51 protein-coding genes (2 of these 51 running past the window's edge) are annotated in these 57,671 nt (G+C 58.4%); 27 read left to right on the plus strand and 24 right to left on the minus strand.

The window, feature by feature from the left end:
* The 6 genes from AC1RJ3_RS11005 to AC1RJ3_RS11030 all read right to left on the minus strand — a co-directional run.
* Nucleotides 1-854: the 5' portion of a hypothetical protein gene (locus AC1RJ3_RS11005; protein ID WP_493078902.1), read on the minus strand. Its footprint begins 94 nt before the window's first position; only the first 854 of its 948 coding nucleotides appear in the window; the start codon lies at nucleotides 852-854; the stop codon falls past the left edge of the window.
* Nucleotides 851-1,123, minus strand: coding sequence for a hypothetical protein (locus AC1RJ3_RS11010; RefSeq protein ID WP_493078900.1), 273 nt, complete (start codon nucleotides 1,121-1,123; stop codon nucleotides 851-853). The genes AC1RJ3_RS11005 and AC1RJ3_RS11010 overlap by 4 nt, the downstream gene beginning before the upstream one ends.
* A 74-nt stretch (nucleotides 1,124-1,197) precedes the next feature.
* Nucleotides 1,198-2,166 (minus strand): hypothetical protein, encoded by a 969-nt coding sequence (locus AC1RJ3_RS11015; protein WP_493078904.1) that lies wholly within the window; start codon nucleotides 2,164-2,166, stop codon nucleotides 1,198-1,200.
* The gene (locus AC1RJ3_RS11020) at nucleotides 2,163-5,450 is read right to left on the minus strand and encodes a toxin VasX (RefSeq protein WP_493078906.1); all 3,288 of its coding nucleotides are present in this window, start codon (nucleotides 5,448-5,450) and stop codon (nucleotides 2,163-2,165) included. Before AC1RJ3_RS11020 ends, AC1RJ3_RS11015 begins: the two co-directional genes overlap by 4 nt.
* Entirely contained in the window at nucleotides 5,447-6,280 is an 834-nt protein-coding gene (locus tag AC1RJ3_RS11025; protein WP_103315077.1) for a DUF4123 domain-containing protein, read from the minus strand. The genes AC1RJ3_RS11020 and AC1RJ3_RS11025 overlap by 4 nt, the downstream gene beginning before the upstream one ends.
* Entirely contained in the window at nucleotides 6,277-8,301 is a 2,025-nt protein-coding gene (locus tag AC1RJ3_RS11030; protein WP_493078908.1) for a type VI secretion system Vgr family protein, read from the minus strand. The genes AC1RJ3_RS11025 and AC1RJ3_RS11030 overlap by 4 nt, the downstream gene beginning before the upstream one ends.
* 484 nt (nucleotides 8,302-8,785) lie before the next feature.
* On the opposite strand from AC1RJ3_RS11030, the gene AC1RJ3_RS11035 reads away from it, so the two are divergent.
* The 7 genes from AC1RJ3_RS11035 to AC1RJ3_RS11065 all read left to right on the plus strand — a co-directional run bounded on the left by AC1RJ3_RS11035 (nucleotide 8,786) and on the right by AC1RJ3_RS11065 (nucleotide 20,864).
* Nucleotides 8,786-10,837, plus strand: a complete 2,052-nt coding sequence (locus tag AC1RJ3_RS11035) for a putative bifunctional diguanylate cyclase/phosphodiesterase (RefSeq protein WP_054593780.1) — start codon at nucleotides 8,786-8,788, stop codon at nucleotides 10,835-10,837.
* Nucleotides 10,838-11,141: 304 nt separating this feature from the next.
* Nucleotides 11,142-12,485 (plus strand): imelysin family protein, encoded by a 1,344-nt coding sequence (locus AC1RJ3_RS11040; RefSeq protein ID WP_054593781.1) that lies wholly within the window; start codon nucleotides 11,142-11,144, stop codon nucleotides 12,483-12,485.
* A 241-nt stretch (nucleotides 12,486-12,726) separates the two neighbouring features.
* Nucleotides 12,727-14,154 (plus strand): di-heme oxidoreductase family protein, encoded by a 1,428-nt coding sequence (locus tag AC1RJ3_RS11045; protein WP_347927887.1) that lies wholly within the window; start codon nucleotides 12,727-12,729, stop codon nucleotides 14,152-14,154.
* 42 nt (nucleotides 14,155-14,196) lie between these two features.
* A complete protein-coding gene (locus AC1RJ3_RS11050) occupies nucleotides 14,197-15,261 on the plus strand; it encodes an imelysin family protein (RefSeq protein WP_054593783.1) in 1,065 nt (354 codons plus the stop codon).
* Between the two features lie 14 nt (nucleotides 15,262-15,275).
* Nucleotides 15,276-16,373 (plus strand): DUF1513 domain-containing protein, encoded by a 1,098-nt coding sequence (locus AC1RJ3_RS11055; RefSeq protein WP_493078911.1) that lies wholly within the window; start codon nucleotides 15,276-15,278, stop codon nucleotides 16,371-16,373.
* A 299-nt stretch (nucleotides 16,374-16,672) separates the two neighbouring features.
* Nucleotides 16,673-17,824, plus strand: a complete 1,152-nt coding sequence (locus AC1RJ3_RS11060; protein WP_054593785.1) for an efflux RND transporter periplasmic adaptor subunit — start codon at nucleotides 16,673-16,675, stop codon at nucleotides 17,822-17,824.
* 13 nt (nucleotides 17,825-17,837) lie between these two features.
* Entirely contained in the window at nucleotides 17,838-20,864 is a 3,027-nt protein-coding gene (locus AC1RJ3_RS11065) for a multidrug efflux RND transporter permease subunit (protein WP_493078913.1), read from the plus strand.
* Nucleotides 20,865-20,964: 100 nt separating this feature from the next.
* Here AC1RJ3_RS11065 and AC1RJ3_RS11070 read toward each other — a convergent pair whose 3' ends face one another.
* The 8 genes from AC1RJ3_RS11070 to AC1RJ3_RS11105 form a co-directional block, all read right to left on the minus strand.
* Entirely contained in the window at nucleotides 20,965-21,195 is a 231-nt protein-coding gene (locus tag AC1RJ3_RS11070) for a hypothetical protein (RefSeq protein ID WP_054593787.1), read from the minus strand.
* A 2-nt stretch (nucleotides 21,196-21,197) separates the two neighbouring features.
* Nucleotides 21,198-21,911: a lipopolysaccharide kinase InaA family protein gene (locus tag AC1RJ3_RS11075; protein WP_054593788.1), complete on the minus strand. Its 714-nt coding sequence runs from the start codon at nucleotides 21,909-21,911 to the stop codon at nucleotides 21,198-21,200.
* A gap of 125 nt (nucleotides 21,912-22,036) precedes the next feature.
* On the minus strand, nucleotides 22,037-23,317 hold the full coding sequence (locus tag AC1RJ3_RS11080; protein ID WP_054593789.1) for a sensor histidine kinase: 1,281 nt from the start codon (nucleotides 23,315-23,317) through the stop codon (nucleotides 22,037-22,039).
* The gene (colR, locus tag AC1RJ3_RS11085) at nucleotides 23,307-23,990 is read right to left on the minus strand and encodes a two-component system response regulator ColR (protein WP_054593790.1); all 684 of its coding nucleotides are present in this window, start codon (nucleotides 23,988-23,990) and stop codon (nucleotides 23,307-23,309) included. Before colR ends, AC1RJ3_RS11080 begins: the two co-directional genes overlap by 11 nt.
* A 193-nt stretch (nucleotides 23,991-24,183) precedes the next feature.
* Complete coding sequence (gene groL, locus AC1RJ3_RS11090) at nucleotides 24,184-25,827, minus strand: chaperonin GroEL (RefSeq protein ID WP_054593791.1); 1,644 nt, start codon at nucleotides 25,825-25,827, stop codon at nucleotides 24,184-24,186.
* 49 nt (nucleotides 25,828-25,876) lie between these two features.
* Nucleotides 25,877-26,170: a co-chaperone GroES gene (locus AC1RJ3_RS11095; protein ID WP_008032125.1), complete on the minus strand. Its 294-nt coding sequence runs from the start codon at nucleotides 26,168-26,170 to the stop codon at nucleotides 25,877-25,879.
* Between the two features lie 246 nt (nucleotides 26,171-26,416).
* On the minus strand, nucleotides 26,417-26,893 hold the full coding sequence (locus AC1RJ3_RS11100; RefSeq protein ID WP_054593792.1) for an FxsA family protein: 477 nt from the start codon (nucleotides 26,891-26,893) through the stop codon (nucleotides 26,417-26,419).
* Between the two features lie 66 nt (nucleotides 26,894-26,959).
* The gene (locus tag AC1RJ3_RS11105) at nucleotides 26,960-27,691 is read right to left on the minus strand and encodes a HugZ family pyridoxamine 5'-phosphate oxidase (RefSeq protein ID WP_493078919.1); all 732 of its coding nucleotides are present in this window, start codon (nucleotides 27,689-27,691) and stop codon (nucleotides 26,960-26,962) included.
* Nucleotides 27,692-27,857: 166 nt separating this feature from the next.
* Between AC1RJ3_RS11105 and AC1RJ3_RS11110 the strand changes: the two genes are divergently transcribed.
* A complete protein-coding gene (locus AC1RJ3_RS11110; RefSeq protein ID WP_103315087.1) occupies nucleotides 27,858-28,616 on the plus strand; it encodes an SDR family oxidoreductase in 759 nt (252 codons plus the stop codon).
* 188 nt (nucleotides 28,617-28,804) lie between these two features.
* Here AC1RJ3_RS11110 and apbC read toward each other — a convergent pair whose 3' ends face one another.
* Nucleotides 28,805-29,899 carry an iron-sulfur cluster carrier protein ApbC gene (gene apbC / locus AC1RJ3_RS11115; RefSeq protein ID WP_103315088.1) on the minus strand — a complete coding sequence of 365 codons (1,095 nt, stop codon included), beginning with the start codon at nucleotides 29,897-29,899 and terminating at the stop codon, nucleotides 28,805-28,807.
* Nucleotides 29,900-30,191: 292 nt separating this feature from the next.
* Between apbC and metG the strand changes: the two genes are divergently transcribed.
* From metG to AC1RJ3_RS11155, 8 genes are all read left to right on the plus strand, one after another.
* Nucleotides 30,192-32,243: a methionine--tRNA ligase gene (gene metG / locus AC1RJ3_RS11120; RefSeq protein ID WP_493078922.1), complete on the plus strand. Its 2,052-nt coding sequence runs from the start codon at nucleotides 30,192-30,194 to the stop codon at nucleotides 32,241-32,243.
* A gap of 120 nt (nucleotides 32,244-32,363) precedes the next feature.
* Complete coding sequence (locus AC1RJ3_RS11125) at nucleotides 32,364-32,951, plus strand: Rnf-Nqr domain containing protein (protein WP_347927889.1); 588 nt, start codon at nucleotides 32,364-32,366, stop codon at nucleotides 32,949-32,951.
* Nucleotides 32,948-34,162, plus strand: a complete 1,215-nt coding sequence (gene rsxB / locus AC1RJ3_RS11130; RefSeq protein WP_054593798.1) for an electron transport complex subunit RsxB — start codon at nucleotides 32,948-32,950, stop codon at nucleotides 34,160-34,162. The genes AC1RJ3_RS11125 and rsxB overlap by 4 nt, the downstream gene beginning before the upstream one ends.
* Complete coding sequence (locus tag AC1RJ3_RS11135) at nucleotides 34,149-35,147, plus strand: RnfABCDGE type electron transport complex subunit D (RefSeq protein ID WP_493078925.1); 999 nt, start codon at nucleotides 34,149-34,151, stop codon at nucleotides 35,145-35,147. The genes rsxB and AC1RJ3_RS11135 overlap by 14 nt, the downstream gene beginning before the upstream one ends.
* A complete protein-coding gene (locus AC1RJ3_RS11140; RefSeq protein ID WP_054593800.1) occupies nucleotides 35,144-35,749 on the plus strand; it encodes an RnfABCDGE type electron transport complex subunit G in 606 nt (201 codons plus the stop codon). The genes AC1RJ3_RS11135 and AC1RJ3_RS11140 overlap by 4 nt, the downstream gene beginning before the upstream one ends.
* Entirely contained in the window at nucleotides 35,746-36,336 is a 591-nt protein-coding gene (locus tag AC1RJ3_RS11145; protein ID WP_054593801.1) for an Rnf-Nqr domain containing protein, read from the plus strand. The genes AC1RJ3_RS11140 and AC1RJ3_RS11145 overlap by 4 nt, the downstream gene beginning before the upstream one ends.
* Nucleotides 36,337-36,361: 25 nt before the next feature.
* Nucleotides 36,362-37,000 (plus strand): endonuclease III, encoded by a 639-nt coding sequence (nth, locus tag AC1RJ3_RS11150; RefSeq protein WP_054593802.1) that lies wholly within the window; start codon nucleotides 36,362-36,364, stop codon nucleotides 36,998-37,000.
* A 107-nt stretch (nucleotides 37,001-37,107) separates the two neighbouring features.
* Nucleotides 37,108-37,287 (plus strand): PA3496 family putative envelope integrity protein, encoded by a 180-nt coding sequence (locus tag AC1RJ3_RS11155; RefSeq protein WP_019693351.1) that lies wholly within the window; start codon nucleotides 37,108-37,110, stop codon nucleotides 37,285-37,287.
* 189 nt (nucleotides 37,288-37,476) lie between these two features.
* On the opposite strand, the gene AC1RJ3_RS11160 is transcribed toward AC1RJ3_RS11155, so the two are convergent.
* Nucleotides 37,477-38,103 (minus strand): response regulator transcription factor, encoded by a 627-nt coding sequence (locus AC1RJ3_RS11160; RefSeq protein ID WP_054593803.1) that lies wholly within the window; start codon nucleotides 38,101-38,103, stop codon nucleotides 37,477-37,479.
* A gap of 481 nt (nucleotides 38,104-38,584) precedes the next feature.
* On the opposite strand from AC1RJ3_RS11160, the gene AC1RJ3_RS11165 reads away from it, so the two are divergent.
* Entirely contained in the window at nucleotides 38,585-39,277 is a 693-nt protein-coding gene (locus tag AC1RJ3_RS11165; protein WP_493078930.1) for a hypothetical protein, read from the plus strand.
* A gap of 155 nt (nucleotides 39,278-39,432) precedes the next feature.
* Here AC1RJ3_RS11165 and AC1RJ3_RS11170 read toward each other — a convergent pair whose 3' ends face one another.
* Together AC1RJ3_RS11170 and AC1RJ3_RS11175 are read right to left on the minus strand one after the other, a co-directional pair.
* Complete coding sequence (locus AC1RJ3_RS11170) at nucleotides 39,433-40,650, minus strand: argininosuccinate synthase (protein ID WP_019693354.1); 1,218 nt, start codon at nucleotides 40,648-40,650, stop codon at nucleotides 39,433-39,435.
* Nucleotides 40,651-40,779: 129 nt separating this feature from the next.
* Nucleotides 40,780-41,688 (minus strand): flagellar protein MotY, encoded by a 909-nt coding sequence (locus AC1RJ3_RS11175; RefSeq protein ID WP_054593805.1) that lies wholly within the window; start codon nucleotides 41,686-41,688, stop codon nucleotides 40,780-40,782.
* A 156-nt stretch (nucleotides 41,689-41,844) separates the two neighbouring features.
* Here AC1RJ3_RS11175 and pyrC point away from each other — a divergent pair, with 156 nt between their 5' ends.
* Both pyrC and rnt read left to right on the plus strand, forming a co-directional pair.
* Nucleotides 41,845-42,891 (plus strand): dihydroorotase, encoded by a 1,047-nt coding sequence (pyrC, locus tag AC1RJ3_RS11180; protein WP_054593806.1) that lies wholly within the window; start codon nucleotides 41,845-41,847, stop codon nucleotides 42,889-42,891.
* A complete protein-coding gene (gene rnt, locus AC1RJ3_RS11185; protein WP_054593807.1) occupies nucleotides 42,888-43,562 on the plus strand; it encodes a ribonuclease T in 675 nt (224 codons plus the stop codon). The genes pyrC and rnt overlap by 4 nt, the downstream gene beginning before the upstream one ends.
* 74 nt (nucleotides 43,563-43,636) lie before the next feature.
* Here rnt and AC1RJ3_RS11190 read toward each other — a convergent pair whose 3' ends face one another.
* Nucleotides 43,637-44,239 (minus strand): peroxiredoxin, encoded by a 603-nt coding sequence (locus tag AC1RJ3_RS11190; protein ID WP_019693358.1) that lies wholly within the window; start codon nucleotides 44,237-44,239, stop codon nucleotides 43,637-43,639.
* Between the two features lie 315 nt (nucleotides 44,240-44,554).
* Between AC1RJ3_RS11190 and AC1RJ3_RS11195 the strand changes: the two genes are divergently transcribed.
* Nucleotides 44,555-44,773: a bacterioferritin-associated ferredoxin gene (locus AC1RJ3_RS11195; RefSeq protein WP_019693359.1), complete on the plus strand. Its 219-nt coding sequence runs from the start codon at nucleotides 44,555-44,557 to the stop codon at nucleotides 44,771-44,773.
* A 199-nt stretch (nucleotides 44,774-44,972) separates the two neighbouring features.
* Nucleotides 44,973-45,446, plus strand: coding sequence for a bacterioferritin (gene bfr, locus AC1RJ3_RS11200; RefSeq protein ID WP_054593808.1), 474 nt, complete (start codon nucleotides 44,973-44,975; stop codon nucleotides 45,444-45,446).
* A 106-nt stretch (nucleotides 45,447-45,552) separates the two neighbouring features.
* On the opposite strand, the gene grxD is transcribed toward bfr, so the two are convergent.
* The 3 genes from grxD to plzR form a co-directional block, all read right to left on the minus strand.
* Entirely contained in the window at nucleotides 45,553-45,894 is a 342-nt protein-coding gene (gene grxD, locus AC1RJ3_RS11205; RefSeq protein WP_019693361.1) for a Grx4 family monothiol glutaredoxin, read from the minus strand.
* 95 nt (nucleotides 45,895-45,989) lie between these two features.
* Nucleotides 45,990-48,098 (minus strand): molybdopterin oxidoreductase family protein, encoded by a 2,109-nt coding sequence (locus AC1RJ3_RS11210; RefSeq protein ID WP_493078936.1) that lies wholly within the window; start codon nucleotides 48,096-48,098, stop codon nucleotides 45,990-45,992.
* A 124-nt stretch (nucleotides 48,099-48,222) separates the two neighbouring features.
* A complete protein-coding gene (plzR, locus tag AC1RJ3_RS11215) occupies nucleotides 48,223-48,513 on the minus strand; it encodes a PlzR type 4 pili assembly inhibitor (protein WP_054593810.1) in 291 nt (96 codons plus the stop codon).
* 415 nt (nucleotides 48,514-48,928) lie between these two features.
* On the opposite strand from plzR, the gene argF reads away from it, so the two are divergent.
* Entirely contained in the window at nucleotides 48,929-49,849 is a 921-nt protein-coding gene (gene argF / locus AC1RJ3_RS11220) for an ornithine carbamoyltransferase (protein WP_054593811.1), read from the plus strand.
* Nucleotides 49,846-50,955, plus strand: a complete 1,110-nt coding sequence (locus AC1RJ3_RS11225; RefSeq protein ID WP_493078939.1) for an ABC transporter ATP-binding protein — start codon at nucleotides 49,846-49,848, stop codon at nucleotides 50,953-50,955. Before argF ends, AC1RJ3_RS11225 begins: the two co-directional genes overlap by 4 nt.
* 166 nt (nucleotides 50,956-51,121) lie before the next feature.
* Here the strand turns inward: AC1RJ3_RS11225 and AC1RJ3_RS11230 are convergent, their stop codons facing one another.
* Together AC1RJ3_RS11230 and ybaK are read right to left on the minus strand one after the other, a co-directional pair.
* Nucleotides 51,122-51,904 carry a PhzF family phenazine biosynthesis protein gene (locus AC1RJ3_RS11230; RefSeq protein ID WP_493078941.1) on the minus strand — a complete coding sequence of 261 codons (783 nt, stop codon included), beginning with the start codon at nucleotides 51,902-51,904 and terminating at the stop codon, nucleotides 51,122-51,124.
* Nucleotides 51,905-52,145: 241 nt separating this feature from the next.
* On the minus strand, nucleotides 52,146-52,616 hold the full coding sequence (gene ybaK, locus AC1RJ3_RS11235; RefSeq protein ID WP_054593814.1) for a Cys-tRNA(Pro) deacylase: 471 nt from the start codon (nucleotides 52,614-52,616) through the stop codon (nucleotides 52,146-52,148).
* A 369-nt stretch (nucleotides 52,617-52,985) separates the two neighbouring features.
* Here ybaK and AC1RJ3_RS11240 point away from each other — a divergent pair, with 369 nt between their 5' ends.
* The 4 genes from AC1RJ3_RS11240 to glpD all read left to right on the plus strand — a co-directional run.
* Nucleotides 52,986-53,837 carry an MIP/aquaporin family protein gene (locus AC1RJ3_RS11240; protein ID WP_054593815.1) on the plus strand — a complete coding sequence of 284 codons (852 nt, stop codon included), beginning with the start codon at nucleotides 52,986-52,988 and terminating at the stop codon, nucleotides 53,835-53,837.
* Between the two features lie 77 nt (nucleotides 53,838-53,914).
* Entirely contained in the window at nucleotides 53,915-55,420 is a 1,506-nt protein-coding gene (gene glpK, locus AC1RJ3_RS11245; RefSeq protein WP_493078944.1) for a glycerol kinase GlpK, read from the plus strand.
* 95 nt (nucleotides 55,421-55,515) lie between these two features.
* Entirely contained in the window at nucleotides 55,516-56,271 is a 756-nt protein-coding gene (locus AC1RJ3_RS11250; RefSeq protein WP_493078946.1) for a DeoR/GlpR family transcriptional regulator, read from the plus strand.
* Nucleotides 56,272-56,607: 336 nt separating this feature from the next.
* On the plus strand, nucleotides 56,608-57,671 hold the 5' portion of the coding sequence (gene glpD / locus AC1RJ3_RS11255) for a glycerol-3-phosphate dehydrogenase (RefSeq protein ID WP_347927898.1). The gene runs 475 nt beyond the window's last position; the window shows 1,064 of its 1,539 coding nt (coding positions 1-1,064); it begins with the start codon at nucleotides 56,608-56,610; its stop codon lies off the right edge, out of view.

Genomic DNA, 57,671 nt, shown 5'->3' on the forward strand with positions numbered 1-57,671 from the left:
GGGGGTAATGGTTTTGACCATTCGATGATGTCGGGATAGGGCAAATCAGGGGGAGGATTCAGTTTCCAGCGTTCAAGGACATCTATCAGTAGTGTGTTGAAAATGAAAAGCCCGCAAAACCCTTCCCACAGGGCGGTTACGAACCAGCCTCTCAATTTCGCGGCTTTGATCAGATCGTCCAGGTAAGTAGCCCATATTCCTTTTGATCTGTCGAAACGTGCGGTTTGATCCTCAACAGCCTGCGGACCAATCTCCATGTAACTGCGCATACACTCCCACAACGCCATCGCCGTGGTGCCGCCGCCACAGTTGAAACCCAGTGAAAAGTGCTTGTTATCTTCCTTGGCATGCGGGTCTGGGTTTTCGAAACCGATGATCAATAAACCCATCGTGGCTTTACCGGACTGACTGACCGACGACTGCTGGGTGGCGGCGGCCGTCACGCTTTCCCACGGCACGATCCAATACTCGCCATTGTCGCGCGGTACGCAGACTTCTCGGCGTTGTCGATTGAAGCGCACGGGTAGGGGCACATCGCGGAGTAGCCCTTGGATTAAAAACAGTATTGGGATGCTCATAATCACTGCACCAAGAATTAACACACCTTGGCTAAAATCAGAGTTGAGATTACGAGTGAAGAAAGACATGGCTAGGACCACCATTACTCCCGGCCACATCACCATTACCGCCGAACCTATGCTGTAGTTCCCAATATCCAAAAACACGTCGTTCTTGCGCCAAATGATGTTGAGTGCATCACAGGGTTTTCTACCCGTAGGAATCGGCAACGGCGCCAAGTAGTCATTGCGCGAAAACATCCGTTTTTTCGTGGTGCCTGCCGGTGGCGTGCTCATTGTTTGTCCTTGGGTTGCAGGTAAATCGCGCCAGGATGGTCCTCGCCGAGCGGGTATTTCGGCACACGATCCAATTGCGGCGTCGGGTCGGCCCGCAGCTCTATCACACCAGTGGTGTCATTCAGGGTAAAAGCGAGTCCTAGTTCGCCGCCGATAAAAGTGCGGGCGCCGAGCATGGCGATCAATGGCGTGCGATACCGCAACCTTAGTGAAACCGTGCTGGGTGTCGTGCCCAATACGTTGCGCAGCTCCTTAAAAGGGCCGCTCAAGCGTAAACCCTGATCTTCCTTGTGCGGTATCCACTGACAGGTGCTGCTGGGCAAGTAACCTTGAATATTCGCCGTCAAGCCAACGCCCGCTCCGCCTGCGCTGCCAGATCAGCCTCGCGTTTGGCGATGGCGGCTTCCAGTTCCGGGGAGCGTTTGGCCCACTGTTCCGGGGGTAATGGTTTTGACCATTCGATGATGTCGGGATAGGGCAAGTCAGGTGGTGGCGATAATTTCCACTCTTGCAACATCATTGCGAGTGGAGCACCCAGGAGCACAGCCCCAATTACCAGCCATAACGCCTTGCCAACTTCCTGCGCGATCAAGTGCTGTCTGATGCCATCTAAATATGCGCAACAAATGCCCCAAAAGACGTTTCTACCCCGCCGCTTTTCTCGACCACCCTCAAAGTCATTTGTGATTGGCAGAACCTCCGGCCCAATCTCCATATAACTGCGCATGCACTCCCACAACGCTATCGCCGTGGTGCCGCCGCCACAGTTGAAGCCCAGTGAAAAATGTTTGTTGTCTTCCTTGGACAGCGGGTCCGGGTTTTCAAAACCGATGATCAATAAACCCATCGTGGCTTTACCGGCCTGACTGACCGACGACTGCTGAGTGGCGGCGGCTGTCACGCTTTCCCAAGGCACGATCCAGTACTCGCCGTCGTTGCGGGGGACGCAGACTTCGCGACGTTGCCGGTTGAAACGGACAGGTAACGGTACTTCGCGAAAGAGGCCTTGGATCAAAAACAGTGCTGGGATACCAGTGATTACCCCCCCCCCAATAAGAGTAAAAGTACTAAGTTCAGGTGAAATATTTCTAAATCCATAAGCCAGAGATAAAAACAGCATCACCATCGGCCACATCACCATCACTGCCGAACCAATGCTATAGCTACCGATATCAAGAAATACCTCGTTTTTACGCCAGATGATATTGAGTACGTCCGAGGGTTTTATACCCGTAGGAATGGGCAGCGGCGCCAAGTAGTCATTGCGCGAAAACATCCGTTTTTTCGTGGTGCCTGCCGGTGGCGTGCTCATTGTTTGTCCTTGGGTTGCAGGTAAATCGCGCCTGGGTGGTCCTCGCCGAGTGGGTAACTCGGCACTCGATCGAGTTGCGGCGTCGGGTCGGCCCGCAGCTCTATCACACCAGTGGTGTCATTCAGGGTAAAAGCGAGTCCCAGTTCGCCGCCGATAAAAGTGCGAGCGCCGAGCATTGCGATCAATGGTGTGCGATAACGCAACCGTAGGGAAACCGTGCTGGGTGTCGTGCCCAATACGTTGCGCAGCTCTTTAAAGGGGCCACTCAGACGTAAGCCCTGACCTTCCTTGTGCGGTATCCACTGACAGGTGCTGCTGACCAACCAATGAGGTGTCATGTCTCGCCAGGGACGCGGTGTTTTGTAGTGGTAGATCGGGCTGTTTTTGATCAGGTCGCGGGAAACCTGGGTATCAACTGGGTCACCGACCATGCTCAGCTCCAGATAGACACTGCCCGGCTCGGCGCCCGGTAAATCGATGGTCAGGGCATTGATGGAGCTGACGAAAGCGAGGCCGGAAGGGCCATTACTCGGGGCCGACCGTGAGTTGCTTTGCATACTGACCCGAGGCGAATACAAGATGCGGTACAGCCGGTCGAGTTCCTCCACTTGGGTTTTCGGCGGGATAGGTGCCAGATCCAGCGCCCGGGCTTTTGACCAGCAGCAGTAGCTCAGGAAGTTCTGCAGCGGGGTCTGCTGCAAGAACGTGGTAATTAGGTGCAACGCACCCAGCACCATAATGATCCAGTTCAACGGTCCCATGTACAGCGTGTACCGCAAGATGGCGGCTTCGGCTGTTATTGAGCCTGCCAAGGCTCTGCCGGTTTGGACCATCCCTAACAGCGCCTGGGCGCCAAAAGCCCCCACTTGGCCAGCGACCACGATTTGGCGCATCTCCAACCAAGAATCGACTCTATTTTGGGCGCCTTCCAGTTGCTTTTGCAGAGAAATGTATTCCGCACCAGCTGCAACAAATGACAATCCACCAATCACCCCACCAAACAAAGTAAGTGTTGGTGCGCTTCCGACTCTGCCATCAGGCAGCCGTACGGACATTTCCTTGACCCCAAACCCCTTCCGCACCTGGTTATCAACCACCCCCACCAAAGCCGCCGCCGCATACAACGTCGCCGACACCGTGTCATTCACCCGCCGACTGTCCATCCCCTCCAGCACCCCGGCCTGACTCAAATAGTTATGCGCATTCAGCACGTTCAACAACAACGCCGCCAACGGCACCACTCCACCGCTGTCGGTCACAAAAGGCGATCTGACAATCCGTTCCACACGCCCCATGCCTATGGCCTTCGCTGTGGCATTCACCCATTGACGAAGCCCTTCGGCCTGTTGCCCCAACAATTTCCACACCTGTCGGCCACCCTCGGTCACGAACTGCAAACGCGTGTCGCTGCCCAGTCGGGCGGCGATGAGGATGCCCATCCATGAGCCGCTGAAGGTGCCGTCACCCTTGAGCAACAACAGTGCCGCCGCCAGCCGGTTGACCAGCACGCTCCATTGGCTGCCGGCGTCTCGGGCCATGGCCGCGATGTCGTTCAGAACCGCTGCGCTCAAAGGCGCCAGTGCCTGATGGGTGGCGCTGATGTTGTCGGAGGCCAGTGCCGCCATCAGCTCGCCCAGACGAGAGATGTCGTTAACCGCCGCCTCGATCGAGGGCGTCCAGGCGTTGAACAGTTGTTTCAGGGCGCCGCCATCGGCGGCCCGCACGTAATCGGCGAATTGTTCGGCACCCTGGGCACGGATGCATTGGGCCGTCAGGCAACCGTTGGCCAGTTCGGTCAGCCAGTGGCGCGTCTCCAGGTCGTGGTAATCGACAAACCAGGTGCCGCTGCGGGAGCGTGTCAGGTACACGCCTCGGTCGGCAAACAACGTGGTGTGACACTGTTCGATGTGCTGATAGTGCGTCGCGGCAGTTTCGGCGAACCAGCGGTTCATGGCGTGCAGATCGATGTACTCACCGACCTTGGCACTGAAGATCTGGTTATCGATATTGGCCTGTTTTTCAGCGCGGTATTCGCGCACCAGGTATTCCACTTCGGAGTACAAGTCCGCCGGAATAAACGCCCGCACCGGGGCCACGATGTGAGTGATGCGCGCATCACGGGCGGCGACTTCGGCCTGGCTGGGCTGGCCGCCGTGCTGCCGGGCCTGGGTTTCAGCCCGGAGTGCTTCATCGAGCTGACGCTGAGTATCGAGCATGACCTGGCCCTGCTCGGGCGTGAGTTTGATGTCGCGCCCCTTGTAGCGGTAGCTGATGGACCCGGCCAATTCGGCGCCGTCTTCACTGATCAGGCTGCGCACAAAGCCGCCGATGCTCAGGCGCAGGTGGTTATCTGCGAGCCATTGCTCGTGATCCGCCTCTAGCCACTCCTGCTCGTGATTGATGTCACGCAGCACGCCCAGGTCGTCGTCCAGGCAGGCGAACACGGGAAACAACGCCCCGGCCTTCGCCTTGGCGGTGTCCAGCCAATCCTGGGTGCCCTGAGCATCCCAGCGTTCGGCGCTCCACTCGCCCGGCACCTGATCACTGGCCTCAGGATGTCGGGCGATGACCTTCTCGCGCTCACGTGCCCGATGCATGGCGTCGGTGTAGGCCTTGATGTTGGCCTGGGTCGGGTCTTTCATCAGGGTTGCGCCCAGCGCGTCGGTGTCCTCAGCGCCCTGTTGCTGGTCAGCCTTCATCGACCGCGCATAGGTACTCGGAATGAGTTCGGCCATGACCTGAACGGCTTTTTCCAGTGGCGGACAATGCTCGGCTTGCAGTTCGTTGGCCACGGTGCGCAAGGCCAACGGGCGCATGTGCGCGCTGCGTTGGGCGCTGCTGTCGCTCAGCGATTGGCAATGTTCCGGGCCCAGTGGGAACTCGCTGTAGAGCATCCAGGCATCGTGGACTTTTTTCAGGGCCAGCCCCGTCAGGGTGGCGTCGAGCACCTGAGTGGCATCGGCCTCCAGCGTCTGTTCCTTGAGCAAACCATTCGGCGAGACGGCAAAACGCTTGAGGGGGCCTGTGTCCTGCCACAGATAAACAAACCCGGCGCGCAGACGACGCGCCGCCATGGGACGACTTTGCGTGCTCACACCGGGAACGCAGCAGGGGTGCTCGGCTTTTTCCTCAGCCAGGGCATAGCGCACGGGCACCACGAATAGCTCGGACTGGCTGGCCGGACAAGGTGCCATCGTAGTGTTGATATCGACGTGAGGCTGAGCCTTGGCGGCCCGTTCGGCCTGAGCGGCGCGGTCGACCATCGCCAGTTTTTGGGCGCTCATACGCAGCCTTCCTTGTCGGTGAGCTGTTGACGCGTCAGTTCGGCATTCAGGTTTTCCAGCCGTTGCCTGGGCGATACGCCGGGCTCGACCAATATCTGTCGGTAAGCCGCGTGAGCCGGCGCATCGGGAAAGTCAGTGCCCAGCACTGCGTGGAAGCGAGCCCAAAGCAGGACTTCATCGATGGCGCTGTAACCGTGACGTCCGGCAGTGTGCTGGCACTGCGACGCCCACTGTTGCAGGGCAAAGGCGTCCAGCCCTTGCAGGTATTCGGCAAAGTACTGTTGGCTATGTTCGATCAACCGTTGAGCGAGCTGCTGCCGTTGGGCGGTGCCCAAGTGCTCCAGTTGCTCCGCAGGCAGGTATAACCAAGGCTCTTGCGCATACTGTGCAGCGGGCTGATCCGGATTTTCCTGATGGATATCCAATTCCGGAAGCCGGATCAAGCGCACCGGTCCCATCAGCCGATCACGCTCATGGGGAGGCAAACCCGTCAGCCACAAGGCTGTGATGCGAGGGTCGTAATAACGAAATAAAACCGTGACATCCCCTTCGACACGAGCGTGAATCAGACTGCGTAAATGCTCAAGCACGACCGCTTCTTGCGCCTCTGACTCCAGCCAGATGCCACACATTGCGCTCCACTCCCGAAAAAAGATGTCAGCCAGCGGACTATTGGGGGAAACAGGCACCAACACCGGCCCGACTTCCTCCAATGGGTCAAAAGCGGTGGTCTGGTAAAGCGATTGGAACGTTGTGCTCTCGAGTTCGAACAAACGCTCAGGCAGGCGTTCAATCTGGGCGCGATCCAGCAGCAGGTAAGCCTGACTCATGCCGATGTCTCCGCCAGTTTTTGACACACGGCACAGATCGGTGCGGCCTGCTGCGCCGCCTCAGTCAATGCCTGTTTTTGCACGGCCAGTGATGGCGTAATCAAAGCCTGTGGCGCCACGGGGAGCAATGAACGAGCAGGCTCCGGAGCTATCCCGGCCATCGGCGCGCCACCTTCAACAATGGCCACGCTGCTGAAAATCCCGCTGGCATTGATCACGATGTGGTGACCACCCGCCTTGAGCGTCAGGCTCATGCCGGCATCGATCACCACGTTGGTGGCGGTAACGCGAGCCTGTTGACCCGCCTTAATCACCAGCGTGCCTTCTGCCGTCGTGCTGCTGTTGCCGGTGATAGTGATGAGTTCATCACCACCGATCACCGTGTTACGCACGCCTTGGGTGGTGTGCAGTTCGTCGCCCTTGATCAGACTGGTGCTGTTTTTGTGCACCTGTTCGAAGCGGTTGTTGCTGATCAGACAGTGGCTGTCGTTGAGGATCAGTTGCTCGAAGTCGCGTTGGGCGCGCAGGTAGATTTTTTCCTGCCCCGCACGGTCTTCAATCGACAATTCGCTGTAGCCGCCACTGCTGCGCGGCGAGCTTTGGCTGCGCAGAACCGTTCTGGTCTTGTTCTTGGGCAATTGATGAGCGACGGACGTGACCTTGTTGACCACGCAACCGGTGATCAACGGTTGATCCGGATCGCCTTCCTGAAAGGTCACGACCACTTCCATGCCGACGCGCGGGATGGTCACTGCCCCAAAACCCTCGCCGGCCCAACTGGATGCAACCCGTAACCAGCAACTGCTCTTTTCGCTGTTGAGTTCGGCCCTGCACCAAGGAAACTCAACTTTGACGCGACCGTACTCATCGCAAAAAATCTCCTCTCCGGGCGGTCCTGTGACACGAGCGGTCTGGCAGACCAGCACGGGTTTGCGGGGAGGCAGCGGTGGACGGTAGAGCACGTACGACGCAATTGCGCTGAAGCGGTTGCGGTAGCCTTGGGTAAAACCGCTTTCGGGTGTGGCGTCGCTGGTGATCGCTTCCTCCAGTGATTGAGGTTGTCGCCCAACGTGCTGAACGCTGACCAGCAGCCATAAATCGTTGCACGTTTTGCGCGGATGCTCGGTCAGGTCGAAGAAGTGACCGCTGCGCAAGGTCGGCTGATCGCTATTGCCCTCGGCCAGTTGATAATCGGTACGGTGCCGTTCCAGCGCCTGGCGGGCGAGCTGTTTGCCGCGTTCTTCAGTGTCCATCCGCACCGGGTAGCGATAGTCCTCAAGCTCTGGGCTGAACTCGGCCGTGAAGCGGCTTTCCAGCAGCAAGCTCGGGCGTATCAGGTCATAGTCACGGCGTGTGACTGTGCTGGTGCGAGTACTGAAACGCAGAGAGAACTGGTTAACGACCGGATGCTCCGCCACCATGCCGGCGTCTTGTTGATAAGGGGTTTCGCCCAGCTTTGGGAAAAAGACCTGATCGTCCGTGAATACCAGCACATGGCCGTCAGGCGAATGCTGGTGATGCCACGCGATACCATCTTCGGCACACAGGCGCTGAATGAACTCAAAATCACTTTCCCCATATTGGGTGCAGTATTTGCGGACGGGACTGGTGCTGACATGAAAGATGAAGGCATCGGCCTGAACGCCGTGGCCTTTGAACACCTTCGCAATGATCTGCGGCACCGTCAGGTTCTGGAAAATCCGCTGATCGTGACTGAACTGCAAGTAATGCAGCGTCGGTACGAGGGTCAGGCGATAACGGGTCAGGCGCCTACCGGTTTCACCGACGAACACCTCTTCGATATGGCCATGAAGGCCTTCGCCGTTATGACCGAATTGAAGGAATGCGGGTTGGGCGAGCAGGCTCTCCAGATCGAAATCAGGGTTTTCGCTGACCAGTTCAACCTGGATCGCGTACAAGGCGCTGATGGCCTCAGTGCCGTCGAAGGCCAGCACCTTGAAATCGTTGCGAACAGCGGGAATCTGCAGCGCGAAGTGCACCGTATTGGCCGAATCGAACATACGCTTATCCCTAAGCAAAGAGGAAATGAAGCGCGATGTCCAAACCGTCCATGGTTTGTGCACGCGAAAATTGGCGGGCACGTTAACAATGGGGAAATTGGATTGATGTAGGAGCGTTCCTCGAATACAGCCAGACTGTTCTGCCCTTCAAGATGTTGCGTTAACAAATTGAAGCAGGCGGCCAGCACCCTGAGCCCTGGCGACTTGCAGGACCTGAAGCGTTATCTCGAAAACAAACGTTCCCTTGCCCCAACGCCACAGCCGTCTACCATCAACCAGACACAAATATTCGCCCCTCCCCCTCAAGTTGCAGGAGGTGCCTACCGAAACACTACTAATGGGCTCTAATTGCCAATACCCCGGGCAATGCGGCCAAGCCAGCAGACAAAATCTACACGGCTTGATTGTCCCTTTGACTGCCATCATCGGATTGCCAATACTCATGGCAACTTGACGTTACCCGCACGGAACAAGGAAAAACCCTTTGAAGCTGGAACTCAAAAACAGCTTGTCGGTGAAGTTGCTCCGGGTCGTGCTCCTGTCGGCATTGATCGTCGGTGTGGTGTTGAGCTGCGCGCAGATTGTTTTCGATGCTTATAAAACGCGCCAGGCCGTGGCCAATGATGCCCAGCGCATCCTCGACATGTTCCGCGACCCCTCGACCCAGGCGGTGTACAGCCTCGATCGGGAAATGGGTATGCAGGTTATCGAAGGCCTGTTCCAGGACGACGCCGTGCGCATGGCCTCCATCGGCCATCCCAATGAAGCCATGCTTGCGGAAAAAACCCGTGACTTGCAGCATTCTCACAGCCGTTGGCTGACCGACCTTATTCTGGGCCAGGAACGCACGTTCACCACGCAACTGGTGGGGCGCGGCCCCTATAGCGAGTATTACGGCGACCTCAGCATCACCCTCGACACCGCCACCTACGGTCAGGGTTTTATTGTCAGCTCGGTGATCATCTTCATCTCCGGCGTATTGCGGGCCATGGCCATGAGCCTGGTGCTGTACCTGGTCTATCACTGGCTGCTGACCAAACCGCTGTCACGGATCATCGAACACCTGACCAACGTCAATCCCGACCGTCCCAGCGAACACAAGATTCCACAACTCAAGGGCCACGAAAAGAACGAACTGGGGATCTGGATCAATACTGCCAACCAGTTGCTTGAGTCCATCGAACGTAATACCCACCTGCGCCACGAAGCCGAAAACAGCCTGTTGCGCATGGCGCAATACGATTTCCTCACCGGCCTGCCGAATCGCCAGCAATTGCAGCAGCAACTGGACAAGATTCTGGTAGACGCCGGTCGCCTGCAACGCCGGGTCGCCGTGCTGTGTGTGGGCCTGGATGATTTCAAAGGTATCAACGAGCAGTTCAGCTACCAGACCGGCGACCAATTGCTGCTGGCCCTGGCCGACCGTCTGCGTGCCCACAGTGGTCGTCTCGGCGCGCTCGCCCGCCTGGGGGGCGATCAGTTCGCGCTGGTTCAAGCCGATATCGAGCAACCCTACGAAGCCGCCGAGCTGGCACAAAGCATCCTCGATGATCTGGAAGCGGCGTTTGCCCTCGATCATCAGGAAATCCGCCTGCGCGCAACCATCGGCATCACCCTGTTCCCGGAAGATGGCGACAGCACCGAGAAGCTGTTGCAGAAAGCCGAACAGACCATGACCCTGGCCAAGACCCGTTCGCGCAATCGCTATCAGTTCTATATCGCCAGCGTCGACAGCGAAATGCGCCGTCGCCGCGAACTGGAAAAAGACCTGCGCGATGCCCTCACCCGCAATCAGTTCTATCTGGTTTATCAACCGCAGATCAGTTACCGCGATCAGCGGGTGGTCGGTGTCGAGGCGCTGATTCGCTGGCAGCACCCGGAACATGGGCTGGTGCCGCCGGATCTGTTCATTCCGCTGGCCGAGCAGAACGGCACGATCATCGCCATCGGCGAATGGGTGCTGGACCAGGCCTGCCGACAACTGCGTGAATGGCACGACCAGGGGTTCAGCGACCTGCGCATGGCGGTCAACCTGTCCACTGTGCAACTGCACCACGCCGAGTTGCCGCGGGTCATCAACAACCTGATGCAAATGTATCGCCTGCCGCCGCGCAGCCTCGAGCTGGAAGTCACCGAGACCGGCTTGATGGAAGACATCAGCACCGCCGCACAACACCTGCTCAGCCTGCGCCGTTCGGGGGCCTTGATCGCTATCGACGACTTCGGGACCGGCTACTCATCGCTGAGTTATCTGAAAAGCCTGCCGCTGGACAAGATCAAGATCGACAAGAGCTTCGTTCAGGACCTGCTCGACGACGATGACGATGCAACTATCGTTCGCGCGATCATCCAGCTCGGCAAAAGCCTTGGCATGCAGGTGATCGCCGAGGGGGTGGAAACGGTCGAACAAGAGGCTTACATCATCTCTGAAGGCTGCCACGAAGGTCAGGGCTATTTCTACAGCAAACCGCTGCCTGCGCGAGAGCTGGCCGCTTATCTGAAACAGGCCCAACGCAGTAATGCGTTGATCTTGTGAGCTGACTCTATCCTGTAGCAGCTGCCGAAGGCTGCGTTCGGCTCGGTCCGCGCTCGGGCGCAGCAGTCGTGAAATCAGGCACTGCGTTGTGTCAGGCTAATCACGGCGTCAGGATTTACGACTGCTTCGCAGCCGAACGCCGGCTGCGCCAGCTGCTACAAGTCATGTGCAGGCGCCACTGCCCTCCTAAACAAGACATATTTCCATCCGCGGCCCTTTACACATAATGCGAAAGATTTGCATTATGTCGCAGTTTTGCGCACCCCCGCGCCTGTCCATTATTTACCGAAGCAGGATGTTCGCCATGATTCGTATGCCTCTGGCTACGGCCAGTTTGCTGGCCATCGCTATTTCCCTCGCCGGTTGCGGCGAAGGTAAAGACAAGGCTGCTGCTCCTCAAGCGCCTACTCCGGCCACCAGCACTTCGGCACCTGCTGCGCCTGCCGCCACCGGAAAAGTCGATGAAGCCGCTGGCAAAGCCGTTGTCGCGCACTACGCCGACATGGTTTTTGCGGTCTTCAGCGATGCCGAATCCACTGCGAAAACCCTGCAAACCGCCATCGACGCCTTCCTCGCCAAACCGAATGCCGAGACCCTGAAAGCCGCTCGCGCAGCCTGGGTCGCTGCACGCGTGCCTTACCTGCAGAGTGAAGTATTCCGCTTCGGCAACACCATCATTGACGATTGGGAAGGTCAGGTTAACGCCTGGCCGCTCGACGAAGGCCTGATCGACTACGTCGACAAGAGCTACGAGCACGCATTGGGTAACCCGGGGGCCAACGCCAACATCATCGCTAATCCGATCATCCAGGTGGGTGAAGACAAGATCGACGTGACCGACATCACGCCGGAAAAACTCGCCAGCCTGAACGAACTGGGCGGTTCCGAAGCGAACGTCGCGACGGGTTACCACGCCATCGAATTCCTGCTCTGGGGCCAGGATCTGAACGGCACCGGCCCTGGTGCCGGCAATCGTCCGGCGTCGGACTACCTGGAAGGCGCCGGGGCTACCGGTGGCCACAACGATCGTCGTCGCGCTTACCTGAAAGCCGTGACCCAGCTGCTGGTCAGCGACCTGGAAGAAATGGTCGGCAACTGGAAGCCGAACGTGCCCGACAACTACCGCGCCGAGCTGGAAGCAGAACCGGCTGAAAGCGGCTTGCGCAAAATGCTCTTCGGCATGGGTAGCCTCTCGCTGGGCGAACTGGCGGGCGAGCGCATGAAAGTTTCCCTGGAAGCCAACTCCCCGGAAGACGAACAGGACTGCTTCAGCGACAACACCCACAACTCGCACTTCTACGATGCCAAAGGCATTCGTAACGTCTACCTGGGCGAATACACCCGCACCGACGGCACCAAAATGACCGGCGCCAGCCTGTCGTCGCTGGTGGCCAAAGCCGACCCGGCTGCCGATGCTGCGCTCAAGGCTGACCTGGCCACCACCGAGGCCAAAATCCAGGTCATGGTTGATCACGCCAACAAGGGTGAGCACTACGACCAGTTGATCGCTGCCGGTAATACCGCGGGCAACCAGATCGTGCGTGACGCCATTGCGGCACTGGTCAAGCAGACCAGTGCAATCGAACTGGCTGCCGGCAAACTGGGCATCAGCGACCTGAACCCGGACAACGCCGATCACGATTTCTGATTAACGCTGACCGACCAATAAGGCGACCTTCGGGTCGCCTTTTTTATACCTGCTGCTTGCCCTGTAGGAGCAAGGCTTGCCCGCGATGAACGATAACGCGGTCAATCCGATGCACCGAGGCGCCTGCATCGCGAGCAAGCTTTGCTCCTACAAATGGAAGCGAACGATAATTCCTCTTATTCAAACTCCGCGGCCCTGTTAGACTTTGCGCCCTTGTTTGGCTCGTCTTTCAGGATTGCCGATGCCCTCGCTGCCTCTTCGCTTGTCTGCACTGCTTCTGGCCCTGGGCCTGAGTGCCTGCGATGACGCCCCGCGTTTTACCAAGGCCGAACCCGGTGAAGCCCGCTCCGGTGGCGCAGCGACCGTCAGAAAGACCGACCAGAATGCGTTCTCCCTGCCTTCAGCCAACCTCTCGCCGACCCGTCGGCTGGACTTCAGCGTCGGCAACAGTTTTTTCCGCAGCCCTTGGGTGATCGCCCCCTCGACCACCACCGCCCGCGATGGCCTCGGCCCGCTGTTCAACACCAACGCCTGCCAGAACTGCCATATCAAGGACGGTCGCGGTCATCCGCCGACGGCCGATTCCAATAATGCCGTGTCGATGCTGGTGCGTCTGTCGATCCCCAACGAGCCGGCCTATGCCAAGGTCATCGAGCACATGGGCGTGGTGCCTGAGCCGGTCTACGGCGGGCAACTCCAGGACATGGCCGTGCCCGGCGTCGCCCCCGAAGGCAAGGTTCGAGTCGACTATGATCCGCTCCCGGTGCGCTTTACCGACGGCACTGAAATCGAACTGCGTAAACCCAGGCTGCTGATCACCCAACTGGGCTACGGCCCGATGCATCCCGACACGCTTTTTTCCGCTCGGGTCGCCCCGCCGATGATTGGCCTCGGACTGCTCGAAGCCATCTCCGACGCAGATATCCTGGCCAACGCCGACGCCCAGGCTAAAGCCAAAAACGGCATCGCCGGACGTCCGAATCGGGTGTGGGATGACGCGCAACAAAAGACCGTTTTGGGGCGCTTTGGCTGGAAAGCCGGGCAACCGAATCTCAATCAGCAAAACGTTCACGCGTTTTCCGGTGATATGGGCCTTACGACCAGTCTGAGACCGTTCGATGATTGCACCCCGGCCCAGACCGACTGCCTGCAGGCGCCTAACGGCAATGGCCCGGATGGCGAGCCGGAAGTCAGCGACAACATCTTGCGCCTGGTGCTGTTCTATAGCCGTAACCTCGCCGTCCCGGCCCGCCGTGACGTCAACGGAGCGCAGGTTCTGGCCGGCAAAAACCTGTTCTATCAGGCCGGTTGCCAATCGTGCCACACGCCGAAATTCACCACCGCCGCGAATGCCGCAGAACCTGAACTGGCCAATCAAGTGATTCGCCCCTACAGCGACCTGCTGTTGCATGACATGGGCGAAGGCCTGGCCGATAACCGTAGCGAATTCCAGGCTTCAGGCCGCGACTGGCGCACCCCGCCGTTGTGGGGCATTGGCCTGACGCAAGCGGTCAGTGGCCACACGCAGTTTCTGCATGACGGCCGCGCCCGCAACCTGCTCGAAGCCGTGCTCTGGCACGGCGGTGAAGCACGCGCAGCGCAGCAGCAGGTTTTAGCGTTCAATGCCGAGCAGCGCGCTGCGTTGCTGGCCTTTTTGAATTCTCTTTGACGCATTTCCCATACGCTTTTGCCCATAAAAAGGGAGCCCGACATGTTCCGCCCCAAGCTGTTGTTCACCAGCCTTGCCGCACTCGTCCTGGGTGCCTGCTCGCCCCAGGACCCTCAAGCCGTCACCTCGGCAGCCATCGCCAAGCAAGTGATCCTGCCGACCTACAGTCGCTGGGTTGAAGCCGACCGCCAATTGGCCGCCAGTGCGCTGGCCTACTGCGAAGGCAAGGCAGACCTTGCAACAGCTCGCGCCGATTTCCTCCATGCACAAAAGGCCTGGGCACAATTGCAACCGCTGCTGGTTGGCCCACTGGCCGAAGGCAATCGCTCCTGGCAGGTGCAGTTCTGGCCGGACAAGAAAAACCTGGTCGGCCGTCAGGTCGAACAATTGGTCACCGCACAACCGCAGATCGATGCCGCTGCGCTGGCCAAATCCAGCGTCGTCGTGCAGGGCCTCTCGGCCTATGAGTACATTCTGTTCGACGAAAAAACCAACGTGGCCGACGCCGCGCAAAAAGCCCGTTACTGCCCACTGCTGACGGCCATCGGCGAGCGTCAGAAACAGCTGGCCGAAGAGATCCTCGCGAGCTGGAACAGCACCGACGGCATGCTGGCCCAGATGAGCAAATTCCCGAACCAGCGTTACGCCGACTCTCACGAAGCCATCGCCGATCTGCTGCGCGCTCAAGTGACGGCACTGGATACCCTGAAGAAAAAACTCGGCACGCCGATGGGGCGCCAGACCAAGGGCATTCCACAGCCGTTCCAGGCCGATGCATGGCGCAGTCATTCGTCGCTGCAAAGCATGCAATCGAGCCTGGCTGCCGCCCGGACGGTCTGGGTCGGTGTCGACAACAAGGGCCTGCGTGGCCTGTTGCCGGCCGAGCAAAAGCCGCTGGCGGACAAGATCGATGCCGCCTACGCCGCGTCGTTGAAACTGTTTGAAAGCAGCCAGCGCTCGCTGACCGAAATGCTCACCGACGATGCCGGTCGCCAGCAACTCAACGACCTTTACGACAGCCTCAACGTCGTCCATCGCCTGCACGAAGGTGAACTGGCCAAGGCGCTGGGCATCCAACTCGGCTTCAACGCCAACGACGGTGACTGATGAGGGGTAGCGCCATGCTGCGACGTCAGGCTCTGACATTAGGCAGTTTGTTGCTGGGTGCCGTGACGCTGGGCGGCTGGAAGCTGTTCAAGCAAAAGGACCACGGTCCTTTGCTGCTTTCGGCGCGCGACGACAGCGACGGCAAACATTACGCCGTCGGCTATCGGCTGGATGGCACTCGAGTGTTCGCCACCGAAGTCGGCCAACGCTGCCACGACATCATCAACCACCCAGCTCTGCCAATGGCCCTGTTCGTCGCGCGGCGGCCGGGCACCGAGAGTTATCTGGTCGATCTGCGTGACGGTGCGCTGCTGCAAACCGTGGTGTCGCAACCGAACCGGCACTTCTACGGTCACGCGGTTATTCATAAAAGCGGCGACTGGCTCTACGCCACCGAAAACGACACCAGCGACCCGGGTCGCGGCCTGCTCGGGGTGTACCGTTTCGAGGGTCAGCGATTGATTCACAGCGGTGAGATTTCCACCCACGGCATCGGCCCGCATCAAGTGTCATGGATGCCCGACGGTGAAACCCTGGTGGTGGCCAACGGCGGGATTCGTTCCGAAGCCGAGAGCCGGGTCGAGATGAACCTCGACGCCATGCAACCCAGCCTGGTGCTGATGCAGCGCGATGGCACGCTGCTGAGCAAGGAAACCCTGGCCCAGCAGATGAACAGCGTGCGCCACATGGGGATCGCCAGCGATGGCACCATTGTCACCGGCCAGCAGTTCATGGGCGCCGCCCATGAATCATCCGAGCTGTTGGCGATCAAGCGTCCCGGCCAGCCCTTCGTCGCGTTCCCGGTCGCCGAGCACCAGTTGCAGGCCATGGGACACTACACCGCAAGCGTCGCGGTGCACAGTGACTTGCGGCTGGTGGCGCTCACCGCGCCGCGCGGCAACCGTTTTTTCATCTGGGACCTGGACAGCGGCGAAGTGCGCCTCGATGCACCGCTGCCCGACTGCGCCGGTGTCGGGGCAGTGGCCGATGGCTTTGTCGTGACCTCGGGGCAAGGGCGTTGCCGTTTCTATGATTGTCGCCAGACACCGCTGCTGGCCAAGCCCCTCGAACTCCCCGCAGGGCTTTGGGATAACCACCTGCATCTGGTTTGAAGCCTGCGCTGCCAAATTGATCGTTCCCACGCTCAATCTGGCCTGATACCCCTGTAGCAGCTGGCGCAGCCTGCGTTCGAGCGCGAAGCGGTCGTAAATCCTGCAGCCACGGTTGAGCCTGACACACCGCGGCGCATGATTTTACGACTGCTGCGCCCGAGCGCGGACCGAGCCGAACGCAGCCTTCGGCAGCTGCTACGGGTCAGGTGTGACCGCCGAGAGAATGCTGTCTGGAATCACCCGCATACACGGAGTAATGTCTGGTCTGTCTCGCCTGATTTTTTCCAAGGAAGTGGAATATGCTGCGTCGCCGCATGCTGATCATGTTGGGTGTCGTGCTGTTGATCATCCTGATGCTGGGAGGCTACAAGGCCTTCTCCATCTACAAGATGATCCAGACCTTCGCTGTGCCAAGACCACCGGTGAGCGTTGCCGTGGCCACGGCCACCGAACGGCCCTGGCAATCGCGCTTGCCCACGGTCGGCACACTCAAGGCGCTGCAAGGGGTCAACCTGAGCCTGGAGATTGCCGGTACGGTCAAGGACGTGCAGTTCGAATCCGGGCAGAAGGTCAAGGCCGGCCAACCGCTCGTGCAACTCGACAGCGCCGTTGAAAGCGCCCTGCTGGAAACCGCCCAGGCCGACCTGGGCCTGGCGCAACTCGATTACGGCCGCGGCAGCCAACTGGTCGGTAGTCAGGCGATCTCCAAGGGCGAGTTCGACCGGCTCACCGCGGTGCTCGCCAAGAACAAGGCCACCGTCAATCAGCTCAAGGCTGCGCTGGCAAAGAAACACATCGTTGCGCCCTTCAGCGGCACCATCGGCATTCGTCAGGTGGACGTCGGCGACTTCCTGCCCAGCGGCACGGTCATCGCCACCCTGCAGAACTTGAGTAGCCTTTACGTCGACTTCTTCGTGCCGGAACAAATGGTGCCGAAAATCGCCCTCGGCCAGGCGGTTCAAGTCACGGTCCCGGCCTACCCGACACAGAACTTCCCCGGTGCCATCAGCGCGATCAACCCCAAGGTCGAAAGCAGCACCCGCAACGTGCAGGTACGTGCCACTCTCGCCAACCCGGACGGCACATTGCTGCCGGGCATGTTCGCCAGCCTGCAGGTCATGTTGCCGGACCCGCAACCCAGAATCGTCGTACCGGAAGGCGCGATCACCTACACCCTCTATGGCAACTCTCTCTACGTGGTCGCCCAGAAGAAGGACGCGAACGGCAACGTCGAGAAAGACGACCAGGGCCAGCCGATCCTGATCGCCGAACGGCGCTTCATCGAAACCGGCGAGCGTCGCGAAGGCCTGGTGACGATCAACAAAGGCTTGCAGAACGGCGAGCAAGTGGTCAGTGCCGGCCAGATCAAACTCGACAACGGCACGCACATTGTCGTCAGCCCCGACAAGAACCTGCCAGCCGTGCCAACCAGCCAACCGCGCACGAACTGATCAAGGAATTCCCATGGCCTTTACGGATCCGTTCATTCGTCGCCCGGTGCTCGCCACCGTGGTCAGCCTGCTGATTGTGCTGCTGGGTTTCCAGGCCTGGAGCAAACTGCCGCTGCGCCAATATCCGCAAATGGAGAACGCGCTGATCACGGTGACCACGGCCTACCCCGGCGCCAACGCCGAAACCATTCAGGGCTACATCACCCAACCCTTGCAGCAAAGCCTGGCCAGTGCCGAAGGCATCGACTACATGACCTCGGTCAGCCGCCAGAACTTCTCGGTGATTTCGATTTATGCGCGCATCGGCTCCAACAGCGACCGGTTGTTCACCGAGCTGCTGGCCAAAGCCAACGAGGTCAAGAACAAGCTGCCCAAAGATGCTGAAGACCCGGTACTGAGCAAGGAGGCCGCAGGTGCCTCGGCGCTGATGTACATGAGTTTTTACAGCAAGGAATTGAGCAACCCGCAGATCACTGACTACCTGTCGCGGGTGATCCAGCCCAAGCTCGCCACCCTCCCCGGCATGGCTGAAGCGGCCATTCTCGGCAACCAGGTGTTTGCCATGCGTCTTTGGCTCGACCCGGTAAAACTCGCCGGTTTCGGCTTGAGCGCCAGTGATGTCGGTAACGCAGTGCGCCAGTACAACTTTCTGTCCGCTGCCGGTGAAGTCAAAGGTGAGTACGTCGTCACCAGCATCAATGCCAACACTGAATTGAAGAGCGCCGAAGCCTTCGCCGCCATTCCGCTGAAAATCGACGGCGACAGCCGGGTACTGCTCAGCGACGTGGCGCGCGTGGAAATGGGCGCCGAGAACTACAACTCCGTCAGCTCCTTTGGCGGTACGCCGTCGGTGTACATCGGGATCAAGGCCACACCAGCTGCCAACCCGCTGGACGTGATCAAGGAAGTGCGCAAGCTCATGCCGGAGCTGGAATCCCAGCTGCCCCCCACTCTCAAGGCTGAAATCGCCTACGACGCCACGTTGTTCATTCAGGCCTCGATCAACGAAGTGGTGAAAACCCTCTTCGAAGCCGTGCTGATCGTGATTGTCGTGGTGTTCCTGTTCCTTGGCGCGCTGCGTTCGGTATTGATCCCGGTGGTGACCATTCCGCTGTCGATGATCGGTGTGATGTTCTTCATGCAACTGATGGGCTACTCGATCAACCTGCTGACGTTGCTGGCGATGGTGCTGGCCATCGGCCTGGTGGTGGACGACGCCATCGTCGTGGTCGAAAACATCCACCGACACATAGAAGAAGGTAAAACGCCGCTGAGCGCTGCCCTCGAAGGCGCCCGGGAAATCGCCATGCCGGTGGTCTCGATGACCATCACCCTGGCGGCGGTCTATGCGCCCATCGGCTTTCTGACGGGCCTGACCGGTGCTCTGTTCAAGGAGTTCGCGCTGACCCTGGCCGGCGCCGTGGTGATCTCCGGGATTGTTGCGTTGACGCTGTCGCCGATGATGTGTGCGCTGCTCTTGCGTCACGATGAAAACCCGTCGGGCCTGGCCCATCGCCTCGATCTGATATTCGAAGGGCTCAAGCGTCGTTATCAAAGTGTGCTGCACGGCACGCTCAATACCCGGCCGGTGGTGCTGGTGTTCGCCGTGATCGTGCTGTGCCTGATTCCGGTGCTGCTCAAGTTCACCAAATCGGAACTGGCACCGGATGAAGACCAGGGCGTCATTTTCATGATGGCCAACGCCCCGCAAACGGCCAACCTGGATTACCTGAATACCTACACCGACGAATTCCTCGCGATATTCAAGACGTTTCCCGAGTACTACTCGTCCTTCCAGATCAACGGATTCAACGGCGTGCAGTCAGGTATTGGCGGTTTCCTGCTCAAACCCTGGAATGAGCGCAAACGAACCCAGATGCAGATTCTGCCTGAGGTGCAGCAAAAGCTTTCGAGCATCGCCGGCCTGCAAATCTTCGGCTTCAACCTGCCCTCTCTTCCGGGCACGGGTGAAGGCTTGCCGTTCCAGTTTGTGATCAACACCGCCAATGACTACGAGCCATTGCTGGAGCTGGTCAATCGGGTGAAGAAGCGTGCCCTGGAGTCCGGCAAGTTCGCGTTCCTCGACATCGACCTGGCCTTCGACAAGCCCGAAGTGGTGGTGGATATCGACCGCGCCAAGGCCGCTCAAATGGGCGTCTCGATGGAGGATCTGGGCGTGACACTGTCGACGTTGCTGGCAGAAGCCGAGATCAACCGCTTCACCATCGAGGGGCGCAGTTACAAGGTCATCGCCCAGGTCGAACGGCCTTACCGGGACAATCCCGAGTGGTTGAGCAGCTACTACGTTAAAAACACCAAGGGTGAACTATTGCCCCTGTCGACCTTGATCAACATCAGTGACCGCGCACGACCGCGACAGCTGAATCAGTTCCAGCAACTCAACTCAGCGATTCTTTCCGGCGTTTCGACGGTCAGCATGGGTGAGGCAATCGATACCGTGCGCCAGATCGCCAAAGAGGAAGCACCACCGGGTTATGCTTTCGATTACGGCGGCGCCTCGCGGCAGTTCGTTCAGGAAGGCAGCGCCCTGTGGGTGACCTTTGCCTTGGCACTGGCGATCATTTTCCTGGTGCTGGCGGCGCAGTTCGAAAGTTTCCGCGATCCATTGGTGATTCTGGTGACCGTGCCACTGTCGATTTGCGGTGCACTGATCCCGTTGTTCCTGGGCTGGTCGAGCATGAACATCTACACCCAGGTCGGGCTGGTGACCTTGATCGGACTGATCAGCAAACACGGGATCCTGATCGTCCAGTTCGCCAACCAGTTGCGCAGGGACAAGGGCCTGACGCCCCGCGAAGCCGTGGAGCAAGCGGCAGCCATTCGCCTGCGTCCGGTATTGATGACCACGGCCGCCATGGTCTTCGGCATGGTGCCGTTGATCATCGCCACTGGCGCGGGAGCCGTCAGCCGCTACGATATCGGGATGGTGATCGCCACGGGCATGTCGATCGGGACACTGTTCACGCTGTTCGTGCTGCCCTGCATCTACACGCTGCTGGCCAAGCCCGACAAAGCGTAAATACGGACTCCGTGCAGGAGATTATGCGTTACGGCGGTTGAGCCATCTCAAAAGCAAAAAGCCTCGCGCATGCGAGGCCTTTGATGTGGGCCGAGGGGTTTCAACTCTGGTGTTTCATTCCCTGAGTCATGCCAAGCATGAACAAGAACAGCTCATCATTTTCGGAGTGGGTCACTGTGGATGACTTCGTAGTCCGTGGTAGCGGACAATGCACGCCGCCATTCTTTGCACTGAGAACTTGCGTACGTGGCTGCTCCAGGCCGACCACCGCCAATGAAACAACTGCCAAGGCTCCTGCCAAAAATAGCCCCCTAGCAATTTCTAGTTTCATCGCTACAAACCTTTGATAGAGCTGCCAAACGCCTTCTTATAAAAATAGATGAGCTTCGCCCAATCCGCCGAGCCCCACGACGAGTGGCGGCGCAGCTGTTTCATGTCATGCGAAGCCGCTTGCTGGCGAGTCAGGCGCTGACGGCACTTCTCCAGATCGAGTAACGCCACTTCGGCCCTGGCGGCGTCACCTTCACCGGTCACGCGCACAAAAACATGCTTGATATACAAGCAGCTATGCTGCCAGCGCCCCTTGTGCATCCGCGCCAGGTTCTCGGCCAGATCTTGCAGCACCCGCTCATGCAACGCCTCACCATGGCGCTCGCGCCCACCGCTGGCATACCAGTCTTCAATCTCGACAAAGCCGTCCAGTGCGGCAGTCACCAACAACGCTCGCCACTGATGCACCGGATCACGCTGGGCGCCACAGAACACCAGCTCAGGCACTCGAACATTCAGCGAACGGAGGCCGTTCAGCGCATCAAGCTCACGTAACACCGTCGGACGACCAAACGGGTGCAACCAGCTACGGTAAATATGCCCTGTCTGGCGCTTGGCATAGAGCAGCCGGTCATGGGGGGCACGAATCCGCTGTACGCCACTTTCCCCGCCTCTCCGCACGTTGGGCTCTTCCACCCATTCACCGCGCTGATTCCAGAAATAATTGAAGCGGTCTGCAGGAGCGACTTCCATTTCCGATGCCTGTTCAACTGCCATCCTTCTACCTCTTTCGTAATATATAAACGCGCCGCATGCCATAGAGCGGGATACAGTCCAAATGTTCCTGAACCCGAAAATCCGCCTGCTTGAACTCCGCTTCTACGGTGGTCGCGACCGTGGCATCAAGCGTCCGGCTTGCCCAGCTCGACATAAAAGCGGCAGCCGTTGGGCTCCATGGTGCTGAGACTGACGCTCCAGCCCTGGTTTTCACAAATTCTCTGCACCAGCGACAGGCCCAGCCCAAGCCCGTCCCCACGCTTCTCGCCACCGCGTACAAACGGCTCGAACATCGCTTCACGCTTCTCTTCGGGAATACCGACACCGCTGTCTTCGACCAGAAAACCGCAGGGCAGAATGGTCAAGCGAATAAACCCGCTGTCGGTGTAGTGCAAGGCATTACGCAACAGGTTGCCCATGACCGCGTGCAGGAATGTCGCGTTATAGCGCGTATCCGTCGGGTTGCCGGGTTCATAAAACAGCGTGAGACCCTTGTCTTCGATCGGCTCGCGCCACAGGCCGAGCAAGTCCTCGGCCACCTGCCCCAGGGTCTGTTGCGGCGACATGCTGGCATCTTCGCGCTGGGCGCGGGCGAGCATCAGGAAGGTCTGGACCAGTTCGCGCATCTCTTCACAGGCACGAGCGATCCGCTCGACCTGGTTGCGACTGCGCTGATCGAGGTCCGGGTTCTCCAGCAACAGCTCACAGGAGCTGGCCAATACCATCAACGGGGTGCGCAGTTCGTGACTGACGTCGCTGGTGAACAGCCGTTCGCGACTCAGCGCCTGGCGCAATCGGCCCAGCGTGGCGTCGAAGGCGACGGCCAGTTCACCGACTTCATCAGCGGCATAGTCCGGCGCCAGGGGCGGTGCCAGGCCGAGCAGTTGATCGCGGTGACGCACCTGGCGCGCCAGCCGGACCACCGGCGCCATGACCTTGCGCGCGAGCACCCAGCCGAGGAACACCGCCAATGCCAGACTTAATACAAACCCCACCAGTACCACGGCAAACAGCACTCGCTCGCGCTCTTCGAAATCGCTTTGATCCTGCAGCAGGACGTAACGTCGGCCGTCAACGATCTCGACGAGCGCGTGGTATGACAGTTGCTCGCGAAATACTTCATGAAAGCCCGCATTCAGATGCCGCAGGTCCCTGGGCAAGTCAAAGTCGCCAGGGCCGCCACTGAAGTAGAACAACTGATCGGGCTCGGGACGATGACTCCAGTCGGCCATACTGTCCATCAACAGCAACCGCTGTAAATCGCCACCCAGGCCTGCTGAAATCAGCTTTTCTTCGACCAGATGCACGGTCGCCACGATGCCAATGGCGAATGCCCCCGCCACCAACGCACTCATCAAGGCAAAGGCAATAATGATCCGCTGAGCAAGGCTCTGCTTAAACTCCATCACGCCCCTCGGCCAGGCGATAGCCGACGCCGTGCACGGTTTGCAGCAAAGGTTTGGCGAACGGTTTGTCGATCACTTGACGCAACTGATGGACGTGACTGCGCAGGCTGTCGCTGTCCGGACAGTCGTCACCCCAAAGGGCTTCTTCGAGTATTTCGCGACGCAAGACGTGCGGGCTTTTCTGCATCAACACCGCCAGCAGCTTGAGGCCTACCGGGTTGAGTTTCAGCAGGCGACCTTCGCGGGTCACTTCCAGCGTGTCGAGGTCGTAGCTCAGATCGCCAACCTGCAGGGCTCGGCGACCGCCACCCTGGGTACGGCGCATGACCGCCTCGATGCGCGCCGCCAGTTCAGACAGGGCAAACGGTTTGACCAGGTAATCATCGGCACCGGACTTGAAGCCCTGCAACCGGTCATCCAGTTGGTCACGGGCGGTCAGCATGATCACCGGGGTATCGCGCCGGGCATCTTCACGCAGGCGTTTGCACAGGGTGTAACCATCGATACCGGGCAGCATGATGTCGAGCACGATCAGGTCGTAATGCTCGGTGGCCGCCAGGTGCAGGCCTGACAAGCCGTCCTGCGCGCAATCCACGGTATAGCCTTTAAGCCCCAGGTAATCGGCCAGATTGGCGAGGATGTCGCGGTTGTCTTCAACCAATAGAATTCGCATGGGCACTTGCTCCGTACACAGTTACGGCCGTCTTGGACCGCGCAGCTTAAGGCCAAGAGTGGCTCAGGGATAGATCTGTTGATCCAAACCCTGTCAGGGAAGGTACTGCAGACCCCTGCCGATATGTTACAGCCATAAAAAAACCCCGCAGGCTTTACGCCAGCGGGGTTTTTTCGTACAGGGTAAGGCTGGCTTACATCATGCCGCCCATGCCGCCCATACCGCCCATGTCTGGCATGCCGCCGCCAGCTGGTGCGTCTTCCTTGATCTCGGCGATCATGGCTTCGGTGGTGATCATCAGGCTGGCAATCGACGAAGCCGCTTGCAGAGCCGAACGAGTCACTTTAGCCGGGTCCAGGATACCCATTTCGATCATGTCGCCGTATTCGCCGGTAGCAGCGTTGTAACCGTAGTTACCCTTGCCCTGCTTGACCTTGTCGACTACAACGCTTGGCTCGTCGCCGGAGTTGGCAACGATCTGGCGCAGTGGCGCTTCAACAGCGCGACGCAGCAACTGGATGCCGACGTTCTGGTCATCGTTGTCGCCTTTCAGCTCGGAGATCGCTTGCAGAGCGCGAACCAGTGCCACGCCACCGCCAGGTACCACGCCTTCTTCAACGGCTGCACGGGTAGCGTGCAGGGCGTCTTCAACGCGGGCTTTCTTCTCTTTCATTTCAACTTCGGAACCAGCGCCAACCTTGATCACTGCAACGCCGCCGGACAGCTTGGCCAGACGCTCTTGCAGTTTTTCACGGTCGTAGTCTGACGAAGTGTCAGCCACTTGTTGACGGATCTGCACAACGCGAGCCTGGATGTCAGCCTCAACGCCAGCACCGTCGATGATGGTGGTGTTTTCTTTGGACAGGATCACGCGCTTGGCATTACCCAGGTGTTCCAGGGTAGTGCTTTCCAGGCTCAGGCCGATCTCTTCGGAGATAACGGTACCGCCAGTCAGAACAGCGATGTCCTGCAGCATGGCCTTGCGACGGTCGCCGAAGCCTGGGGCTTTGACGGCAGCCACTTTAACGATGCCGCGCATGTTGTTCACAACCAGAGTCGCCAGGGCTTCGCCTTCAACGTCTTCGGCAACGATCAGCAGAGGACGGCCGGCTTTGGCAACGGCTTCCAGTACTGGCAGCATTTCGCGGATGTTCGAGATCTTTTTGTCGACCAGCAGGATCAGCGGACCGTCCAGTTCGGCAGTCATGGTCTCTGGCTTGTTGACGAAGTACGGGGACAGGTAGCCACGGTCGAACTGCATGCCTTCTACAACCGACAGTTCGTTTTCCAGGCCCGAGCCTTCTTCAACGGTGATCACGCCTTCTTTACCGACTTTTTCCATGGCTTCGGCAATGATGTCGCCGATGGAGCTGTCGGAGTTGGCCGAGATGGTGCCGACCTGAGCGATTGCCTTGGTGTCAGCGCATGGCTTGGACAGGGCTTTGAGCTCTTTGACGATAGCGATGGTCGCTTTGTCGATACCGCGTTTCAGGTCCATCGGGTTCATGCCGGCAGCGACGGCTTTCAGGCCTTCGTTGACGATCGACTGAGCCAGAACGGTCGCGGTGGTGGTGCCGTCGCCTGCGTCATCGTTGGCACGGGAGGCAACGTCTTTGACCAGCTGCGCGCCCATGTTTTCGAAACGGTCTTTGAGTTCGATTTCTTTGGCTACGGAAACGCCGTCCTTGGTGATGGTCGGAGCGCCGAAGCTCTTCTCGATGATCACGTTACGGCCTTTAGGGCCCAGGGTCGCTTTTACTGCGTCAGCCAGGACGTTGACACCGGCGAGCATTTTCTTACGGGCGGAATCGCCGAATTTAACTTCTTTAGCAGCCATGATCGATATTCCTTAAATACTTTTGTAGTAGCGGGAAATTGAGCGCAAATCAGCCTTCGATAACAGCGAGAATCTCGTTCTCAGCCATTACCAGCAGGTCTTCACCGTCGACTTTCACAGTGTTGCTGCCGGAGTACGGGCCGAACACAACCTTGTCACCCACTTTCACGGCCAGCGCACGCACTTCACCGTTGTCCAGCACGCGGCCGGTACCTACAGCGAGGACTTCACCGCTGTTGGCTTTTTCGGCAGCCGAACCTGGCAGAACGATACCGCCAGCGGTTTTCTTTTCTTCTTCGCTGCGACGGATGACGACGCGGTCATGCAGAGGACGAAGCTTCATTGTCGATCTCTCCTAATTGTGGTTTTCAGCGGCCGGTGTAATCCCGGCGGGTTAAATTCCGGCGTTGCCGGTTGCGGCTCGTCAAGCGAACCGCGGAAGTCTGTCTGGTGATCTTCACCAGAAACCTTGCGGTGACCGTTACATAAGGGCGCATAAGCTTATTACAAGGGCTGGGCAGTGAATTTTTTTACGGCACCGACCACAGAAACGAACACGGCACCCGAAGGTGCCGTGTCAATGAAACAGTTATTTGGAGTCGCGGTGCTCGAACTCGCCCTCGATCACGTTCGGTTCACGGCCCAACGGTTGACGCGGAGCCGGGCCGCCACGCGGTTGCAGATCATCGGCAAAGGCACGCTGACGAATTGCCTGCTCCTCGGCGCGCTTGCGCATCGCGTTGGCCAGCAACCGACGGGTGATCGGCAAGATCATGATCAGACCGATCACGCTGCTGACGAAACCTGGCAGGATCAACAGACCGCCGCCCAAGGCGAGCATCAGGCCTTCAAGCATGGTCTGCGCTGGCAACTCGCCGCGGTTCAGGCTTTCACGAGCACGCAATGCGGTAGCCAGGCCGGCGATGCGCAGCACGAACACACCGAACATCGAACCGAGAATGATCAGCAGCAGCGCCGGGAAAAACCCGATGGCCGCGCTGACCTTGACGAATACGAACAGCTCCAACACCGGGAACAGCAGAAAGAGCAACAAAAAAGGGCGCATCAAATGGTTCCTCAACGCAAGAATGCCTTGCAAGTAGAACGTAGATGACGTCGCCGTTTCGTGATTTCAAGCGTCGGCTGTCGCATTTTTCGGCCATTGCTCGGCGTGAGCCAATAAAACCAAGGCTTCGCGTACTTGTGTCGGCGTATTACACTCTTCCGGGAACGGTAACCAGTACAGCCCCTGGCCAATGCGCAGGTGCATGCCTTCGGCGTCGATGCCCGCCAACTGAGCGGGTGCGGTTTTCGGCAGGCCGGCCAGCTCGACGTAATGGGCGATGGCCTTGGCGTGGTCGGCGTTCATGTGTTCGATCATGCTCGCTTCGGCCTTGCCGGCGAATGGGTTGGCCAGGGTCAATTGGTCGACCCAGTGAATCGCACCGAAACCGCCGATGTAGCGATGCCGTATCGGTTTGAGTACCCAGAAGTCGAAATCATGCGCCTTGTGATAATTCTGCGAATCCGGGAAATAGCGGTAATAACGCTCGGCGGCGGCATCGATGGCGGCCTGATCCTGAATTTTTTCCGCTTCGGCCAGGTAGGTCAGGCGACCAACGGCCTGTACGTCTTCAGCCTCCCGCTCACCCACCAGCAATGAACATTTGGGGTCTTTTTGCAGATTGTGGGTGTGCTGGGCGATCCGGCTGATCAGGATCAGCGGCCGGCCCTGCTCGTCCAGGCAATAAGGAACCACTGAGCCGAACGGGAAACCGGGCATTGCCTTGGAGTGCGTCGAGAGCACTCCGCGGTATTCCTTGAGCAACAATTCTCGGGCATGCTTGGCAGCTTCAACGCTCAATTTATGACTCCTTATATAGAATCCGTCAAAAAAACGGACAGGCTCCTGGGACAAAGTTCCAGCAACGCCATCGGGGCAGTTCTCATGTGCAGCCAGGCCACATCAGGTGCAGATCGAGAGGCTCTCTAAAAGGAAACCACTCTGACCTGCCATTTGGGGCATGCGAATGAAACTCACTGACAAAGTAATCATTATCACCGGCGGTTGCCAGGGTTTAGGCCGTTCGATGGCCGAGTATTTCGCCGCCAAGGGCGCAAAACTGGCACTGGTCGATCTCAACCAGGAAAAGCTAGACCAGGCCGTCGCCGCCTGCAAAGCCGCCGGTGTCGAAGCTCGCGCTTATCTGTGCAACGTTGCCAATGAAGAACAGGTGACGCACATGGTCGCCCAGGTTGCCGAAGACTTCGGCGCGATCCATGGCCTGATCAACAACGCCGGGATTCTGCGCGATGGCCTGCTGATCAAGGTCAAGGATGGCGAAATGACCAAAATGAGCCTGGCCCAGTGGCAGGCCGTGATCGACGTCAACCTGACCGGCGTGTTCCTCTGCACCCGTGAAGTGGCGGCGAAAATGATCGAGCTGAAGACCGGCGGCGCGATCGTCAACATCTCCTCGATTTCCCGCGCCGGCAACGTCGGCCAGACCAACTACTCCGCCGCCAAGGCCGGGGTTGCTGCGGCCACCGTGACCTGGGCCAAGGAACTCGCGCGCTATGGCATTCGCGTGGCCGGTATTGCGCCGGGCTTCATCGAAACCGAAATGACCCTGAGCATGAAGCCTGAAGCGCTGGAGAAAATGACCTCCGGGATTCCGCTCAAACGCATGGGCAAGCCCGAAGAGATCGCCCATTCGGCGGCGTACATCTTCGAGAACGACTACTACACCGGCCGGATCCTGGAAATGGATGGCGGTTTGCGGATTTAAAGTTCAGCACAAAACCCTGTGGCGAGGGGGCTTGTCGGAACGCCGCACCGCCCCGTTCGGCTGCGAAGCAGTCGTAAACCGGTTGACGCGTTTTTACAGGGAGAGAACGCCGACCAGTATTGGGGTGGCTTCGCCACCCAACGGGGGCAAGCCCCCTCGCCACAAAAGCAGGTCCTCCATTTACCCAATCAATCGTCACTGACGGTGATGTTCGGCATCGCTGGCGTGGCGGCTTCCTGCAAGACAATCCGCGCACCGACGTGACGGGCCAGTTCCTGGTAGACCATGGCGATCTGGCTGTCCGGCTCGGCAATCACTGTTGGCTTGCCGCCGTCAGCCTGCTCACGGATCAACATCGACAGCGGCAGCGATGCCAGCAGTTCGACGCCATATTGGCTGGCCAGCTTCTCGCCGCCGCCTTCACCGAACAGGTGCTCGGCATGACCGCAGTTGGAGCAGATGTGCACAGCCATGTTTTCCACCACGCCGAGCACTGGAATGTTGACCTTGCGGAACATCTCCACGCCTTTGCGGGCGTCCAGCAATGCCAGATCCTGCGGCGTGGTGACGATCACCGCCCCCGCCACCGGGACTTTTTGCGCCAGGGTCAACTGAATGTCACCGGTACCCGGCGGCATGTCGATCACCAGATAATCCAGATCGCTCCAGGCGGTCTGTGTCACCAGTTGCAGCAAGGCGCCGGAGACCATCGGGCCACGCCAGACCATCGGCGTGTTGTCGTCGGTCAAAAACGCCATGGACATGACTTCAACGCCATGCGACTCGATCGGCACGAACCACTTCTGGTCCTTGATCTTCGGTCGGGTGCCTTCCGGGATGCCGAACATGATGCCCTGGCTCGGGCCGTAGATATCGGCATCGAGGATCCCGACCTTGGCGCCTTCGCGGGCCAGCGCCAGCGCAAGGTTGGCGGCGGTGGTGGATTTGCCCACGCCGCCCTTGCCGGACGCCACGGCGACCACGTTCTTGACGTTGGCCAAACCCGGGATCTGCGCCTGCGCCTTGTGCGCGGCAATCACGGTGCTGATGTCGACTTTGGCCGAGGTCACGCCCTCCAGTCCTTCGATCGCCATTTGCAGCATTTGCGCCCAGCCACTCTTGAACAGGCCGGCGGCGTAGCCCAGTTCCAGCTGAACGCTGACGCGGTCGCCCTGAATGTCGATGCTGCGCAGGCAACCGGCGCTGACCGGATCCTGGTTCAAGTAAGGGTCGGTGTACTGACGAAGGACGGCTTCCACCGCTGCGCGATTGACGGCGCTCATGGGCAACTCCGATAACAAGGCTGGAAAATCAGACGGGTATCCTACGCCGGACACTCATTTGTGGCGAGGGAGCTTGCTCCCGCTCGGGTGCGCAGCAGCCGTAATTTTATTGACGCGGCGATGCTGTCCGCTCGGCGTCGCCTTATATGGGGCGGCTTCGCCACCCAGCGGGAGCAAGCTCCCTAGCCACAGATATTCGCAGCGACGCATCGGGAAACAGGCCTGAAGGGTGAAAAATATGCGCCGGCGCTTTATAGTGGCCGACCTCCGTTTCATCAAGTAGCCGAGCCCCATGTCCGAGCCACGCAAGATCCTCGTCACCAGCGCCCTGCCCTATGCCAATGGTTCAATCCACCTTGGCCATATGCTTGAGTACATCCAGACCGATATGTGGGTGCGCTTCCAGAAGCATCGCGGCAATCAATGCACGTATGTCTGCGCGGACGACGCCCACGGTTCGGCCATCATGCTGCGCGCAGAAAAAGAAGGCATCACCCCGGAACAACTGATCGCCAACGTCCAGGCTGAACACAGCGCCGACTTTGCCGAGTTCCTGGTGGACTTCGACAACTTCCACTCCACTCACGCTGAAGAAAACCGTGAGCTGTCGAGCCAGATCTACCTGAAGCTGCGTGACGCCGGGCACATCGCCACGCGCTCGATCACCCAGTATTTCGACCCGGAAAAGAAAATGTTCCTGGCCGACCGCTTCATCAAGGGCACCTGCCCGAAGTGCGGCACTGAAGACCAGTACGGCGACAACTGCGAAAAGTGCGGTGCCACTTACGCGCCGACCGACCTGAAAGATCCGAAGTCGGCGATCTCGGGCGCCACGCCGGTGCTCAAGGATTCCCAACACTTCTTCTTCAAGCTGCCGGACTTCCAGCAGATGCTGCAGGAATGGACCCGCAGCGGCACCCTGCAAGACGCAGTCGCGAACAAGATCGCCGAATGGCTGGATGTCGGCCTGCAACAGTGGGACATCTCCCGCGATGCGCCGTACTTCGGTTTCGAAATCCCCGACGAGCCAGGCAAGTACTTCTATGTCTGGCTCGACGCGCCAATCGGCTACATGGCGAGCTTCAAGAACCTCTGCGCACGTCGTCCTGAACTGGACTTCGACGCGTACTGGGCCAAGGACTCCACCGCCGAGCTGTACCACTTCATCGGCAAGGACATCGTCAATTTCCACGCGCTGTTCTGGCCAGCCATGCTCGAAGGCGCGGGCTACCGCAAGCCGACCGGTATCAACGTACACGGCTACCTGACCGTCAATGGCCAGAAAATGTCCAAGTCCCGCGGCACCTTCATCAAGGCCCGGACCTACCTGGACCACCTGTCGCCGGAATACCTGCGCTACTACTACGCCTCCAAACTCGGCCGTGGCGTCGACGACCTGGACCTGAACCTCGAAGACTTCGTGCAGAAGGTCAACTCCGACCTGGTCGGCAAAGTCGTCAACATCGCCAGCCGCTGCGCCGGCTTCATCCACAAAGGCAACGCCGGTGTGCTGGTGGCCGGTAATGCCGCGCCAGAACTGACCGAAGCGTTCCTGGCCGCTGCGCCAAGCATCGCCGAGGCTTACGAGGCTCGCGACTTCGCCCGTGCCATGCGTGAAATCATGGGCCTGGCCGACCGCGCCAACGCCTGGATCGCCGACAAGGCGCCATGGTCGCTGAACAAGCAAGAAGGCAAGCAAGACGAAGTCCAGGCGATCTGCGCCCTGGGCGTCAACCTGTTCCGCCAACTGGTGATCTTCCTCAAGCCTGTGCTGCCGTTGCTGGCCGCCGACGCCGAGGCGTTCCTCAACGTCGCACCGCTGACCTGGAACGATCACGCAACACTGCTCAGCAACCATCAGCTGAACGAGTTCAAACCGCTGATGACCCGTATCGACCCAGTCAAGGTGCAAGCCATGACCGACGCTTCGAAAGAAGACCTGGCCGCCAGCCAGACCGACACCGGTGATGCCGCCTCACAAGGGAATGGCGAACTGGCCAAGGATCCGCTGTCGCCAGAGATCGAGTTCGATACCTTTGCCGCAGTTGACCTGCGGGTGGCGCTGATTCTCAAGGCCGAAGCCGTGGAAGGCGCGGACAAGCTGCTGCGCCTGACCCTGGATATCGGTGACGAGCAACGCAACGTGTTCTCCGGCATCAAGAGCGCATATCCAGACCCGGCCAAGCTTGAAGGTCGTCTGACGATGATGATCGCCAACCTCAAGCCACGCAAAATGCGTTTCGGGATCTCCGAAGGCATGGTCATGGCGGCAGGCCCTGGCGGCGAAGAAATCTACCTGTTGAGCCCGGACAGCGGCGCCAAGCCGGGTCAGCGCATCAAGTAAGTTGCCTGACTGAACCGATCCCACCGTCGCGTTGACTCGCGGCGGTGGGATTTTCATATCTGCTTGCCGGATAATGCCTAATCTTTATGCACAGGCCCGTTCGCTCAACCCGGCACGCCCATGACCGACATTCTGCTCACGCTCATCAGCACCGCCCTGATCAATAACTTCATCGTGCACTGGCCGCTGGGTGTCGATCCGTTGATGCAATCGACGCGTGAGCCTGCCATCGAACGTCGTCAGGTTCATGCCCTGGGCATTGCAACCACCTGCCTGATGTTGCTCAGCGGCGTTCTGGGTTACGCGGCCTATTACTGGTTGCTGATACTGCTCGGGCTGACGTCCTTGTACCTGTTTGTGTTTTTGCCCTTGAGCGTACTGCTGATTACCCCGCTGCTGAATCTGCTGACGCGTGCCCTGCCGCAGTTACCGTTCAACGGCTTGTGGCCGTTATTGCTGGGCAACGCTGGCGTGCTGGGGCTGAGCCTGTTCGGCATGCAGAGTGACAAAGGCTTTGGCTATCACGTAGCGCTATGTCTTGGCGCCGGGCTGGGTTTCTGGCTGGTGCTGAGTCTGTTCAGCGACCTGCGCCAGCGCATTCTCAATAACGATGTGCCCCTGCCCTTTCGTGGCCTGCCGATCGACCTGATCAGCGCCGGACTGATCGCAGTGGCATTTCTCGGCTTCAGCGGACTGATCAAAACATGAGTCTGATTCAACGTATCGACGCACTCCTGCCGCAGACCCAATGCGGCAAATGCGGCCACCCCGGATGCAAGCCCTACGCTGAAGGCATCGCCAATGGCGAGGCAATCAACAAGTGCCCGCCGGGCGGCAACGAGACCATTTCAGCGTTGGCCGAACTGCTGAAAATCCCGGTGTTGGAACTGGACACCAGCCGTGGCTCGGCACCGGCGCAAATTGCATTTATCCGTGAAGCCGAATGCATCGGCTGCACCAAGTGCATTCAGGCCTGCCCGATAGACGCAATTGTCGGCGCAGCAAAACTGATGCACACGGTGCTGATCGACGAATGCACTGGTTGCGATCTGTGCGTAGCACCCTGCCCGGTGGATTGCATCGAAATGCATCCTTTACCCTCGACCCAGGTGCTGCCGATTATCGGTGGTCTGGCGTTCACGCCCGAAGAACTGCAAGCACGCAACGCCAAACGCGATCACGCAAGGCAGCGCTTCGAACAGCGCAATGCACGCCTGCGTCGTGAGGAAGAGCAAAAGCACGCTGAACGACTGGCCCGCGCGCAAAAAGCCGCTCAACACAGCGATGCCAGCAATACCCCGCTGCAGGACGCCATTGCCCGGGTTCAGGCCCAAAAAGCCGCAGCCGCCGATGCCGCGCTGAAAAAAGCCAAGATCGATGTGGCGATGAGCCGCGCGCAACTGAACAAATCGCTGAAAGCTTTTGGGCATCCTCCGACCTTCGAACAGCAGTCGCAGCTGATCATTTTGCAGCAGCAATTCGAAGCCGCCGAGCAAGCTCTGACGCAGCTCGAAAGCACAGTCCCGTCAGCACCTGTGCAACCGACGGCGCCGGCCAACGATGCCGAACTCAAACGCGCGAAAATCCAGCTGGCGATGCGTCGCGCCGAGCTGAAAAAAGCCCAGGCCAGCGAAGCACCGGCCGAGCAACTGGAAGCGCTCAGCGCGGCCCTCGCTCAAGCGGAGCAGGCGCTGCACGCTGCCGAGGGAGCCAGCGAAAAACCGGCACCCGACCTGGTACGCGTCGAAAAACGTCCCATCGACGCTCAACTGCGGCAACTGAAAACCGAGCTGGCTTATGCCCGCGCCGATGTCAGCAAGCTCGAGCGGGGTCCTGATACACCGGCGGAGCTCCTGGCCAAGGCCCGCGAACGGCTCTGCGAAGCCGAGCGCCAGGTAAACGCCTATGTCGCCCCTTGAACCGGTCGATGATCGCCTGCAACAGGCGATGAAGCGGGTGTTACTGGCCACCGTGCCGGGCATGCTGGTGTTGTTCTGGTTATCTGGCTGGGGTGTTCTGATCAATCTGCTGCTGGCCTGCGGCAGCGCGTTAGCCGTTGAAGCGCTGGTGTTGCGGTTGCGCAAGTACCCGCTCAAGCCTGCGCTAAGCGACGGCAGCGCGTTGGTCAGCGCCACCTTGCTGGCACTGGCGTTACCACCTTACTGTCCATGGTGGTTGACGGTCAGCGCTGCGGCATTCGCGATGTTTTTCGGCAAGCACCTTTATGGTGGCGTTGGCAAAAACCCGTTCAATCCGGCCATGCTCGGTTTCGCGCTGGTACTGGTATGTTTCCCGCGACAGATGACCCACTGGCCGACGTCCCACGGGATGAATCTGCTCGCCGGCCTGCAACAGATTTTCGGTTTCAATTTCAGCGGCGCCGAGCAGCCCGACGCCTGGGTGACGGCCACGGCGCTGGATAGCCTGCGAATCAACAAAAGCCTGACCATGGACGAACTCTTCGCCGGCAACCCGGCGTTTGGCCACATGGGTGGTAAAGGTATCGAATGGGTGAATCTGGCTTTCCTCGCCGGCGGCGCGTTCCTGTTACAGCAGCGGGTGTTCAGCTGGCATGCGCCGGTCGGCATGCTCGGCAGTCTGTTCGTCATCAGCCTGTTGTGCTGGAACGGCTCAGGTTCGGACTCCCACGGCTCCCCGCTCTTTCACTTGCTGACGGGTGCGAGCATGCTCGGGGCATTCTTTATCGTGACCGAACCGGTGTCGGGAGCGAAAAGTCCAAAAGCCCGCCTGATGTTCGGCACGGGCGTCGGCCTTCTGACCTACCTGATTCGAACCTGGGGCGGCTATCCCGACGGGGTGGCCTTTGCGGTGCTGCTGATGAATCTCTGCGTACCGGCCCTGGAACGCCTCGCTGCTGCACAACCAGAGCCTCGTACACCATGAAGCGGAATTTCAGTGTGCTGATGCTGGTGGTCGTGGCCGGATTGGGCGCAGGCGCTACATTTTTCCTGCAACACGCCACCGCGCCGCAGATATCGGCTGAACAGCGCTTGATCGAAAGCCGCAAGCTGTTCGACATGCTGCCAGTCGGCAGCTACGACAATCAGCCTTTGGACCAGCCACTCGCGTTCAAGGATATCGCGCTGAGCAACAGCACCTTGCTGGGCGGTTACCTGGCCACAGCAGGCGGAAAACCCAGTGCAGTGATATTACGCAGCCAGGTGACGGGTTACGAAAATGCGATCGAACTGCTGATCGTGATCGACATCAACGGCAAGTTGCTGGGAGTCAAAACCCTCAAGCAATCGGAAACACCAGGGCTGGGCGGGAGAATCGCCGACCAGCCCAATCCCTGGCTTCAGGGCTTTTTCGGCAAGTCGCGCAACGACCCTGGTGACAGTGGCTGGGCGCTGAAAAAAGATCAGGGGCAATTCGATCAGTTGATCGGCGCAACCGTCACTTCCAGGGCGGTGATCAGCGCGATCCATGATGCGTTACGCTATTTCGACGAGCATCAGCCACAACTGATCGGGAGCGGACAATGAACCAGTCCTCGATGCTGCAGAACTCGCTGATATTGACCCCGTTGATCGGCGCCAGTGACTCCTTGGTAAAAGCCTTGGGTCTGTCGCTGTTATCGCTGCTGGTCATTGGTGTTTACGGCCTGAAGATGAGTGTATTGCGACCGCGGATTGTCCCGTCCATGCAGTTGATCACCTGCATTGCACTCGCCGCCACATTGACCAGCCTGGCAACATTGGCATTACAGGCCTGGGCCTTTGAACTGCATCAGCAACTGGGAATGTATGCCGGACTGATTGCCCTGCAGTGCATTGTGCTGGAGTACAGCGGCTTTTTTACCCAGGCAAGCATGATCGACCGGACTCGCCTGTCCAGCCTGTTTTTTGGGCTGATGGTTGTACTGGGCGTGTTGCGAGAAGCCCTTGGCAATGGGTCATTCGCCAGCCATGTGTCCTGGTTGAGCGGAATTATTGATTCCAGCGGGCAAGGCTGGCTGTTTGCCGCTGATGGCGGCATACGACTGGCCATCCTCGCCCCCGGCGGATTTATCCTGCTGGGACTGCTCATAGCCGCCAAACAAGCCTGGCCCGGCGCCTCGACCTCACACTGACCGCCTTCAAGGAACTGCTCTGCCCATGAATGCTGCAAAACGCCTGGAAATTTTCCGTCGGCTTCACGAAGACAATCCGGAACCGAAAACCGAACTGGCCTACTCGTCGCCCTTCGAATTGCTGATCGCCGTGATCCTTTCCGCGCAGTCCACGGACGTAGGCGTCAACAAGGCCACCGCCAAGCTGTTTCCGGTGGCCAATACTCCGGCAGCGATGTATGCGCTGGGTGTAGAAGGATTGTCCGAGTACATCAAGACCATCGGCCTGTACAACAGCAAGGCAAAAAACGTCATAGAAACCTGCCGAATGCTGGTAGAGCTTCATGGCGGTGAAGTACCGCAAACCCGTGAGGAGCTGGAAGCGCTGCCCGGGGTCGGTAGAAAGACCGCGAACGTGGTGCTCAATACGGCTTTTCGCCAGCTGACCATGGCCGTCGACACGCACATTTTCCGGGTCAGCAACCGCACAGGGTTAGCGCCAGGCAAGAATGTCGTCGAGGTGGAAAAAAAACTGATGAAGTTTGTTCCCAAGGAGTATCTGCTCGACTCCCATCACTGGCTGATCCTCCACGGACGCTACGTTTGCCTGGCTCGCAAGCCCCGTTGTGGCAGCTGCCGTATCGAAGACCTGTGCGAATACAAGCAAAAGACCTCCGACGATTGAGGTTCTATTAGATTTATTGATTTACCGATTGAAAAAATCTTTTTTACCCGCCGGGAGAATGTCGATATAAGAAGCGCCAATGGCATTCTTAGCCTGGAGTTAACCTTATGAGCACTGGCAAAGAACAACTGGACACAGAAGACGACTTCATCTCTGTTGAGGCCGATGATGCCGAGCCTGTGGTAGAGGTAGCAAAGACCAACCTGAGCAAACGTCGCACCATCGATAATCTCCTGGAGGAGCGCCGCTTGCAAAAGCAACTGGCCGATTACGACTTTGACCTTTAACACCTGAAAGCCTCCCGAAATGGAGGCTTTTCAGCACTCCCTCAACCGCTGGGCAATGCTCTCTGATTCATCAATGAGTCCGGCGCGGCGGAGACATCAGGGCAAGCCATCCGGCGACTCAAAATCCGATCAGACTCCGCTTACCTTCAGACGCTTTCCATGCACAAAGCACTACTCGCCCGGAGAGATTCAAACCAGACCATTACGCTGCGCAAGCTCGATAAGGTCTACCAGCGAGCGGGCATTGAGCTTCAATAGCAGACGCGTTTTGTAAGTACTCACGGTTTTGTTGCTGAGGAACATTCCATCGGCAATTTCCTTGTTGGTCTTTCCTCGGGCCAACTGTTGTAAAACCATCATCTCCCTTCCTGACAGACGATCCACCATGTCGGCTTCACTCGCGTTCCCCAAACTTGAGCGAACCGAGTGCAACGCCTGATTCGGAAAGTAGCTATATCCTGACAATACAGCCTTGATTGCACTGAGCAACTCGGTGAGGTCCTGCTGTTTGCAGACATACCCGGCTGCCCCTGCCTGCATGCAACGCATTGAAAAGTGACCGGGGGCCTGCGACGTCAAGACCAGCACTTTCAAAGGCATGGTGGTCGAGGTCAAGCGTGCAATAACTTCCAGGCCATCCAGTTTCGGAATACCGATATCCAGTATCACGATATCCGGCATCTGTTCACGGGCAAGTTGCAAGGCATCGACACCATTGTCCGTTTCGGCAATGACTTCATAGCCATGACGTTCCATTAGCATACGTACAGCAAGACGAATGACGGGGTGATCATCCACGATCAGCACTTTATTCATGGGCAAGTCCAATTTCGCTGTTCGAATTTTTAGAGCCCGCACAATAGCGTAGTCGTTTCGACCTTGGGATGCTGCCCACCCCAACCACCTACACCGAGAGACAATCCCTACAAACAACAGGGATTCCCCCTACAGGATTTCATAAAAAACAATGTCGCTTAAAGTTTATTCGAGGCGCCCACCTCTCTGGTCACCGGTATTTTTTCTGTGGACATCTAAGAAACCAGCTGACAATACACACTCTATCCCGGCCATTAATTAAACATGCGTCTATTATCAAAAAACAACCCGCTTTCACCCGCTTACATGAATCACGTTAAAACAAGGCTATTGATCCGTTAAAAATAGTGATAAAACTGCAAAGCAGACCGATCCATAAACCCTTTACAAAAACTAATAAATCAATACCGAACCACCACGACCACTTAACATTTTCACCCACAAGGAATCACTATAGATCACTATTTAACGAGTAATAAAAATGACAAAAATTCAAAAAAAAATATCCAACCCGATGACCATAATTGCGATATTTGCGACGCTCTCCGAAACTTCGGCAGCCGTATCGTTGCCCTTTCTCGACAACGAGGAGCGCCAGACGTACATCTGGTTTCTGATCAGCTTCCCCTTTTACCTGCTCTTTTTATTTTTTATCACACTCAACTTTAACTACAAATCACTGTATGCACCTTCTGATTTTCAAAAGAGCAAACAGTTTGTAAAAGTCATCGACGATGCTGCTCGACCAGAAAAAAACAGAAACACCGCTCTTAACGACCCCGCTGAAGAGGAGAATCAACCCAACTCAATCAAAGGACATAAACCCGACTATCTGCTTCAGAGCACGCCCGCTCCACCCGCCTATATAACCTTCATCACGAACCTTACAACCCAACAGCCAGTGTCTTTACCGGCGTCGATACGTGGCATGCAGATCGTTGATGCACGATGGATTCGCAAAAAGAAAGATGTCGGCAGTTTGATGAACGCGCTCTATTCAAGGAAACATCATGACCGTGAAGTGATCGTCTTCCTGACAAGCGGTGAGTCGGAACATTTGATTAACGAAAGAGCACTCAAAAAATCAGGTGCAAGATCCCTGGAGCCCAAAGAGTCTTTTTACATGAGTTATAACTTGAGTACTTTGGCAGTGACCGTCGTCAGCCAGCACTGACACAGACAGAACAGAAGGGGGGGTACAGACAATCCCGGAAGTTAACAACCAGGACCTGGTGACGCAGATTCAGGAGACAAACCACACACGAATGCTTCGATCACATTGTGGCCCCGTTACAAACGGGGCCACAATCGTTGATCATGCCAACAACATCAGAACAGCTTGCGGCCTTTGTTTGCGGCAATGCGCATACGCAGAGCGTTCAGCTTGATGAAGCCGGCTGCATCAGCCTGGTTGTAAGCGCCGCCATCTTCTTCGAAGGTAGCAATGTTGGCGTCGAACAACGATTCGTCAGACTTGCGACCGGTAACGATCACGTTGCCTTTGTACAGCTTCAGGCGAACCACACCGTTCACATGCGCCTGGGAAGCATCGATCATCTGTTGCAGCATCAGACGCTCAGGGCTCCACCAGTAACCGGTGTAGATCAGGCTGGCATATTTAGGCATCAGCTCGTCTTTGAGGTGAGCCACTTCGCGGTCCAGAGTGATCGACTCGATCGCCCGGTGAGCACGCAGCATGATGGTGCCGCCTGGGGTTTCGTAGCAACCACGGGACTTCATGCCGACGTAACGGTTCTCGACGATGTCCAGACGGCCGATACCGTGCTCGCCACCGATACGGTTCAGGGTCGCCAGCACGGTAGCCGGAGTCATTTCGACGCCGTCCAGTGCAACGATGTCGCCGTTGCGGTAAGTCAGTTCCAGGTACTGCGGCTTGTCAGGAGCGTTCTCCGGGGAGACGGTCCAGCGCCACATATCTTCTTCGTGCTCGGTCCAGGTATCTTCCAGCACGCCGCCTTCATAGGAAATGTGCAGCAGGTTGGCATCCATCGAGTACGGAGATTTTTTCTTGCCGTGACGTTCGATCGGGATCGCGTGCTTCGCCGCATAATCCATCAGCTTCTCGCGGGACAGCAGGTCCCACTCGCGCCAAGGGGCGATCACTTTCACGCCAGGCTTGAGTGCATAGGCACCCAGTTCAAAACGAACCTGGTCGTTGCCCTTGCCGGTCGCGCCATGGGAAATGGCGTCAGCGCCGGTTTCGTTGGCGATTTCGATCAGGCGTTTGGCGATCAACGGACGAGCGATGGAAGTACCCAGCAGGTACTCGCCTTCGTAAACGGTGTTGGCACGGAACATCGGGAAAACGAAATCACGCACGAATTCTTCGCGCAGATCGTCGATGTAGATTTCTTTTACGCCCATGGCTTGTGCCTTGGCGCGGGCCGGCTCGACCTCTTCACCCTGACCCAGGTCAGCGGTAAAGGTCACCACTTCACAGTTATAAGTATCCTGCAGCCACTTGAGGATCACCGAAGTGTCCAGGCCGCCGGAATACGCCAGAACGACCTTGTTTACGTCCGCCATGCCATCACTCCACGGGGTTCTACGGAAAGCCGAGAAGTCTACCGCTGCGAGCGGATAAATTACAGAGGCGCGACAGCTTATGATGACGAAGCGACAGATTATGTCGAGCGGGCGACGATTTCAGCCGGTTCAGGAGGTCGTCGCGGCACTGCTTGCCGAGCTGACTTGCGGAGCCGGTTTATCGGTGGGTGCAACGCGCTCAAGATGAACGTTGACCCGGCGATTCCTGGCCCGATTGGCGGTGTTGGTGTTAGGGGCCAACGGATAGCGTTCGCCGTGAAAACGCATCGTGATCTGTGATTCCTGAATGCCATTGGCCTTGAAGAAGTCCATCACCGCCAACGCCCTGCGCCGAGACAGATCACGGTTGGTCAGGCGATTGCCGCTGTTATCGGAATGGCCGTCGAGTTCGATGTGATTGACCGTCGGGTCGGCCTTCATGAAGTTCAGCATAACCTGCAGCTTGGCCTTGGCCTGCGCGTCCAGATCGATACCACCGCCCGGAAAACCAACCTCAGCCTGCTTAACCTGCTCGTAATTCATCGGCAGCAACTTGGCGACACACGCCTGATAATCGGCGTAGGCCTTGCTGAAGCTGACCGGTAACAAACGGACTTCCGACACACCGCCATCGCGCGAATAATGGCGAATCAGCGGACTGCGACCGTCCATCAAACCGCCGATAAGGCGTCCGGCCTGGAGTTGCGAGCTGTTGAACAGCACATCACCGCTGCCAACCTTGACCGCCCCCAGATTGATATCGCCGCGCCCCGGCTGCCAAGGCGCAGCGGCGGCCAGCAACGTCGCCGAGCCGCCGCTGATCATCGGGTTGTAGGCCTTCAGACGAAAGGTGGCCTGCTCGCCTGCGCGCCGCACGAACTCGCCCGAACCGAAATCGGTAATCGGCTGGCTCAGGCGACATTCGAACTTGTCGCCTTCGACCGTCCACTCGATGCTCTCCAGACGCGTCTGGAAAGTGAGCGCCATCGCAGGAAGGCTGGCAAACACGCTGAGCAAGGCTAAATAACGCTGGCGCACGGGAGGCTCCACTGGCTTCTACAACAAAAAGACCGATACATATAATTACGGCATACCTTTGTCATATCGGAAGCTTGCTGCAAAACTTGATAGCGAGTGCCTGGATGAGTCTTTTCCGGTAGCATTCCCTTGAGTTTGACCCGCCTGGAATCCCCAATGTCCGACCGCCTGACCCTGCTGCGTCCCGACGACTGGCATATTCATCTTCGCGATGGTGCTGTGTTGCCCAATACTGTCGCGGATGTCGCGCGCACCTTTGGTCGCGCGATCATCATGCCTAACCTGGTACCACCGGTGCGTAACGCCGCTGAAGCCGACGCCTATCGCCAGCGCATTCTCGCTGCGCGCCCGGCCGGCAGCCGTTTCGAACCGCTGATGGTGCTCTACCTGACCGACCGGACTACACCCGATGAAATTCGCGAGGCCAAGGCCAGCGGTTTCGTTCACGCCGCCAAGCTGTATCCGGCTGGCGCGACCACCAACTCGGACTCCGGTGTTACCAGCATCGACAAGATCTTCCCCGCGATCGAGGCCATGGCCGAGGTCGGGATGCCCTTGTTGATTCACGGTGAAATCACCCGCGGCGACGTCGATGTCTTCGACCGCGAAAAAATCTTCATCGACGAGCACATGCGTCGGGTCGTGGAGCGTTTCCCAACGCTCAAAGTGGTGTTCGAACACATCACCACCAGCGATGCCGTGCAGTTCGTCAACGAGGCTTCGGCCAACGTTGGCGCAACCATCACCGCTCACCACCTGCTGTATAACCGCAACCACATGCTGGTGGGCGGGATTCGTCCGCACTTCTATTGCTTGCCGATTCTCAAGCGCAATACGCATCAGGTCGCCCTGCTTGACGCCGCTACCAGCGGCAGCGAGAAGTTCTTCCTGGGCACGGACTCGGCTCCGCACGCCCAACACGCCAAAGAAGCCGCGTGTGGCTGTGCCGGTTGCTACACCGCTTATGCCGCGATCGAGATGTACGCCGAAGCCTTTGAACAGCGTAATGCGCTGGACAAGCTCGAAGCCTTCGCCAGCCTCAACGGCCCGCGCTTCTACGGCCTGCCGGCGAACACCGACCGCATTACCCTGGTCCGCGAAGAATGGACTGCCCCAACCAGCCTGCCGTTCGGCGAGCTGACTGTCATCCCGCTGCGCGCCGGTGAAAAACTGCGCTGGCGCCTGCTGGAGGAACACGCGTGAGTGAAGACCATTTCGACGACGAACAGGAAAGTTCAGGCGGAGGTGGTTCACGTCACCCGATGGCAGCCAGGTTCCGTGGATACTTGCCCGTTGTCGTCGACGTTGAAACCGGTGGTTTCAACTGTGCCACTGACGCCTTGCTGGAAATTGCCGCCACGACCATCAGCATGGACGAAAAAGGTTTTGTGTACCCCGATCACACCTATTTCTTCCGTGTAGAACCGTTCGAAGGCGCCAACATCGAAGCCGCGGCGCTGGAGTTCACCGGGATCAAGCTCGATCACCCACTGCGCATGGCCGTGAGTGAAGAAGCGGCACTGACCGACATCTTCCGTGGCATACGCAAGGCGCTGAAAGCCAACGGCTGCAAACGGGCGATCCTGGTCGGCCATAACAGCAGCTTTGACCTGGGCTTCCTCAATGCCGCCGTTGCGCGCCTGGACATGAAGCGCAATCCGTTTCACCCGTTCTCCAGCTTCGACACCGCGACACTGGCCGGTCTGGCGTATGGTCAAACGGTCCTGGCCAAGGCGTGCCAGGCTGCCGATATCGACTTCGACGGTCGCGAGGCCCACTCGGCTCGCTACGACACCGAGAAGACTGCCGAGCTGTTCTGCGGCATCGTCAATCGCTGGAAACAAATGGGCGGCTGGGAAGATTTCAACGACTGATTCAGTCGCAGGATTTATCCCGCCCATAAAAAAACCGGCCTCAGCGGCCGGTTTTTTTATGCCTGACGCGTGGCTTACAGCTTGCCAGCGTTCTCGGTCAGGTAAGCCGCAACGCCTTCTGGCGAAGCAGTCATGCCCTTGTCGCCTTTTTTCCAGTTGGCCGGGCAAACTTCGCCGTGCTCTTCGTGGAATTGCAGGGCGTCGACCAGGCGAATCAGCTCTTCCATGTTACGGCCCAGTGGCAGGTCGTTGACGATCTGCGAGCGAACAACACCCTTGTCGTCGATCAGGAATGCGCCACGGAAAGCCACGCCGCCTTCGGACTCAACGTCGTAGGCCTTGGCAATGTCGTGCTTCATGTCAGCAGCCATGATGTACTGAACCTGACCGATGCCGCCGGCATTGATCGGGGTGTTGCGCCATGCGTTGTGAGTGAAGTGCGAGTCGATCGAAACAGCGATCACTTCAACGTTGCGTGCCTTGAAGTCAGCCATGCGGTGGTCCAGAGCGATCAGCTCGGACGGGCAGACGAAGGTGAAGTCCAGTGGGTAGAAGAACACCAGGCCGTATTTGCCTTTGATGGCCGAGGACAGGGTGAAGCTGTCAACGATTTCGCCATTGCCGAGTACGGCCGGTACGGTGAAGTCAGGGGCTTGTTTGCCTACGAGTACGCTCATTGGATATCTCCTGGTGTGGTGGCGTGAAGAACGGCATCGAACCAGTCTGTCGCCAATAAACGACAGGTTCATGACTCGAGTGCCCTTCGCAAAGACCGCACATCATACACCGCGTTTTTCGCCTGTCCTTAGCGCTTTTTACAACGACATCAAAAACCTCGGCGCAGGCTTGATGACACTGTCCCGGGCGCATTATGCCGTTCGTCAGGCTGTCGCTGTTCTGGCGCAAAGCGTGCCGAAACCACTTTGACAATCATTCTCGTTAACATTAAGATCCGTCGCAACCGAGCCATAACCCACGACGGTTCTCAATTTATGTATGTCTGCCTTTGCACTGGTGTCACCGACGGAAAAATCCGCGATGCGATCTATGAAGGTTGCTGCAGCTACCGCGAGGTACGCCAAGCTACCGGCGTTGCCGGCCAATGTGGAAAATGCGCCTGCCTTGCCAAACAAGTGGTGCGCGAAACCCTGGCCGAGTTGCAATTAAGCCAGGCGGCGATCCCCTACCCTGTAGAATTTTCGGCAGCGTAAATAGAACATTTGAAAGAACCGGACTTAGCGTCCGGTTTTTTTATGCCTGTAATTCAATCGCTTAGCGCTAGGATGCGGAACACAAACATTCTTATTCCGATTAATTTTCATATAGTATTCAATAACTTAGGTTTGACACTAACAACTGCCCGGCTCAAACTTCGCCGCTTAATAGGGTAATTAAAGGGCAGGACCCCACATGAAAGGCGACATCACGGTTATCCAGCACCTCAACAAGATTCTTGGCAATGAGCTGGTCGCAATCAATCAGTATTTCCTGCATGCGCGCATGTATGAAGATTGGGGCCTGAACAAGCTCGGCAAGCACGAGTACCACGAATCCATCGACGAGATGAAACACGCGGACAAGCTGATCAAGCGCATCCTGTTCCTCGAAGGCCTGCCAAACGTCCAGGACCTGGGCAAGCTGCACATCGGCGAGCACACCAAGGAAATGCTTGAGTGCGACCTGAGCATCGAGCGTACCGGCCATGCCGACCTCAAAGTGGCTATCGCTCATTGCGAAACCGTCGGGGACTTCGGCAGCCGTGAACTGCTCGAAGATATTCTCGAATCCGAAGAAGAACATATCGACTGGCTGGAAACTCAACTGAGCCTGATCGATAAAGTCGGTCTTGAGAACTATCTGCAATCGCAGATGGGCGACGAATAACTTCTACAGCGCTAATCTCGACTCAATAAAAAGCCCCGCCCTCTTACGAGAGGCGGGGCTTTTTATTACCAGCAGGAGCGGCCGGACGGCCGCTTCTGCCTATAAATCAGGCTTCGGTCTTGCCAGCAGCAGCTTTGGCCGCAGCGTCTTTGATCAGGGCCTGCAACGAACCGTCAGCGGCCATTTCAGTCATGATGTCGCTACCACCGACCAGCTCACCAGCAACCCACAATTGCGGGAAGGTTGGCCAGTTGGCGTACTTTGGCAGGTTGGCACGGATTTCCGGGTTCTGCAGGATGTCCACGTAAGCGAACTTCTCACCACAGCCCATGACGGCCTGAGCGGCTTTCGCGGAGAAGCCACACTGTGGGGCATTCGGCGAGCCTTTCATGTAAAGCAGAATGGTGTTGTTAGCAATCTGCTCTTTAATAGTTTCGATGATATCCATGAAGCACCTCGGCTGAACTTTCCGACTCAGTTGTCGGCACGGTGACGCATTGTAACGGAAAGCCGAGCGCCATGCTCGGTCTCCCCGACAGACACTTACGCTGCCGCGACGGTCACCGGTACACCATTAAGCGCCGCGTTTCCTGACAACTCATCGAGCTGGCGCTCATCGGTCAGGTCATTGGCGCTGGAGCCTGGTTGGCCCATGGCAATGGTCATCTGCACGCCCGGCCGGGCATGGCCCCAACCGTGCGGCAGGCTGACCACGCCTTTCATCATCTCGACACTGCTCAGCACTTCGACTTCGATCACCCCGACCCGTGAACTGACCCGCACCCGTTGCCCATCGCTGAGCCCGCGACTGGAAAGATCGTCCGGGTGCATCAGCAACTGATGACGCGGTTTGCCTTTCACCAGACGGTGGTAGTTATGCATCCACGAGTTATTGCTGCGCACATGGCGGCGGCCGATCATCAATAGCTCATCGGCAACCGGTGCCTGCAATGCGGAAAATCGTGCAAGGTCGGCCAGGATCGCCGGTGGCGCCGCCTGCACGCGCTGGTTGGCGGTTTTCAGACGTGGCGCCAGGTTTGCCTGAAGAGCGCCCAGATCGACCCCGTGAGGATGATCGAACAAGGTCGCCACCGACAGTTTGTGCGGCGATGCATCACCAAAGCGCCCGGCTCGCAAACCGAGGTCGATCATCTTCGCCGGGGGCATCGTCGGCTTGAGCTCTTTGCCGGTTTTCGCCGCAAAGGCCTGGGCCAGACCGACGAAAATCTCCCAATCGTGCAGCGCACCGTCGGGCTTGGGCAGGATTGCCCGGTTGAAACGGCTGACGTTGCGCACCGCGAACATATTGAACGTGGTGTCGTAGTGATCGTTTTCCAGCGCCGAGGTCGACGGCAGAATCAAGTCGGCATAACGCGTGGTCTCGTTGATATACAGGTCGATGCTGAGCATGAATTCCAGCCCGTCCAGCGCCTGCTCCAGTTGTCGACCATTGGGTGTAGACAACACCGGGTTACCGGCCACGGTAATCAACGCCCGCACCTGCCCTTCACCTTCAGTGAGCATCTCTTCGGCCAGAGCCGACACCGGCAACTCACCGGCGTATTCCGGACGGCCAGACACGCGGCTTTGCCAGCGATTGAAATGCCCGCCCGAGGTCGACGCCACCAGGTCAACCGCAGGCTCGGTGCACAGCGCGCCGCCGACCCGATCCAGGTTGCCGGTAACCAGATTTAGCAGTTGCACCAGCCAATGACACAAGGTGCCGAACGCCTGGGTCGAAACGCCCATACGGCCATAACACACGGCAGTTTTCGCGCTGGCGAAGTCTCGCGCCAACTGACGAATCTGCTCGGCCGGCACGGCGCACAGCGGGCTCATGGCCTCGGCACTAAAGGATGCGACGGCCTGACGAACCTCCTCCAGCCCGTCTACCGGCAAATGACTGTCGCGGCTCAAGCCTTCGGCGAACACGGTATTGAGCAACCCGAATAACAGCGCCGCATCACCGCCTGGACGGACAAATATATGTTGATCGGCAATCGCTGCCGTTTCGCTGCGACGCGGATCGACCACCACCACTTTGCCGCCCCGGGCCTGAATCGCCTTCAAGCGCTTTTCGACATCCGGCACGGTCATGATGCTGCCGTTGGAGGCCAGCGGATTGCCGCCCAGGATCAGCATGAAATCGGTGTGATCGATGTCCGGAATCGGCAACAGCAAACCATGGCCGTACATCAAATGGCTGGTGAGATGCTGAGGTAACTGATCGACCGAGGTTGCAGAGAAACGGTTGCGGGTTTTCAGCAAGCCAAGGAAGTAATTGCTGTGGGTCATCAACCCATAGTTGTGCACGCTGGGATTGCCCTGATAAACCGCGACGGCGTTCTGGCCATGGCGCTCCTGAATCGCCGACAGGCGTTCGGCCACCAGTGCAAATGCCTCGTCCCAGGCGATCGCTTGCCACTCGCTGCCGACCCGCAGCATCGGCTGTCGCAGGCGGTCGGGATCGTTCTGGATATCTTGCAGCGCCACGGCCTTGGGGCAGATATGACCGCGACTGAAGCTGTCCTGCGGATCACCCTTGATCGAGGTGATTTGCACGCCAGCGTCTTCGGTTGCAGTGGTTTCGATGGTCAAGCCGCAAATGGCTTCACACAGGTGGCAGGCACGGTGATGAAGAGTCTTGGTCATGGCCATTCTCTGTTTTATTCGAGACAACCGGCATCCGGTTGCGGGAACAAAACTATGGGCTGTGACCGAGCGCTGCGCCAGCGACGTTCGTCTTGTGAATCGAGGCCCATCAGGCCCGCCGATATTAGCCTTGGGGAAGCCTGGAGGGCGCTTGAAGCTGGATTTCCTGGATGGTTTCGATCTGTTCCTGGGCAATGTGCACGCCCGTGAGTTCGCCAATCAGGCGCCAGTGCTCGTCGAGCCCGGCGCTGACGGTGGCCATGCGGTCGATCATCCGTCGACCTGCAGCCTTGGTCACCTCATCCTCGCTACGCATCAACTCAAAGGACATTGAGGTCATGGAAGCGGTCAGGTGAGTCAGGGTGCGTGCCGTGAGGCCCAGCAGCTCTAACAATTGCTGTTCTTTCGATTCCATTCCATAGGCTTCCTCTGTCACTCGTGACTTAGTTATAACCCAGCACTTTGCATTAGCAAATGTTTCAAGCGGAGGCAGGCTGGATCCTGCCTGCAACTACCCTGTCCGACAGGTCAGAAACCGACCGAGACCGTACTTTGCCCGCCCCGCTTGATTGCCAAGGCGCGCGAGGGCAGTGTACAAAGGGGTTGCTACTGTCAGGAAACAGGCTTCAAAAGCGCTACTGCGGTTATCCCGCAGGCTCTCTTAAATCCCCTAAAAACCGTAGCCCTATTGGTAAGACGCGACATTTAATTATAAGATCGCGCCTTCCCCTATTTCGTCGCCTCGTGCGGCTTACGCCGCAGGTCTCGCCCGTTTTTCAGTTAAACAAGGCTTTGAGTATCTGCGGTCTGTTGCAAAAAGGTAGTCAATGATGAGCGCAAGGCACTTTCTCTCCCTGATGGATTGCACGCCCGAAGAGCTGGTCAGCGTGATCCGTCGAGGCATTGAGCTCAAAGACCTGCGTAACCGCGGCGTACTGTTCGAGCCGTTGAAAAATCGCGTACTCGGGATGATCTTCGAGAAATCCTCGACGCGCACCCGGCTGTCGTTTGAAGCCGGCATGATCCAGCTGGGCGGCCAGGCGATTTTCCTGTCACCCCGTGACACCCAACTGGGTCGCGGCGAACCGATCGGCGACTGCGCCATCGTCATGTCGCGCATGCTCGACGCGGTGATGATCCGTACCTTCGCCCACAGCACCCTGACCGAATTCGCCGCCAACTCGCGCGTGCCCGTCATCAATGGCCTGTCCGATGACCTGCACCCGTGCCAGTTGCTGGCCGACATGCAGACCTTCCTCGAACATCGCGGCTCGATCCAGGGCAAGACCGTGGCCTGGATCGGCGACGGCAACAACATGTGCAACAGCTATATAGAAGCCGCCATCCAGTTCGACTTCCAGTTGCGCATCGCCTGCCCTGAAGGCTATGAGCCAAACCCTGAGTTCGTGGCCAAGGCCGGTGATCGGGTGACTATCGTCCGCGATCCTCGGGAAGCGGTACGCGGCGCTCATCTGGTCAGCACCGACGTCTGGACCTCCATGGGCCAGGAAGAGGAAACCGCCAAGCGCCTCAAGCTGTTCGCACCGTTCCAGGTTAATCGTGCCCTGCTCGATCTGGCCGCCGCGGATGTATTGTTCATGCACTGCCTGCCCGCGCACCGAGGTGAAGAAATCAGCCTCGATCTGCTCGACGACCCGCGTTCGGTTGCCTGGGATCAGGCCGAGAACCGTCTGCATGCGCAAAAAGCCCTGCTCGAGTTTCTCGTTCCGCCTTCATATCACCACGCATGAGTCATTCATTACTGCTGAACCTGCGTAATCTGGCCTGCGGCTATCAAGACCAGCGGGTCGTCCAGAACCTCAACCTGCACCTCAATGCCGGTGACATCGGTTGCCTGCTCGGCTCGTCCGGCTGCGGCAAGACCACCACTCTGCGGGCGATTGCAGGCTTTGAACCGATTCACGAAGGGGAAATCCAGCTGGCCGGTGAAACCATCTCCAGCGCCGGTTTCACCCTCGCGCCGGAAAAACGCCGAATCGGCATGGTGTTCCAGGACTATGCGCTGTTCCCGCACCTGAGCGTGGCCGAGAACATCGCCTTTGGCATTCGCAAGCATCCACAGAAGGATCGGGTCACCGAAGAGATGCTTGAACTGGTCAACCTGAAGCACCTCGGCAAGCGCTTCCCGCATGAGCTTTCCGGCGGCCAGCAACAGCGCGTGGCACTGGCCCGGGCGTTGGCACCGGAGCCGCAACTGCTGTTGCTCGACGAACCGTTCTCCAACCTCGATGGCGAATTACGCCGCAAGCTCAGCCATGAAGTCCGGGACATCCTCAAGGCTCGCGGCACCAGTGCGATTCTGGTGACTCACGACCAGGAAGAAGCCTTTGCCGTCAGCGATCAGGTTGGCGTGTTCAAGGAGGGTCGACTGGAGCAGTGGGACACGCCTTACAACCTCTACCACGAACCGCAAACACCGTTTGTGGCGAGCTTTATCGGTCAGGGTTATTTCATTCGCGGTCAGTTGCAGACCCCGGAATCAGTGCAGACCGAACTGGGTGTGCTGCGCGGTAATCGCGCGTACACCTGGCCTGCCGGTGGCGCCGTGGATGTGTTGCTGCGCCCCGACGATATCGTTTACGCGCCCGCCAGCCCACTGAAGGCACGGATCGTTGGCAAGACCTTTCTGGGTGCGTCGACGTTGTATCGCTTGCAGCTACCGACCGGCAGCCAACTGGAATCGATCTTTCCGAGCCATGCCGACCATCTGGTCGGCGCCGATGTCGGCATTCGCGTGGCCGCCGAACACCTGGTGCTGTTCCAGGCCTCAGGCAGCACGGCAGCGCACATTCCGGCGGTAGAGTCCGGGGTTCGTCGGTACAGCGCTGCGCATTGAACAATACGGACTAATGTGGAAGCGGCTTTTGTGGGAACCGGCTTTTGTGGGAGCCGGGCTTGCCCGCGATGCAGGCGACTCGGTTTAGTGCCGAAACGAGTTGATGCCATCGCAGGCAAGCCAGCTCCCACAAAAGCCGGCCCGCACTCACACACTGATTGATGAGTTAACCCATCATCAACGTCCCGCTGGCCACCAGCGTCGCGTTACCCCCGATCTTCACCCGATCCCCTTCCAGGCGGCAAAACAACGCCCCGCCCCGCGCCGAACACTGATACGCCGTCAGGCTCGATTTATCCAAACGCTGCGCCCAGTACGGAATCAGGCTGCAATGAGTCGAGCCAGTGACCGGGTCTTCGTTGATACCGATGGCCGGTGCGAAGTACCGCGAGACGAAATCATGCCGCGAACCCGGCGCAGTCACGATCGCGCCGGGCCAAGGCAGCTTCGCCAGCGCGGCCATGTCCGGCTGGCAATCGAGCACCGCCTGCTCCGACTCCAGCACCACGAACAATTCGTTGGAACCCAGCACATCAATTGCCTGCACGCCCAGCGCCCGCTGCACATCGAGGGTCACGCCGACTTCGCGCAGTTCAATCGCCGGAAAGTCCAGCCACAGCCGCTCGCCTTCCCGACGCACACTCAAGGGGCCGGACTTGCTGATGAAGTCCAGGCGCTCGACCGGTTCTTTATAGACCTCGAACAACACATAAGCACTGGCCAGCGTCGCATGGCCGCACAACGGTACTTCGGTGGTCGGCGTGAACCAGCGGATACGCCAGCCTTGCGCCTCACGCACCACAAACGCAGTTTCGGCAAGGTTGTGTTCAGCGGCTATTTTTTGCATCAGCTCATCAGCGAGCCAGGCGTCGAGCCGATAGACCATTGCCGGATTGCCACTGAACGGTTGGTCACTGAACGCGTCGACCTGATGAAACGCTAGCTGCATGAGTGTTCTCCTTCTTGTTAGGGCCTGTACGAAAACTCGCCGAACGGCGATCAGGCAAGGCAAAAACAGGCGAGGAAGCGGAGTTTAGGCCCCTAAATGAGCATTCCGAGCCTGTTTTTAACGCAGCCTGGTCGACGTGCAGGCAGTTTTCGTACAGGGCCTAGGCGAAGGCGAGCATGCAACGGCCATTACCCGGCTACCAGAGACAGAACCTGCCGATTTTCACCATACAGCGCGGTGGTCAGGCCCGGCCGATATCGGCGAATTTGGCTTGGGTGTGCTCGGCCAGCACCGTCGCTGCCAACTCGACCTCAAGGCCACGCCGGCCAGCGCTGACGTAAATACTCGCGAAAGGCTGCGCACTGTTATCGATGAACGTGCGCAAACGCTTCTTCTGCCCTAACGGGCTGATGCCCCCCAGCAAGTAACCGGTGGCCCGTTGCGCGGCGGCGGGATCAGCCATTTCGACTTTCTTCACCCCGGCGGCATGCGCCAGCGCTTTTAAGTCCAGACTTCCGACGACCGGTACGACGGCCACCAGCAACTCCCCCTTCTCACTCGCGGCCAACAGCGTCTTGAACACTTGCGCCGGATCCAGCCCGAGCTTTTCCGCTGCCTCCAGACCGTAGGACGCAGCCTTCGGATCATGTTCATAACTGTGCACGCGATGTTCGGCACGAACTTTTTTCAACAGATCCAATGCGGGGGTCATGGCAGCTCCAAGCCTGGCGATAGCAGAAAAATACTGCGCTGGATTCTAGGCCATCACCGAGCAAAAGGCTCTATTACCGGCCCCTACCCGCTCAGGAATAAGCAAACGCAGGACAAAATCCAGCCATCTCCCGAGCCCATCCAAATGATCATTCAGCTGACCAATAGTTTAAATATGACCGATGGTTCACTTTCGACCTTTGACATCAGCATTTCTTGTCTATATTTTTTCGAATCTGAATAATACATAAACGTTTCTGCGTAGTACCCGGCAGTAGGCCGAGACCAGGATGGGGATCCTGCCTCGGTGAAAATCGCGCCCTGACCATTTCGAGAAGAGCGCCCAACAACAACAAAAACGAGGTTTTCAATGACAACTGCATCGCAACAACCATCGCTCTCGAGCCAATGCATGGCCGAGTTCCTGGGTACTGCCTTATTGATTTTTTTTGGTACTGGCTGTGTTGCCGCGCTCAAAGTCGCGGGTGCCAGCTTTGGACTTTGGGAAATCAGCATCATCTGGGGGATCGGCGTCAGCATGGCGATCTACCTGACCGCAGGTGTTTCCGGCGCTCACCTGAACCCGGCCGTCAGCATCGCACTGTGCATATTCGCTGATTTCGAGAAGCGTAAACTGCCGCTCTACATCTTCTCCCAGGTCGCTGGTGCCTTCTGCGCAGCGTTGTTGGTTTACACGCTTTACAGCAACCTGTTCTTCGATTTCGAACAAACTCACCAGATGGTTCGTGGCACACAAGCCAGCCTCGAACTGGCCTCGGTGTTCTCCACGTTCCCGAACCCTGCCCTGTCGACAGCCCAGGCGTTTCTGGTGGAGGTGATCATCACCGCGATCCTGATGGGCGTGATCATGTCCCTGACCGACGACAACAATGGCCTGCCTAAAGGCCCGTTGGCGCCACTGTTGATCGGCTTGCTGATCGCCGTTATTGGTAGCTCGATGGGCCCGCTGACCGGTTTTGCGATGAACCCCGCGCGAGACTTCGGTCCTAAGCTGATGACTTTCTTCGCTGGCTGGGGTGAAATTTCCTTCACTGGCGGCCGTGATATTCCGTACTTCCTGATTCCGATTTTTGCACCGATCCTGGGTGCCTGCCTCGGCGCTGCGGCCTATCGCGGGCTGATTGCCCGCCATCTACCGATCGCCATACCTGCTACAAAGGATGCAGAACCTGCCATTGACGGCAAAGCACGAATCTCCTGAAAGCGGCGGCGCGCGATCCTGCCCACCATTGATCACGCGCCCCAACCCACTCCTTTATTTCGTCCAAGGCAATCGACATGACCGACATTCAGAATAAGAACTACATCATTGCCCTCGATCAGGGTACGACCAGCTCCCGGGCGATCATTTTCGACCGTGACGCCAACGTGGTCTGCACTGCGCAACGTGAATTCGCCCAGCATTACCCGCAGGCCGGCTGGGTCGAACACGACCCGATGGAAATCTTCGCGACCCAAAGCGCCGTGATGGTCGAAGCCCTGGCGCAAGCCGGCCTGCATCACGATCAGGTAGCGGCCATCGGCATCACCAACCAGCGTGAAACCACTGTGGTCTGGGACAAGACCACTGGCCGGCCGATCTACAACGCAATCGTCTGGCAGTGCCGCCGCAGCACCGAAATCTGCCAGCAACTCAAGCGCGACGGCTTTGAGCAGTACATCAGCGAAACCACTGGCCTGGTCACCGACCCGTACTTCTCCGGCACCAAACTCAAGTGGATCCTCGACAACGTCGAAGGCAGCCGCGAACGCGCACGCAAAGGCGAGCTGCTGTTCGGCACCGTCGACAGCTGGCTGATCTGGAAATTTACCGGCGGCAAGACCCACGTCACCGACTACACCAACGCCTCGCGCACCATGCTCTTCAACATCCACACTCTGGAGTGGGACGCGAAGATGCTCGAAGTGCTGGACATCCCGCGTGAGATGCTCCCGGAGGTCAAGTCGTCATCGGAAATCTATGGCCACACCAAAAGCGGCATCGCCATCGGCGGTATTGCCGGTGACCAACAGGCCGCGCTATTCGGCCAGATGTGCGTTGAACCGGGCCAGGCGAAAAACACCTACGGCACCGGCTGCTTCCTGCTGATGAACACCGGCGACAAAGCGGTTAAATCCCGGCACGGCATGCTCACCACCATCGCCTGCGGCCCACGCGGCGAAGTGGCCTACGCACTGGAAGGCGCGGTGTTCAACGGCGGCTCCACCGTTCAGTGGCTGCGCGACGAGCTGAAGATCATCAACGACGCTCACGACACCGAATACTTCGCCAACAAGGTCAAGGACAGCAACGGCGTGTACCTGGTACCCGCCTTCACCGGCCTCGGCGCCCCGTACTGGGACCCGTATGCCCGTGGCGCACTGTTCGGCCTGACTCGCGGCGTACGCGTCGATCACATCATTCGTGCCGCACTGGAGTCGATTGCCTACCAGACCCGCGACGTACTCGACGCCATGCAACAAGACTCCGGCGAACGACTCAAGGCTCTGCGCGTAGACGGCGGTGCGGTCGCCAACAACTTCCTGATGCAATTCCAGGCGGACATCCTCGGCACCAAGGTCGAGCGCCCGCAAATGCGTGAAACCACTGCACTGGGCGCCGCCTACCTGGCCGGCCTGGCCTGCGGCTTCTGGGGCAGCCTGGACGAACTGCGCGGCAAGGCAGTGATCGAGCGCGAGTTCGACCCGCAACTGGACGAAACAGCGAAGGAAAAACTCTACGCCGGCTGGAAAAAAGCCGTCAGCCGCACCCGCGACTGGGAACCGCACGAAGGCGCTGAATAAGCCAAGTAGCGGATTCGTATCGGTATGTAACTGGTAGGGAGGTGATTCGTACGGCATCATGGGCAAATTTTGCACGGCAGCCCAAAGGAAGCCCTATGAATCTGCCTCCCCGTCAGCAGCAAATCCTCGAACTGGTCCGCGAACGCGGCTACGTCAGCATCGAGGAAATGGCTCAGCTATTTGTTGTTACACCACAGACCATCCGCCGCGATATCAATCAATTGGCGGAAGTGAATTTGCTGCGTCGCTATCATGGCGGCGCCGCTTACGATTCAAGTGTCGAAAACACCGCCTACGCCATGCGCGCCGATCAGATGCGCGATGAGAAACAGCGCATCGCCGAAGCTATCGCCGCACAAATCCCCGATCACGCCTCGCTGTTCATCAATATCGGTACCACCACCGAATCCATTGCCCGGGCGCTGCTCAATCACAACCATCTCAAGGTGATCACCAATAACCTGCACGTCGCCTCGATCCTCAGCGCCAAGGATGACTTCGAAGTCCTGCTGGCCGGTGGCAACGTGCGCCGTGATGGCGGCGTAGTCGGTCAGGCCTGCGTCGACTTCATCAACCAGTTCAAGGTCGACTTTGCGCTGGTCGGCATCAGTGGTATCGATGAAGACGGCAGCCTGCTCGACTTTGACTACCAGGAAGTACGGGTCTCCCAGGCGATCATCGCCAACGCCCGGCAAGTCCTGCTGGCAGCAGACTCCAGCAAGTTCGGCCGCAACGCCATGGTCCGCCTGGGACCGATCAGCCTGATCGACTGCCTGGTGACCGACCACGCGCCGGTTCCGGCATTGGCGCAACTGCTGAGCCAGCACAAGATTCGGCTGGAAGTGGTTTAACCACCTATCTCAAGAGCAAGCTCCCCCGTGGCGAGGGAGCTTTCTCCCGCCGGCCGGTCCGTGCTCGGGCGCAGCAGCCGTAAATTGCTTGATGCAATGCGCCTGACAAATTGCAGATTCAGGCTTTAGGGCCGCTGTGCGCCCCAGCGGGAGCAAGCTCCCTCGCCACAAAAGCGACGCACGCCCTCTAAATGTTCGAAAATTTTCCTTTCCCCTCTCTTCGATCAGAATTTTCAATCGAAGCCGACTGGTTGCGCCTGGATTTATGCGCTACTATTTTCGCAAATGAACATTAATGTTCGAATTCAAATATAGAAAGTACCCCGAGGCCAGCCGATGCCCACTTCAACCTTACCTATGCCCCCTCTTGCCGAGGTCTACGATATCGCCGTCATTGGTGGTGGGATAAACGGTGTGGGGATTGCAGCGGATGCCGCCGGTCGCGGTCTTTCGGTGTTCCTTTGCGAAAAGGACGATCTGGCCAGTCATACCTCGTCCGCCAGCAGCAAGCTGATCCACGGCGGCCTGCGCTACCTCGAACACTACGAATTCCGCCTCGTGCGCGAGGCCTTGGCCGAGCGTGAAGTGCTGTTGGCCAAGGCCCCGCACATCGTCAAGCCAATGCGCTTCGTGTTGCCACACCGTCCGCACCTGCGCCCGGCGTGGATGATCCGTGCAGGCCTGTTCCTTTATGACCATCTTGGCAAGCGGGAAAAACTCGCCGGCTCCAAAAGCCTGAAGTTCGGGGCCGACAGTGCGCTGAAAAGCGAAATCACCAAAGGCTTCGAATACTCCGATTGCTGGGTCGACGACGCCCGTCTGGTGGTGCTCAATGCCATGGCTGCCCGCGAAAAAGGCGCCCACGTGCACACCCAGACCCGCTGTGTCAGCGCCCGTCGCAGCAAAGGCCTGTGGGAGTTGAACCTGGAACGCACCGATGGCCGCCTGTTCTCGATCCGCGCCAAAGCACTGGTGAATGCCGCCGGTCCATGGGTCGCCAAGTTCATTCGTGATGACCTGAAGATGGAATCGCCTTACGGCATCCGCCTGATTCAGGGCAGCCACCTGATCGTGCCGAAGCTGTACGAAGGCGAACACGCGCATATCTTGCAGAACGAAGACCAACGCATCGTGTTCACCATTCCATACCTCAATCAATTCACCCTGATTGGTACCACGGACCGTGAGTACACCGGCGATCCAGCGAAAGTCGCGATCACCGAAGGCGAGACCGATTACCTGCTGAAAGTGGTCAACGCGCACTTCAAGAAACAAATCAGCCGCAGCGACATCCTGCACACCTATTCCGGCGTTCGTCCGCTGTGCAACGACGAATCCGACAATCCTTCGGCCGTGACCCGCGATTACACCCTGGCGCTGTCTGGCAGCGCAGAAGAAGC

This window comes from Pseudomonas sp. GW822-FHT04C11 (genome assembly GCF_058800905.1).

Excerpts from the sequence above, each read along its gene's own strand:
- AC1RJ3_RS11015 (WP_493078904.1), bottom strand. The coding sequence starts at position 2,166 with ATGAGCACGCCACCGGCAGGCACCACGAAAAAACGGATGTTTTCGCGC.
- AC1RJ3_RS11020 (WP_493078906.1), bottom strand. The coding sequence starts at position 5,450 with ATGAGCGCCCAAAAACTGGCGATGGTCGACCGCGCCGCTCAGGCCGAA.
- AC1RJ3_RS11025 (WP_103315077.1), bottom strand. The coding sequence starts at position 6,280 with ATGAGTCAGGCTTACCTGCTGCTGGATCGCGCCCAGATTGAACGCCTG.
- AC1RJ3_RS11030 (WP_493078908.1), bottom strand. The coding sequence starts at position 8,301 with ATGTTCGATTCGGCCAATACGGTGCACTTCGCGCTGCAGATTCCCGCT.
- AC1RJ3_RS11040 (WP_054593781.1), top strand. The coding sequence starts at position 11,142 with ATGATTCGTATGCCTCTGGCTACGGCCAGTTTGCTGGCCATCGCTATT.
- AC1RJ3_RS11045 (WP_347927887.1), top strand. The coding sequence starts at position 12,727 with ATGCCCTCGCTGCCTCTTCGCTTGTCTGCACTGCTTCTGGCCCTGGGC.
- AC1RJ3_RS11050 (WP_054593783.1), top strand. The coding sequence starts at position 14,197 with ATGTTCCGCCCCAAGCTGTTGTTCACCAGCCTTGCCGCACTCGTCCTG.
- AC1RJ3_RS11055 (WP_493078911.1), top strand. The coding sequence starts at position 15,276 with ATGCTGCGACGTCAGGCTCTGACATTAGGCAGTTTGTTGCTGGGTGCC.
- AC1RJ3_RS11060 (WP_054593785.1), top strand. The coding sequence starts at position 16,673 with ATGCTGCGTCGCCGCATGCTGATCATGTTGGGTGTCGTGCTGTTGATC.
- AC1RJ3_RS11065 (WP_493078913.1), top strand. The coding sequence starts at position 17,838 with ATGGCCTTTACGGATCCGTTCATTCGTCGCCCGGTGCTCGCCACCGTG.
- AC1RJ3_RS11070 (WP_054593787.1), bottom strand. The coding sequence starts at position 21,195 with ATGAAACTAGAAATTGCTAGGGGGCTATTTTTGGCAGGAGCCTTGGCA.
- AC1RJ3_RS11075 (WP_054593788.1), bottom strand. The coding sequence starts at position 21,911 with ATGGCAGTTGAACAGGCATCGGAAATGGAAGTCGCTCCTGCAGACCGC.
- AC1RJ3_RS11080 (WP_054593789.1), bottom strand. The coding sequence starts at position 23,317 with ATGGAGTTTAAGCAGAGCCTTGCTCAGCGGATCATTATTGCCTTTGCC.
- colR (WP_054593790.1), bottom strand. The coding sequence starts at position 23,990 with ATGCGAATTCTATTGGTTGAAGACAACCGCGACATCCTCGCCAATCTG.
- groL (WP_054593791.1), bottom strand. The coding sequence starts at position 25,827 with ATGGCTGCTAAAGAAGTTAAATTCGGCGATTCCGCCCGTAAGAAAATG.
- AC1RJ3_RS11095 (WP_008032125.1), bottom strand. The coding sequence starts at position 26,170 with ATGAAGCTTCGTCCTCTGCATGACCGCGTCGTCATCCGTCGCAGCGAA.
- AC1RJ3_RS11100 (WP_054593792.1), bottom strand. The coding sequence starts at position 26,893 with ATGCGCCCTTTTTTGTTGCTCTTTCTGCTGTTCCCGGTGTTGGAGCTG.
- AC1RJ3_RS11110 (WP_103315087.1), top strand. The coding sequence starts at position 27,858 with ATGAAACTCACTGACAAAGTAATCATTATCACCGGCGGTTGCCAGGGT.
- apbC (WP_103315088.1), bottom strand. The coding sequence starts at position 29,899 with ATGAGCGCCGTCAATCGCGCAGCGGTGGAAGCCGTCCTTCGTCAGTAC.
- metG (WP_493078922.1), top strand. The coding sequence starts at position 30,192 with ATGTCCGAGCCACGCAAGATCCTCGTCACCAGCGCCCTGCCCTATGCC.
- AC1RJ3_RS11125 (WP_347927889.1), top strand. The coding sequence starts at position 32,364 with ATGACCGACATTCTGCTCACGCTCATCAGCACCGCCCTGATCAATAAC.
- rsxB (WP_054593798.1), top strand. The coding sequence starts at position 32,948 with ATGAGTCTGATTCAACGTATCGACGCACTCCTGCCGCAGACCCAATGC.
- AC1RJ3_RS11135 (WP_493078925.1), top strand. The coding sequence starts at position 34,149 with ATGTCGCCCCTTGAACCGGTCGATGATCGCCTGCAACAGGCGATGAAG.
- AC1RJ3_RS11140 (WP_054593800.1), top strand. The coding sequence starts at position 35,144 with ATGAAGCGGAATTTCAGTGTGCTGATGCTGGTGGTCGTGGCCGGATTG.
- AC1RJ3_RS11145 (WP_054593801.1), top strand. The coding sequence starts at position 35,746 with ATGAACCAGTCCTCGATGCTGCAGAACTCGCTGATATTGACCCCGTTG.
- nth (WP_054593802.1), top strand. The coding sequence starts at position 36,362 with ATGAATGCTGCAAAACGCCTGGAAATTTTCCGTCGGCTTCACGAAGAC.
- AC1RJ3_RS11155 (WP_019693351.1), top strand. The coding sequence starts at position 37,108 with ATGAGCACTGGCAAAGAACAACTGGACACAGAAGACGACTTCATCTCT.
- AC1RJ3_RS11160 (WP_054593803.1), bottom strand. The coding sequence starts at position 38,103 with ATGAATAAAGTGCTGATCGTGGATGATCACCCCGTCATTCGTCTTGCT.
- AC1RJ3_RS11165 (WP_493078930.1), top strand. The coding sequence starts at position 38,585 with ATGACAAAAATTCAAAAAAAAATATCCAACCCGATGACCATAATTGCG.
- AC1RJ3_RS11170 (WP_019693354.1), bottom strand. The coding sequence starts at position 40,650 with ATGGCGGACGTAAACAAGGTCGTTCTGGCGTATTCCGGCGGCCTGGAC.
- pyrC (WP_054593806.1), top strand. The coding sequence starts at position 41,845 with ATGTCCGACCGCCTGACCCTGCTGCGTCCCGACGACTGGCATATTCAT.
- AC1RJ3_RS11190 (WP_019693358.1), bottom strand. The coding sequence starts at position 44,239 with ATGAGCGTACTCGTAGGCAAACAAGCCCCTGACTTCACCGTACCGGCC.
- AC1RJ3_RS11195 (WP_019693359.1), top strand. The coding sequence starts at position 44,555 with ATGTATGTCTGCCTTTGCACTGGTGTCACCGACGGAAAAATCCGCGAT.
- bfr (WP_054593808.1), top strand. The coding sequence starts at position 44,973 with ATGAAAGGCGACATCACGGTTATCCAGCACCTCAACAAGATTCTTGGC.
- grxD (WP_019693361.1), bottom strand. The coding sequence starts at position 45,894 with ATGGATATCATCGAAACTATTAAAGAGCAGATTGCTAACAACACCATT.
- AC1RJ3_RS11210 (WP_493078936.1), bottom strand. The coding sequence starts at position 48,098 with ATGACCAAGACTCTTCATCACCGTGCCTGCCACCTGTGTGAAGCCATT.
- plzR (WP_054593810.1), bottom strand. The coding sequence starts at position 48,513 with ATGGAATCGAAAGAACAGCAATTGTTAGAGCTGCTGGGCCTCACGGCA.
- argF (WP_054593811.1), top strand. The coding sequence starts at position 48,929 with ATGAGCGCAAGGCACTTTCTCTCCCTGATGGATTGCACGCCCGAAGAG.
- AC1RJ3_RS11225 (WP_493078939.1), top strand. The coding sequence starts at position 49,846 with ATGAGTCATTCATTACTGCTGAACCTGCGTAATCTGGCCTGCGGCTAT.
- AC1RJ3_RS11230 (WP_493078941.1), bottom strand. The coding sequence starts at position 51,904 with ATGCAGCTAGCGTTTCATCAGGTCGACGCGTTCAGTGACCAACCGTTC.
- ybaK (WP_054593814.1), bottom strand. The coding sequence starts at position 52,616 with ATGACCCCCGCATTGGATCTGTTGAAAAAAGTTCGTGCCGAACATCGC.
- AC1RJ3_RS11240 (WP_054593815.1), top strand. The coding sequence starts at position 52,986 with ATGACAACTGCATCGCAACAACCATCGCTCTCGAGCCAATGCATGGCC.
- glpK (WP_493078944.1), top strand. The coding sequence starts at position 53,915 with ATGACCGACATTCAGAATAAGAACTACATCATTGCCCTCGATCAGGGT.
- AC1RJ3_RS11250 (WP_493078946.1), top strand. The coding sequence starts at position 55,516 with ATGAATCTGCCTCCCCGTCAGCAGCAAATCCTCGAACTGGTCCGCGAA.